Here is a 57,671-nt window from a genome sequence, read left to right on the forward strand (position 1 = left end):
ATTCTCCTACGGAGACTATCTGCGCTGCGGCGCAATTGCTCGTTTTGCACCGGTAATGAACGAAGTTGTGAAAGCAGCTGAAGCCGGCAAATTCGTACTTGGTATCTGCAATGGCTTCCAAATCCTTACGGAGGCGGGCTTGCTGCCAGGCGCACTGCGCCGCAACAACGGCATGAAATTCATCTGCCAGCAAACACAGCTGGAAGTAGTGAACAACGAAACAGCTTTCACTAGCCAATATAGCGCTGGTGAAGTAATCGATATTCCAATCGCGCATGGCGAAGGCAACTACTACTGCGACGACGAAACACTCGCGCAACTGAAAGCAAACAACCAAATTGTGTTCCGTTATGCGGGTGACACGAACCCGAACGGTTCCATCGACAATATCGCAGGGATCAGCAATGAGCGTGGCAACGTGGTCGGCATGATGCCGCATCCAGAGCGCGCAGTGGATCAACTGCTTGGCTCGGAAGACGGCAAACGGATGTTTACATCGATTTTGAATGCTTGGAGGGAAAAGAATGGCGCAGCAGTTAACGGCTAAGGAGCCAACAGCGGAACAAATCGCGGATCAACGCATTTATACGCAGTTCGGCGTGACGGATCATGAATATGAACTGGTTTGCGGTTTTCTTGGACGCAAGCCGAACTATACAGAAATCGGCGTTTTCAGCGTCATGTGGTCGGAGCACTGCTCCTACAAGAACTCGAAGAAAATTCTGAAGAAGTTCCCAATCACAGGGCCAAAAGTATTGATGGGTCCGGGCGAAGGCGCGGGTATCGTCGATATCGGCGACAACCAAGCGGTTGTTTTCAAAATCGAATCGCATAACCATCCATCCGCAGTTGAGCCGTATCAAGGCGCAGCAACAGGCGTAGGCGGCATTATCCGCGACATTTTCTCCATGGGTGCTCGTCCGGTTGCGTTGCTGAACAGCTTGCGTTTCGGTAACCTTGAGAATCCGCGCGTTAAATATTTGTTCGAACACGTAGTTGGCGGTATCGCAGGCTATGGAAACTGTATCGGTATTCCGACAGTTGCAGGCGAAGTTATGTTCGACGAGAGCTACGAAGGCAACCCGCTTGTTAACGCGATGTGCGTGGGTCTTATCGATCATGATAAAATCCAGCGTGGTGTCGCAAAAGGCGTAGGCAACCCGGTATTCTACGTTGGTCCTGCTACAGGTCGTGACGGTATTCACGGTGCGACATTCGCTTCGGTTGAATTGTCCGAAGAGTCCGAAGAGAAACGTACCGCTGTCCAAGTAGGCGATCCATTCATGGAGAAGCTGGTTATGGAAGCAACGCTAGAGCTTATTGATTCCGGCATCGTTGTCGGGATTCAAGATATGGGAGCAGCGGGTCTGACTTGCTCCAGCGCGGAGATGGCGTCCAAAGCGGGTAACGGCTTGGAGCTGTACCTCGATGAGGTGCCGCAGCGCGAAGAAGGCATGACACCTTACGAAATGATGCTGTCCGAGTCGCAAGAGCGTATGCTCTTCGTTGTTGAACCGCAGCATGAAGCGCAAGCGCAGGAAATTTTTGACCGTTGGGGCATTATCTGCGTGAAGGTTGGTAAAGTTACGGATGATGGCCGTCTGCGTCTGTTCCACCAAGGCGAAGAAGTGGCGAATATGCCGGTTACAGCGCTCGTTGACGAGTGCCCAATGTACGACAAGCCTTCCCAAGAGCCTGCTTACTACGCGGCTAATGCAGCAATCGATACGACTGCTTATGCAGAAGTAACAGACCTGACAGGTGCGCTTAAGCAAGTATTGGCTTCGCCGACAGTTGCGAGCAAAGAGTGGGTTTACAACCAATATGACTACATGGTGCGCACAAGCACTGCGGTTCAACCAGGCTCCGATGCTGCGGTTGTCACGATTCGCGGAACGCGCAAAGCGCTTGCGATGACAACGGATTGCAACGGCCGCTATGTATATCTTGATCCAGAAGTAGGCGGACGTATCGCAGTAGCAGAAGCAGCGCGCAACATCGTATGTTCCGGTGCTGAGCCGCTTGCGATCACGGATAACCTGAACTTCGGCAGCCCGGAGAAGCCGGAAGTGTTCTGGCAGCTCGAGAAAGCGGCAGACGGCATTTCCGATGCTTGTCGTATCCTTGATACGCCGGTTATCGGCGGTAACGTGAGCTTGTACAACGAGAACGCGAAAGGCGCGATTTACCCAACACCGGTTATCGGCATGGTTGGACTCGTGCAAGACGTTGACCATATTACGACACAAGGCTTCAAAGCAGAAGGCGATGTGATCTTCCTTGCCGGCGAAACGAAGCATGAGCTTGGCGGAAGTGAATTGCAATACGTGCTGCAAGGCAAGAGCGAAGGACGTCCTCCGCAAATTGACCTCGCTACAGAGAAGACGCTGCTTGACGGCGTGCTTGGCGCGATCCGTGAAGGTCTTGTCGCTTCGGCGCATGACTTGTCCGAGGGCGGCCTAGCGGTTGCGCTTGCGGAATCGGCAATCAGCGGCAAGCTTGGCGCTGAAGTGGACATTACGACTGACCTGCGTCCGGACGCTGCATTGTTCAGCGAGACGCAATCCCGTATTTTGCTATCGGCTAAACCGGAGCAAGCGATGGCGCTGCAGAAGTACCTGACGGATAAAGGCGTACCGAACGCTGCACTCGGCGTCGTACGCACAAGCGGACTTGTTGTTACTGTTAATGGCAAACCGGGCATCAATGCACCGGTGGATCAACTGGAGAAGGTTTGGAAGGATGCGATTCCATGTCTGATGAAATAAAACAGCTGCCGAAGCTGTGGACTGGCGATCACTATAACGAAGGCATTGGCCGGGATGATATTTTTGATAAATTGCGTGAAGAGTGCGGGGTATTCGGGGTGTATGGCATCCCGGATGCCTGCTCCCTTGGCTACTACGGGCTGCACGCGCTGCAGCACCGTGGTGAAGAGAGCTCCGGCATGGCCGCAGTGGAATCGACAACCGGCAAGTTTACGTATCACCGGGGCATGGGTCTCGTAAAGGAAGTGTTCGACCAGCCAACGCTGGAAGGCCTTCCGGGCAACTGTGTCATCGGCCATGTGCGCTATTCGACTGCAGGGGAAAGCAAGCTCGCGAATGCGCAGCCGCTTGTCTTCAAATATCGTGACGGCGACCTCGCTGTCGCAACGAACGGTAATATCGTGAACGCGCCTTCGATCCGCAAGGAGCTGGAGAGCCAGGGATCGATTTTTCAAACGACAAGCGATACGGAAGTTATTGCCCATCTGATTGCGCGCTCGAACAAAGACTTCGTCAGTGCGGCAAAAGATGCGCTGCAGCGGATTATTGGCGGTTTTGCTTTTCTCATTATGACGAATGACAAGCTGCTTGTTGCCTCTGACGGCCATGGTCTTCGTCCACTCGTTATGGGTAAGCTCGACGGCGGTTATGTATTCGCTTCGGAGACCTGCGCGCTAGAAACTTGCGGCGCTGAGTATGTACGTGACGTACAGCCGGGCGAGCTGCTTGTGCTGGATAAGAACGGTCTTCGTGAGGATCGTTTCGAGAAGCTGGAGCGCCGCGCGACTTGTGCGATGGAATATATTTATTTTGCACGACCGGATAGCGACATTAACGGAATCAACCTGCACTCGGCGCGTAAGCGTATGGGTCAGAAGCTGGCACTTGAAGCGTTCTTCGATGCCGATCTCGTAACAGGCGTACCGGATTCCAGTATTTCGGCAGCCATCGGGTATGCGGAGCAAACGGGCATTCCTTATGAGCTTGGTCTGATTAAGAACAAGTACACAGGCCGTACGTTCATTCAACCTTCGCAAGAGCTTCGTGAGAAAGGCGTCAAAATGAAGCTGTCTGCGGTTCGCAAAGTGGTTGAAGGCAAGCGTGTAGTCATGATCGATGACTCGATCGTGCGCGGTACTACGAGCCTTCGCATCGTTAACCTGCTTCGCGAAGCAGGGGCGACTGAGGTTCATGTGTGCATTACTTCGCCTCCGTTCAAGAACCCTTGCTACTACGGCATCGATACGCCTGACCGCAAGGAATTGATTGCGTCGCAGAAGACGGTTGAAGAAATTCGCCAGGCGATCAATGCGGATTCGTTATATTTCCTAAGCCATGAAGGCTTTATTGAGGCTGTTGGCGGCAATGACGGCGAATACAATCGCGGCATGTGCTTGGCTTGCTTCGATAATGATTATCCGACACCGGTTGATCCGACATCGGAGAAGAGCTGCAGCTGTTAGTATATAAGGTGAAGACAGCGGCCTCCGGCCGATATGGGTCTCCACTCGCTGTTGTAGATGGATTTCTTCGAATTTCTAACCTTTAAAGGTTGGAAATCCATCTACAAAGGCGACCGCTATCGCTGTTCCGACTCCATATCGGCCTTCGGCCACTTATTCACCTTAATGGTGTGAGAACCAAATGACAAACCTTGATGTCCTAAGGTTTGATGATAATGAAGGAGTGACTATCGTGTCAGAAGCTTATAAACAAGCCGGCGTTGATATCTCGGCGGGTAACGAAGCAGTCGAACGGATGAAGAAACACGTGAAGAAGACGTTCCGTCCGGAAGTGTTGACGGATCTTGGCGGCTTCGGCGGTCTGTTCGGTCTTAATAAAGACAAGTACGAGGAGCCGGTATTGGTTTCGGGTACGGATGGTGTGGGTACGAAGCTGAAGGTTGCTTTTGCGATGGACAAGCATGACACGATCGGTATTGATGCGGTTGCGATGTGCGTGAACGATATTATCGTTCAAGGCGCAGAGCCGCTGTTCTTCCTCGATTACCTGGCTTGCGGCAAAGTAGAGCCTGCGAAGATCGAAGCGATCGTGAAAGGGATTTCCGATGGCTGCGTGCAGTCCGGCTGCGCTCTGATCGGCGGCGAAACGGCTGAAATGCCTGGCATGTACCAAGGCGACGAATACGATATCGCTGGTTTCACAGTCGGAATCGTAGACAAGAAAAACATCATCGACGGCAAAACGATCGCTCCTGGCGATGTCGTGCTAGGTCTCGCTTCAAGCGGTATCCACAGCAATGGCTACTCGCTGGTTCGTCGTTTGCTTCTGGATACAGCTGGCTACAGCTTGGATGCGGAGCTGCCTGAGCTTGACGGCAAGAAACTCGGCGATGTCATCATCGAGCCGACTCGGATTTATGTTAAATCCGTTCTTGAGCTGATCAAACAAGTACAAGTTAAAGGGATGGCCCATATCACAGGTGGCGGATTTATCGAGAACATTCCGCGGGTTCTGCCTGAAGGCGTTAACGTAGAGATTGCATACGGTTCATGGCCGATTCAACCGATCTTCGGACTGATGCAAGAGAAAGGCTCGATCACGAACCGCGACATGTTCACAACTTTCAACATGGGTGTGGGGATGGTCGTTGTCGTTCCTGCTGAACAAGCCGAAGACGCGCTGCGCGTTGCACGCGAGCTTGGCGAGGATGCTTACATTATCGGTAAAGTAACGGAAGGCAGCCGTGTAGTTACCTTTACGGGAGCTGACGTTTAATGGCCGGCATGCGCGTCGCCGTGTTTGCTTCGGGCTTCGGCTCGAACTTCGGGGCGCTCGTGGATGCGGCAAAACAACAAAGGCTCGAGGGCGCAAGCCTCGAGCTTCTTGTTTGTGATAAGCCGGAGGCGCCTGTAGTTGAGCGCGCGAGAGAGGCCGGCGTGGATGTTTTTGCGTTCCGGCCGAAGGAGTACGCTTCGCGTGAAGCGTATGAAACGGAGATTCTGGCCGAGCTGACAAGGCGCGGAATCGAGCTGATCGTGCTGGCCGGCTATATGCGGATTCTGACGCCGGTGCTCGTTGAGCCGTTCTTCGGGCGGATGATCAACGTGCATCCGTCGCTGCTGCCCGCTTTTCCAGGCGTGAACGGGATCGGCCAAGCGCTGGCTTACGGCGTGAAGGTGACGGGGGTCACCGTTCACTTCGTAGACGGCGGCCTGGACAGCGGCGCGGTTATCGCGCAGCGCACGGTCGAGATCGCGGACGGCGACACGATGGAGACGCTCGCACCGCGAATCCACGCGGCGGAGCAGGCGCTGCTCCCGTGGGTCGTCTCGCGCATCGCCGCCGGGGCGGTCGCGATCGACGGTCGGAACGTGATTGTGAAGTAGCACCTAGAGCAACACATGGGCTAGAAGCCGACGAATCAAGCACAAGAGTAGCACTGAGAGCAACACATGGGCTAGTAACCGGTGAATCGAGCGTAAGAGTAGCACTGAGAGCAACACATGGGCTAGAAGCCGACGAATCAAGCACAAGAGTAGCACCCAGAGCAACATGTGGGCGGGATATCAAAGCGTTAGCTGGTTTTAACATATAGATGCAAGTGTACAAGATGCGTGCTCCTGAGGGGCAGCGCAAAAACTTTTAGGAGGTTCTATTTTGACCATTCGCAGAGCACTTATTAGCGTATCGGATAAGACGGGGATTGTGGAGTTTTCGCGGGCGCTGGCTGGCCTTGGCGTGCAAATTATTTCGACAGGCGGTACGGCGAGCCTGCTGGAGAAGGAAGGCGTTCCGGTTATCGGAATCTCCGATGTAACGGGCTTCCCGGAGATTCTGGATGGCCGCGTGAAGACGCTGCACCCAGCGGTGCACAGCGGTCTGCTTGCCGTTCGCGATGACGAAGAGCATCAGAAAGCGATGCAAGAGCTTGGTCTCGACTACATCGACTTGGTTGTCGTGAACCTGTATCCTTTTGCAGCGACGATTGCTAAGCCGGATGTATCCTACGAGGATGCGATCGAGAACATCGATATCGGCGGCCCGACGATGCTTCGTTCAGCAGCGAAGAACCACGCTTTCGTAACCGTAGTCGTAGACGCGGCGGACTACCAAACCGTGCTCGACGAAGTGAAAGCGCAAGGAGATACGACGCTTGAGACTCGTAAGAGCCTCGCTGCAAAAGTATTCCGCCACACCGGTGCTTACGATGCGCTCATCTCGGACTACCTCTCGAAGCTGCAAGGCAATCCGCTGCCTGAGAGCTACACCGTTACGTACGAGAAAGTGCAGGATCTGCGTTATGGCGAGAACCCGCATCAGAAAGCAGCATTCTACCGCAAGCCGCTGGCATCCGCAGGCAACATCACAACTGCTGAGCAGCTGCACGGCAAAGAGCTGTCCTACAACAATATCAACGACGCTAACGCGGCGCTCGCTATCGTAAAAGAATTCAACGAGCCAGCTGTCGTAGCGGTAAAACATATGAATCCTTGTGGCGTGGGTATCGGCAGCGACATTCACGAAGCCTACCAGAAAGCATACGCAGCAGATCCTACTTCGATCTTCGGCGGCATTGTAGCGGCTAACCGTGCAATCGGCGTAGAGACGGCTAAACTGCTGAGCGAGATTTTCCTGGAGATCGTCATTGCACCGGACTTCACGCCTGAAGCGCTTGAAGTGCTGACGAAGAAGAAGAACATTCGCTTGATGAAGCTTGGCGAAATCCAAGCGGCAAGCGAGCGCAAGCCGGAATGGCTCGTAACGAGCGTAGACGGCGGCATGCTCGTACAAGAGAGCGATGTCCACAGCCTGACGGAAGCAGACATCCAAATCGTCACGAACCGCAAGCCAACAGAAGAAGAGCTGAAGCAGCTGCTATTCGGTTGGAAGGTTGTAAAGCATGTGAAGTCGAACGCGATCCTTCTGGCATCGGACGATATGACAGTCGGCGTAGGCGCAGGTCAAATGAACCGTGTCGGCGCAGCTCGCATCGCGATCGAGCAAGCCGGCGACAAAGCTAAAGGCGCCGTTCTTGCATCCGACGCGTTCTTCCCAATGGGCGACACGCTGGAGCTGGCAGCGAAAGCCGGCATCACGGCCGTTATCCAACCGGGCGGCTCGATCAAGGACGAGGAATCGATCGCAGTAGCCAATGCGCATAACATTGCGATGGTGCTGACGGGCGTTCGTCATTTTAAACACTAGTACAGGCTTGGCATAAAAGGAGGGTTTCCTTTGCGGATTATGGTCATCGGCGGCGGCGGGCGTGAGCACGCCATCGTCTGGGCGCTGAATAAGAGCGAGAAAGTAAGCAAGATTTTCTGTGCGCCGGGTAATGCAGGTATTGCCGAGCTGGCAGAATGCGCGCCGATTCCGGTTAACCGGTTCGACGAGCTCATGCAGTTTGCATGCGATAACGCGGTGGATCTGGTCTTCGTAGGACCAGATGATCCGCTTGCGGACGGTATTGTCGACGCTTTTGAAGCGCGCAATATTCCAGTCTACGGACCTCGCAAGAATGCGGCTGAAATCGAAGGCAGCAAAATCTTCATGAAAAATTTGCTGAAGAAATACGAGATTCCGACAGCTAAATACGAGACGTTCACCGAATACGAGACAGCACTGGCTTACTTGCGCGAGCAAGAGCTGCCGATCGTCGTGAAAGCAGACGGCCTCGCTGCAGGTAAAGGCGTAACGGTTGCGGCGACGTTGGAAGAAGCTGAAGAAGCGCTCCATGGCATGATGGTAGGCAAAGTGTTCGGCGAATCCGGTGGACGCGTCGTCATCGAGGAGTTCCTGTCGGGACAAGAGATGTCGATCCTGGCTTTCGTGGATGGCGAAACGGTGCGCGCAATGGTACCGGCTCAAGATCACAAGCCTGTCTACGATAACGACAAAGGACCAAACACAGGCGGTATGGGCACGTATTCACCGCTGCCGCATATCGATCCGGCCATCGTGGAAGAGTCCATCGAGAACATCATCAAGCCGACGGCAAAAGCGATGGTTAGCGAAGGTCGTCCATTCCGCGGCGTCCTATTCGCAGGTCTCATGATCACCAAAGACGGCCCTAAGACGATTGAGTTCAACGCACGGATGGGCGATCCGGAGACACAGGTCGTGCTTCCTCGCCTGAAGACCGATCTGCTCGATATCGTGCTCGCTTCCATGAACGGACGTCTCGATCAGCTAGAAATCGAGTGGAGCGAAGAAGCTGCGGTATGCGTTATTGCCGCATCAGAAGGTTACCCGGCAGCCTACCCGAAAGGCCTTCCGATCTCTGGTCTGGAAGCTGCCAAAGCGCAGGGCGCGCTCGTATTCCACGCCGGTACGGCTCTTTCGGCCGAAGGCGAAATCGTAACGAACGGCGGACGCGTGCTCGGCATCGTCGGCCGTGGCAGCAATATTGCTGAAGCGCGCGCGAAGGCGTACGAAGCAGCGGCTGCGATACATTTTGACGGCATGCATTGCCGTACCGATATTGCGGCGAAAGCGCTGAAATAGTATGCGTGAACGTCAGCAACGACGAAAAAGAGTTGTCCACATGTGGACAACTCTTTTTTTCGTATCAACACACTTCCCCACACTATCCACACACCGGCGAAATGAGCACATGTAGCGGACCAGGAAGTCTACATAAGAGCAAATTCGGCGGAATGAGCGCATGTAGCGAACCAGGGAGTCTACATAGGAGTGAATTCAGCGGAATGAGCGCATGTAGCGGACCAGGGAGTCTGCATAGGAGCAAGTTCGGCGGAATGAGCGGATGTAGCGAATCAGGAAGTCTATATAGGAGCAAATTCGGAGGAATGAGCGCATGTAGCGGACCAGGGAGTCTACATAGTCGCAACCTGCCATTGTTTAGGCAGAGGGCCATAGTTTGGCAAGCGAGGTGTTACTTCTTTGTAACTACTAAGTCGCCTAAATCTACTAGCATAGGAAGTAGAAGAAGTGCGAGAGGATTGGTAGGATGCGACAGCTGCGAGAATTGCGACATCAGAGAAGACTAGCCACATTGATTGTGGTTACGCTAATGGTAGGCCTATTGTCGACCAGCTGCGGATTGAGCAAGCATGAATTGGCGGGAGATGCCGGGACGCACGCCGATATCGGCAAAGGCGGTTCGGGGTCTGCATCCCATGCAGATTGGAATCATTCAGGCGGCGGTGGTGGCGGCGGCGACAAGGATGACGAGCCCGTTGTATCGGCTCCCGGAGAAACGGTTGCGCTGCTTCATCCTAAGCCGCCCGTTGTTACGATTCAGCCACCTGTTATGCTGGATCAGCCGACCGAGCAGCAGACGGATTTTGTTACGACGAAAGGCGAGAAGTTGGTTGCCTTAACGTTCGACGACGGGCCGGACAGTCATTACACACCGGCTATACTCGATATTCTGAAAGCGAAGAAGATCCATGCCACTTTCTTTACGGTAGGGATCCAAGTGAAAAAATACGGCAAAGTGATGAGACGCATCCGCGATGAAGGCAGCGAGATCGGCAATCACAGCTATGCGCATAAAGATTTGTCCAAGCTTGACAGCGATCCTATTATGAATCAAATTAAATGGACAGACGCCTTAATAAATAACCAGATCGGCTATGTGCCCCATTTGGTCCGAGCGCCGTATGGCGCTACCTCGCCGCTGCTGAAGCAGATTGTGAAAGACAATGGACGCGAGCTGATCGGGTGGACGGTCGATACGCGCGATTGGGCGGGCAGCTCGGTTGCTGCAATGCGGGCTAACGTGAACAAGAACACGCATCCCGGCGGAATTATCCTTATGCATTCATTCGGAAGCAAACATATCCGCAACACGGTAGAACTTCTGCCGCTCATCATTAAAGATCTGCAAAACAAGGGCTACACCTTCGTTACCGTGAGTGAGCTGCTGGCTGCAAAAGCACATAGCAATCATGCGAAGACGAAGAACGGCTGACAGTGCGGAAGGAGCACGAGGGATGAACGTATCGCAATGGATCAAAAAAACCGCTGTTCTGGCCGGCGTCTTGCTCTGCTTCTTAATCGTATCCGGCTGTCAGTATACGGCGACGCCTGCTGATCTGCTGCTTAATCCGCGGTCAACGCCGGAGAACGCCGAGCTGGCTTCGGCCGTTCGCGATCATCTTCCGGCGAGAGCCAAGCTGTCGCTTGCCATGCAGGAGCGGTCGAATTCGGCTGTGGTCAAGATGGATGCGGATGGTGATGGGAAACAGGAGGCTTTTGTCATCTACTCGGATGAGAGCGGCACGGAGCATGTGATGGTACTGAAGCGAAGTGCGGACATCGGCTGGCAGCAGTGGTTTACGTTCGACGAGACATCCAGCTACGGCATCGATGTGCTGCGTACGGTTGACTTAGACCGGGACGGAGAGCCTGAGGTGCTTATCGGGTGGAACCAGTATGGGGAGCCACAGCATATTTTGACCCTTTATCATGTGCCTGCAACTAGTGGAATCGTAGCACCGAAGCCGATTGCAGAGCTGCCTTACGACACGCTCGGCGTCGGTGATGCGGAAGGCGACGGTCACGATGAGCTTGCTTTAATCCAATTGCAGCGCCAGAAGCTGACGGCTTCGATTGGAATATATCATTTTGCAGGGGACCGTGTGACGAAGATGGCTTCCGCTGCGCTGGATGGCACCGTGAATGAATATTTGCAGGTGAAGCTTGGCAAAATCGCGAAGGATAAATATGGTGTGCTCGCAGACGCGGCTATTGGCGCGAACTCATCCATGACTACGATGTATGCCTGGGAAGCAGGAAAGCTGGTTTCGATCTACCCGCCTAAACAATCCGGCGACGAGAATGTGCAAATCAATGCAACCATGCAGCTGAGTGATGATGGCAATGGGGATGGTATTCTGGATGTGATCGAACTGCGCGAGGCTCCCGGTCAATCTGAAGGTGTGGCCTACAGCGATTTATTATGGATTCAGCAATATAAGCAGTGGAACGGTGTCGACGGGTTTGACGTTGTTGGCGAACAATATGTGGATACAATTCGATCATACGCGTTGTCTCTGCCGATGGAATGGAGCCATTACACGTTCCGAAGACTAACGGATGGGAATAGCGACGATGTTGCGCTTGATCAGTTTGATGAGGAGACGAATCGGCGCGAGGGGATACTGGCGCTGCGTGTCATTCCCATTGCAGAGTGGAACAATAAAGAGCAGCAGCTGCAAGAGGAAGGGAGCCGCTTCGTGCAGCTTGGCAGTGGAAGCGGGCTGGTCTATGTAGCGATATGGGATGCCCCGTTTGTGAAGGAAGATACGGAGAAGCCGAGTGGCATCTTCCCGCCGGATGAGGCGACGATGCGCAAGCTTTTCAAGCTGCTGCCGGAAAGTTAAGTTGTTAATCTGGGCATGTAAGCTCAATGCGGATATTACACCGGAATGAAACGCGCTGCGACTCCAAGAGGAGGACGACAGCCGCCGTTTCAACTTGGATGAGAAAAGAGGGGAACTGCTGCTTTGAAAATATTAATTGTTGAGGATGAAGAAGCGATTCGCGGGTTTGTCCGCATTAATCTAAAACGAGGCGGCATGGAAGTGACGGAGGCCGAGGATGGGGAAACTGCTTTGGCGCTTGCGCTGGCGGCTTCCCCGCCTTTTGATGTTGCGCTGCTTGATCTGATGCTGCCAGGCATTAGTGGGTTCGAAGTATGCGAGCAGCTTAGGCAGCAATTTCCCCGTATGGGCATCATCATGCTGACGGCAAAGTCGCAGGAGGAAGATAAGATCCGCGGCCTTGAGCTTGGCGCGGACGATTATGTGCAGAAGCCGTTCAGCCCGGGCGAGCTTGTCGCCCGGCTGAACGCCCTTAAGCGGCGTATGCAGCCGCTTGGGGAGGAGCCGGCGCTCGGCGGTGACGGGGCTGCTGCAGGAGCTCCCGCTGCCGAGGCAGGAGCCTTGCCCGCGCCTGCGGCGCATGGGGGCTCCGTCGCCTCGGCGGGAGGCGCTGCGCAGCCGGTGCCCCAGCGGCCAGGCGAGCTGAGCTCGGGGGCGTTTCGCCTGTCTTCGGCGGAGCGCCGGCTGTGGAAGGATGGCGTCGAGATCGTGCTCACGCCGACGGAATGGACGCTTGTGAAGCTGCTGATGGAGCGTGAGGGAGAGGGGCTTAGTCGGGATGATATTTTGAATGCGGTATGGGGACGCCATTATGTCGGTGATCTGAAGATCGTCGACGTGAACATTCGCCGCATCCGCCAGAAGATCGAGATTCAGCCTTCCGATCCGCAGCATATCGAGACCTTGTGGGGGTATGGCTACCGCTGGAAACGGAGCGACGAGCAATGAGAAGCCTGCGCACACGCATCGTATGGAGCTATGGCATCCTGATCGTGCTCGTGGTCGTGATGCTCGGTTCGATGTTCGTGACCCTCGTCTGGAACTACTATTACAGCAGCGCGGTCGGCTCTGTTCTGCAGCGTGCAGAGACGGAGGCGGCCCTACATAATCGGATGATCGCGTACGAACCGATGAGAGAGAAAGCCAGATACATGCTGCAAAATATGTCCGAAGGCACTGCCTATCTCCAGCTGCTTACCGGCTCCGGCGTTATCGTCGTCGATAGCAACGGACTTGGCGGCGATGGCAAGCTTGCGGAGACGCCGGATGTCAGCCGTGCGATCTCCGGCGGAAAAGGGGTCTGGCGAGGCACAGACCCGCTGACGAACGAGCGGATCGCGGCAGTTACGCTGCCGGTCAAGCAGGGCCAGCGCGTGGTGGCGATGTTTCGCTATACCGCTTCGCTCAAAGAAGTGGACACTACCGTGCGCAACGTGCTGTGGATTACGCTGTTTGTCGGTACGGTGGTCGTGCTGCTCTTCTTCACGATGAGCGTGTTGATTGCGAATCGAATCGCCAAACCGATCCGCAACCTGACGCGAGTGGCCGAGAAGATGGCCGAAGGCGATTGGACGCGCCGCGCAGCACCGCATGACCGAGATGAGATCGGGCGATTGGGGGAAACGCTGAACACAATGGCCTCGGAGCTTACGCGGCGCGAGAAGCTGAAAGAGGACTTTATCTCTTCCATCTCCCATGAGCTGCGGACGCCGCTTACTTCGATTAAAGGCTGGAGCGAGACGCTGGCCTCCGGTGATCCGAGCGATGTCGAAGAGCTGAATCTGGGGCTTGCGATCATTGACCGGGAGACGGAACGGTTGGCGGGACTCGTAGAGGATCTGCTCGACTTCTCGAAGCTCTATGCCAAGAGCATCGTGCTGCATCCCGAGTCGCTCGACATACGGAAGACGATCGAAGAAACGATCCGCCAGTTCGAAGCGCGCGGACAGCGTGAATCGATTGCCATTGTAGGAACCGGCGGGGATAAACCGCTCGTTGCCGAAGTGGATGCTAACCGGCTCAAGCAAGTGTTCATTAATGTGCTCGACAATGCGCTTAAATTTACTCCACGAAATGGGACGATTACGGTATCGGCCGATCAAGACGATGGGATGGCACGAGTCCGGATTCAAGATACGGGGAGCGGCATTCCGCCTGAGGATTTGCCCCATGTCACCGAGAAGTTCTACAAAGGGACAAGCCAGCGCTCCGGAAGCGGACTGGGCCTAGCCATCTGCAAAGAGATCGTCGAGCTACACGGCGGCAGCTTCCGTGTGGAGAGCACCGTTGGCGAAGGCACAGCGGTGACGATTGCGCTGCCGCTTATTCGCGCACAGCAGGCGCCACAGCCGCAGCTGTAACTACGGGAGTAGCAGTATCAATAACAGCAACAGCTCCTGCGCCTCCCGCGATTCACTCGACACAGCACCAACCGCCGACAACCCTCGGACGCGGCAAACCTCAAATAACCCGATCGGCTGCGGCCGACCGGGTTATTTGAGGAGCTTGCATCTATTCTTTATAGAACAGCGACTTGTGATTCTTGGTTACATAGGCGATCGCGAAGATAGCCAATAAGATGACAAGGCTGGAGAACCAATGTGCGGTGATCCAGTCGATAAAAGCTGGCATACACAGCCCCCTCGGGTGAAGCGAGATAGAATTAGTGTGCCAAATGTTAGGTGGAGTATACGAGGAGGGGGAACAAACCGTATTCCGCACCAGAGGACCCATGCTGCGAAAATCTAACGAATCTGAGAGGGCTTATTTCGCTGGAATTCGGGGCTTCGAGATTCTAACGAATCGTAGAGGGCTTATTGTGGGGAAATTGGCTCTTACATAGCAACATATGGCCAAATAGGGCTTGTACGATTCGTTAGAATTTTTTTGGAGTCATTTTGGGGCAAATAAGACCTGTGTGATTCGTTAGAGCTATCACGCCGGACTATTCATTCTTAGCAACAGCGGAAGACAATTCCACCGCACTTGTGGTTTAATAAATAATATCCAAACTACTCAATTCTTCCAGAAGGTGGGCTCGCAGATGAAGCATGCTAGACGGTCATCCTTTCGCTTTACACTCGTGCTTGGCGTAGTCATGCTGCTTGTGGCAGGTATGGTGCTCACAGGCTGCAATGAGGGGAAGCTTAACGTCAACGATACGCCACCGGTCGCCGAAGAACCGACGGAACAAGCGGAAGCGCCTGCAGAGACGGCGCCGGTTGATCCGCCCGCTGTGGATCCGCCTCAATATATTGCACCGCTGACCGGCTTGCCGCTGGATAGCGAAGCCACGCAGCGTCCGATCGCCGTGATGGTCAACAACTTCGCTGCGGCGCGTCCGCAATCGGGATTGCCGAACGCCGACGTCGTCTGGGAAGTGCTTGCCGAGGGAGGCATTACGCGCCTTGTAGCCGTCTTCCAAAGCGACACTTCAACGAATCCGATCGGCCCGATTCGCAGCAATCGCCCGTACCTGATTCGGATCGGCGAAGCCTACCATTCTGTACTGGCCCACGCTGGCGCGAGCACAGATGGCTATGATATCCTGCAGCATCATAACAAAGATTACTTAGACGAAATCTCCAATGCCGGTGCTTACTTCTACCGTGAATCGTTCCGCAAACCGCCGCACAATCTGTACTCCAATCTGGAGAAGTTGCGTGCCGGAGCCGCGAAGAAGAAATATGCCGAAACCGTCGATATCCCGACGTTTACTTGGTCCGAGCAAGGGGCGACGGCAGCGGGAACGGCGGCAACGACGGTCGAGATTCATTTTCTGCTGAAGGATTATAAGCCTTCCTACCGCTACAACGAGGCGACGGGGCTCTATGAACGCTCGATTAACGGTAAGCCGCATACCGATCTCACTACGAACAATCAGCTCACGGCAACGAATCTGGTCGTCATCGGCGCGAAGCATAAGACTTACGACGACTATGGCAGACTTGAGATCGATCTGGAGAGCGGCGGTCCGGCGATGCTGATCCAGAAAGGCAAGGCAGTCGACTGCACATGGGAACGCAGCAGCGACGGCGTTATTCGCCTCATGAAGGACGGGCAGGAGCTGCCATTCGTACCTGGACATACCTTCTATCACATCGTTCCGATGACGCCGACGTTTGCGGGGCATGTGAAGCTCGGCATATAATGAGAAGATTAGACGTGCAACGAACGACCTGGAGGAAGAACATTGGAATCGACAACGAAGCAAAATGAACAGTCCTGGAACACCGGCGCATACGGGGCGTGGCTGAAGCGTTTCGGCACACCGGCAGAGGCGGCAGGCAAAATCAAATCGGCACCCGAGAAGCGCGTCGGTTCGGCACTTGAGCATATGGGAGATGTGAGCGGGAAGCGGATCGTCAACCTGCTTGGCTCGAACGGCAACAAAGCCGTTGCGCTTGCGCTGCTTGGCGCAGAAGCGACCGTCATCGATTTCTCCGCGGAGAACGAGCGCTATGCTACGGAGCTAGCCGCTGCGGCAGGAGTGCCGCTCACCTACATCGTTGCCGATGTGCTGAAACTGCCTAACGAGGTGCTTAACGGCAGCTACGACATCGTGTATATGGAGTTTGGCATTCTGCATTATTTTCAAGACCTGCTGCCGCTGTTTGAGGTTGTCCGCGGACTACTCCGCCAAGGAGGCATGCTGGTGTTGCAGGATTTCCATCCGGTCTCCACGAAGCTGATCTCCTCGCGCGGCACAACGGCGAACATTCGCAAGCACAAAGTGGACGGCGATTATTTCAGTACGGAGCTGGAGGAGAAGGAAGTCGCATTCTCCAAATTTATACCGGAGGAGCAGGGCGGAGCGGTGGAAGTGCCCAAAGTGCTGCTGCGCAACTGGACGCTCGGGGAGATCGTAACGGGAGTTGCTTCCGGAGGGCTGTGCATCAAGCTGCTCGAAGAGCTGCCGAACGCCTCGTCCGACGTGTTCGACAAAGGGATTCCGAAGACTTTTACAATCGCAGCCGTGAAGCTGTAAATAGCTGTAAATCAACAGAAGCCGGAGGTGATCCGGTTTCTTTTTTTTGCCCCAGAGACGGTTAAAATCGGATGTGCCGGAAAACAATAGAAGGGCAAGGCGGTCCCAGGCAAAAAATATTTCACGTTTTTTGAAAATAGTCATAAAACCTTTACAATCGCTTAACAATCGAGTTGTATTCTATGATAAGATATTGTCGGTTTCCTATGGAGTTTGATGAATTTTGCCGGCAATCAAATTAGCGAGGGCAGCGAAGGGGATAGTTATGTTTAAGAAAAAGAACGATGTGTTCTTTACGACACTGGAAGCGATGGCGGATACGATTTTGGAAGGCGTGCACTACTTTGAACAAAACGTCTCTAAAATCAAAGATGTCGGACAGTTTGCGAAAACAATGAAAGAGTATGAGAGCAAATGCGACCGTCATGTACATACGATTCTGACTGAACTGAACAAAACGTTCATTACGCCAATTGAGCGTGAAGATATTATGAAGCTTACGACTTCGCTTGATGACGTGCTTGACGGCATTGAAGCTTGTGCTTCCCGTTTCGAAATGTACAATATTACGGAGCCGGACGAGTATGTCACCTTGTTCGCAGAGAACATCCTTCGCTGCGCGCAGCAAATCAAGAAAGCGATTTACCTGCTATCCGAGAAGAAGCTGCTTGCCATGCGCGAGCCTGCTATCCATATCAATGAACTTGAGAACCAAGCCGATGACCTGCTTCGCATCAGCGTAAAGAGCTTGTTCACGAACGTGAAGGATCCGATTGAGCTGATCAAGCGCAAAGAGGTTTATGAGCGTCTGGAGCAAACGACCGACTATTGCGAAGATGTCGCCAACACACTCGAAACCATCATTATGCGCAACAGCTAAGGAGCGGGACGAGCAGGTATGGACATTTACATTTGGGTTGGCATCGTTATTTTTCTAGCACTCGGTTTTGACTTTATCAATGGCTTCCACGATACAGCGAACGCAATCGCGACGACCGTGTCCACTCGGGCATTGTCGCCGCGGAAGGCGATTATCCTTGCATCGGTGATGAACTTCGTCGGGGCGATTATGTTTACAGGCGTGGCGAAGACGATCGGGGGCAAAATCGCGAATCCCGCTACGCTGGACCACGGCGTGCAGGTTGTAGTCGCGACCCTCATCGGGGCCATTGCATGGAACCTGCTGACATGGTGGTTCGGTATTCCATCATCATCTTCACATGCTTTGATCGGGTCGTTGACCGGGGCTGTTGTCAGCTCTGCGGGACTAGATGCTATTAATGGCAGCGGATTTATCGATATCTTAAAGGCACTCATTCTTTCGCCGCTCATCGCATTCGCCGGGGGCTTTATCGTGATGTGGATCTTGAAGCAGATTTTTGCCAAATCCAGTCCGCATCTGATCAATAAAGGGTTCCGCTCCGGTCAAATCTTGACGGCGGCCTTCCAATCGTTCACGCACGGGACGAACGATGCGCAGAAGGCGATGGGGATCATCACGTTCGCGCTGGTTACAGCGGGCATTCAAGACAATACCGATCATATTCCACTGTGGGTCAAGGTTTCCGCAGCAACGGCTATGGCGCTTGGAACGTCAATCGGCGGCTGGAAGATCATCAAGACGATGGGTACGAAGATTTTCAAAATCGAGCCGATCAACGGCTTCGCGGCGGATATCACATCGGCAACCGTTATCTTGACGGCAACGATGACGCATCTGCCGGTAAGTACGACGCATGTCATTACCTCCTCCATTCTCGGCGTGGGCAGCGCGAAACGCTTCTCCGCTGTCAAATGGGACTTGGCGGGTAAGATTATCATCTCATGGATCATCACGATTCCGATTACGATGATTCTTGCGGCGGTGCTATATCAGATCATCGCATTGTTTATCTAACATGGTAAAAGGCTGAACGTCTCGCAAGCGGCACTTAGGTGCGCTTGCGGAGAGGTTCAGCCTTTTGTGCTTGTCGCGGCGGTTATCTACGCGGGCGTCTGCGGCGGCCGCCCGGCGTTACGCCGGATTTGCCTGTGGCAGTGCGACGGCGTTTGCGCTTGCGGCGCTTCGGCGGTGCGTCATCGTCATCATCGGTACTGGTCACGCTGGCGCCTTTCTTCCCGAAGGAGCCTGCGAGTACTTTGATCAGCGGCGCCATCTGAGTGATGCTGCCGACGACCTTCTGCACCTTGCCCATCGTGGTCACGATGCCGTCGATTCCGCCCATACGGTCGACTACGCCCTTGAGGTCATTGAGACTGGTGGCGAGGTTGAAGCCGGACTTGGCGTCGGTCTTCTCTTCGACTTTGGTTGGCTCGATGAGCGTAGGGAGATTGCCGTCAGACTCCGGAAGAGGTATAATTTGCTGGCCTGATGGCGGTTGAATGGTAATGGATGGGACTCCCGTTGAGAACTCGGACGATGAGAACGGAACCGGGGTTTTCCCTAGCCCGACGCTTTTGTTAGTGGGGGTGCTCAATCCTTGAAAGGGATCGGAAATGCCGGGAAAAGGACTTTGCTGCCGCCCATAATGGGGGCCTTGACCTTGCCCGCCGCTCTGGCGCTGCTGCTCGTAGCTGCCGGCGGGTGGATCATAGCGGTATTTCACGCAGATCACAACCTTTTTTGGCGTTTTATATAGTAGTCTATGGGATAGGCGAACATACGGACTGGACGAATGCCCGTATTTTCGTAATAAATTTCCGCTGATGCGGGGTAGCATTGATCGTTGGTCGTGGGCCAAGTTGGTCTTCTGTTCTGTGAAGCGCTACAACGGTGACGCTTGAATAATGGTAGAGAAACGAATACAATTAGCTTACTAGTTCAAGTGGGAGTGTGTGCGAACGATGCAATTGAAGAAACTGAATGACAAGACGTTCGACCAGCTGTTCGAAGCGATTCTAACGCTGGAGACGGTGGAAGAATGCTATGTGTTCTTCGATGATTTGTGTACGGTAAACGAGATCCAGTCGCTGTCTCAGCGGCTTGAAGTGGCACGCATGCTTGGCAAGGGTGCGACATATAATCAGATTGAAGCAGAGACCGGCGCAAGCACGGCGACGATTTCACGCGTGAAACGGTGCCTGAACTACGGCAACGATGGGTACAAAATGGCGCTGGAGCGCGCAGGACGCTAAGCGTGGTGCGGAAGCCTGGTGTGTTAGTGATTAGTCACGGTTCGCGTGAGGCGGACTGGGTAAAGCTTGTTGATGAGGCGGTTGGGGCGGTTCATAAAAGTCTAAAACCTTTTGGTGCCGCCGTGCGCGAGAGTAACCCCAAACCTATTGGCACAGTGCCGGTAGTCTCGGCTTTTCTGGAGATTGTAGAAGGACGTCTGATTCAAGACGGCATAGATCAGCTGGAAGCGGAAGGCGTGACGGAGCTCTACGTCCTTCCGCTTTTTGTGTCGTCCGGCAGTACGCATGTGGACGACATTGCGCAAGCATTCGGCGCTCAGCCGGTATCGGCGGCGCGCCGCGGCGAGCTGGCGCCGTTCCGGGTTGGCGCGGGCATGAGCGTCCGCTTCGGCTTGCCGATCGACGACGACGCGGATATTGCCGAGCTGCTGCTGGGCAATATTGCGGAGCTGTCGTCGGCGCCCGCGAGGGAGCGATTGCTGCTCGTCGCGCATGGTTCGCGCGAGGCGGTCTTTCACGGCCGCTGGCGAAGCGGCATGGGGCAGCTCGCGGCGCGCGTCCGCGAGCTTGGCGGGTTCGCCGGCGCAGACATTGCGATGCTGCTGCCGAATCAGGCGGCCTGCAAGCTGCGCGCGCTGCAGCGGCGGTATGAAGGTGACTCGTTCCTCGTGGTGCCTCTCTTTCTGAGCGAGGGTTATTTTACAAGAACGGTCATTCCGGGTCGGCTTGAAGGGCTGGACTACCGGTACAATGGCCGCGCGCTGCTGCCGAATCCGTATATTGTGCGCTGGATGGAGCGTCAGATCGAGAGCTGGCTGCGTGAAGGGGATGCCTGGTGACGGCAGTTTGGGAAGTTCGCCGTTTAGGTGTATAGTAGAGAGTAGAGAACTTGAGATGATACGGGCAGCAGGATGTGCCGGTTGCCGTGTTCACGGATGCGCGGAAGGCGCTGCCGTACACGGTCCGGAGTGAATGTGCCGGAGGTGGACTAGGTGACGATTAAGAGGGCGAGATTGATCTATAACCCGACGTCGGGACGGGAAGAAATTAAGAAGCGGCTGCCAGACATTCTGCAGCGGCTTGAACGCGGCGGCATCGAGACGAGCTGCCACGCCACCGTGAGTGAAGGCGATGCGACAATCGCGGCATCCGAAGCTGCGGACCGCGGCTTCGACATGATCATCGCGGCCGGCGGCGACGGGACGCTGTATGAAGTGATCAACGGCTTGGCGGAGAAGGACGTACGGCCGCCGCTAGGGATTTTGCCGCTGGGGACCACGAATGATTTTGCCCGGGCGCTTGGCATTCCGAAGCATTGGGAGTACGCGTGCGATCTCATCATTCAGCAGTACACGAAATCGATTGATCTGGGACGGGCGAATCAGCGGTATTTTATCAATATCGCAGGCGGGGGCTCCTTGACGGAGCTGACCTATGAGGTGCCGAGCAAGCTGAAGACCATGATCGGGCAGCTGGCCTATTATATGAAGGGTCTTGAGAAAATGACCCGCCTGCGGCCAACGGAGCTGCGGCTCCAGGCCAAGGAGATCGGCGAGATTCATGAGGAGATCATGATGTTCCTCATCTGTAACAGCAATTCGGTCGGCGGCTTCGAGAAGCTGGCACCGGAGGCGAGCCTCAGCGACGGCCTGTTCGACGTCGTTGTGCTGAAGAAATGCAACCTCGGCGAATTCATCCGCTTGGCGTCCCTGGCGCTGCGCGGCGAGCATTTGCATGATCCGCATGTGGTGCATTTTCAGACGCGTGAGCTGATCGTCACGACACCGGATTACGTGCAGCTAAACCTGGACGGCGAGTATGGCGGCACGCTGCCATGTACGTTCACGGTGCTGCCGTCGCATTTGAACATTATTGTGGATGAAGCGGGCAATTCTACTTATAAATAAATGGCATGAAGCAGATAAAAGGTATAGGCGAGACAACTGACTGATAAGATCGAAGCAAGGATATGAAGGAAAACGGAGCGGGTTATGTACAATGAGCAACAATAAGGTTAAAGTACCGACAGTAAGCAAAAATGATGAAGTCGTCGTCGACATTGTCGGCTTGACGCATGAGGGCGAAGGGGTAGGCCGTGCAGACGGCTTTACCCTTTTTATACAGGGAGCCCTTCCGGGCGAACGCGTCCGTGCGAAGGTACTGAAGGTGAAGAAGACTTATGGCTACGCGAAGCTGCAGGAGTTATTGGTTAAGAGCGCGGACCGCGTGGATGCGCCTTGCCCGATCTATAAGCAGTGCGGCGGATGCCAGCTGCAGCATCTGAGTTACGAGGGGCAGCTGGCGTGGAAGCGGCAGCATGTGGTGGATAATCTCGAAAGGATTGGGAAGCTGCGGGTTGCCGGGGCGGACGCCGCGAGTGGAGGCCTAGCCGGCGGTGAGTCGGATGCAGTGATTGTCCATCCCACTATTGGGATGGACGAGCCATGGCGTTATCGGAACAAAGCGTCCGTACCGATGGGCATGGCCGCTGTTGCAATGGGCGGAGACGGCGACGGGCTCTTCTCGGAGGAGCGCTTAATCGGCGGCTTCTATGCGCGTGGCAGTCACCGCATCATTGATATGGACGAGTGCATGATTCAGCATTCGCACAATGATGATATTGTGGCGCGCGTGAAGGCGATTGGCCGCGAACTTGGGATTTCGGCCTATAACGAAGAAACAGGCCGTGGACTGCTGCGTCATGTGATGACGCGCGTAGGTTTCGTTTCTGGCGAGGCGATGATTGTGTTGATCACGAACGGGGGGCACATCCCACAAGTGGACAGCTGGATCAAAATGATCCGTGAAGCCGTACCTAACGTGAAGAGTATCGTGCAGAACGTGAACAAGCGTGATACGAACGTGATCTTCGGCGATGAGACGCGCGTGCTCTGGGGCAGCGAGGTTATTTATGACGAGCTCGATGGCATTCGCTTCGCTATCTCGGCTCGGTCGTTCTACCAGGTGAATCCTGTGCAAACGGTGGAGTTGTACCGCAAAGCAGTTGAATGTGCTGCGTTGACGGGTAATGAGCGGGTTATCGATGCCTATTGTGGCATCGGAACGATTTCGCTTTTCTTAGCACGCCAAGCCGGCCATGTTTACGGCGTTGAGATTGTGCCAGAGGCGATTGCGGATGCGGAGAGAAATGCGAAGCTGAATGGGATCGAGAACGCCTCGTTCGAGGCTGGGCCAGCCGAGGTTGTAATCCCTCGCTGGCGTAAGGAAGGTATTGTGGCCGACGTGATTGTAGTCGACCCGCCGCGCAAAGGTTGCGACGAAGCGTTGCTCGAGACGATCCTGGCGATGCGTCCAGAGCGTGTGGTGTATGTGTCGTGTAATCCATCGACACTGGCACGCGACCTGCGAGTGTTGGAGGATGGCGGATATAAGACGGTTGAAGTGCAGCCGGTGGATATGTTCCCGCATACGGTGCATGTGGAGTGTACAGTGTTGCTAAAGAGAGGGGTTGTAACCAATAAATAAACCCATGCTATTCGCAATAAACCCTTGTCAAAAATCGAATAAAGTTCTGCTAAGACGGGGGAAGGTATGAGTAGGAGTTAGAATCAAAAGCAAACAACCGAGTGAAAATCAGGGTTCATCCTGGAATCACTCGGTTTTTCTTTATTGTAGGTTAGAGCTATGAGACGATGCAGGGAGGAGGGCTGTAAAATGGCAGGGTTTTAGATGAAGGAACTCATCATTTGTATAGCGAATTAGTAATGGTACTAAAGTCACGATATCGATCGGGAGGCATTATGAGCACACTTACACTTCAACAATTGGAATCGCACTTATGGGAATCGGCTAATATCATGCGTGGCAGCATCGATTCCTCTGACTATAAAAACTACATCTTCGGTATGCTGTTCCTAAAGCGTTTGAATGACGTATTTGTCGAAACCGCTAAACGGATTGAGATGGAAGAAGGAGACGACTACGGCTGGTACGACCGCGACGAGCATCAGTTCTTCGTACCCGAACGTGCGCGCTGGGAACATATCCAGACATTAACGCAAGACATTGGAGACGCGATCAACAAAGCTTTTGAAGCGCTTGAGGAAGAGAATGTATCGTTGCAAGGGGTACTGGCAACCATAGACTTCAACGATAAAGAGAAGCTGCCAGACAAGCTCCTGCAGCGTCTGATTCAACACTTTTCAGCAATTGAGCTCTCCAATAGTAACTTGTCTGAGCCTGACATGCTCGGCCGTGCCTATGAATACCTTATCAAGCAGTTTGCCGACGATGCAGGGAAGAAGGGCGGAGAATTCTACACGCCAAGCAAAGTCGTTGAACTGATCGTCAAGCTGATCAAGCCCGAAGAAGGCATGCGTGTCTGCGATCCCACAGTCGGATCTGGCGGTATGCTTATTCAATCTGTCGACTACATCAAGTCCAAAGGCGGTAATCCGCGTAACCTGACCCTTCATGGTCAAGAGCGCAACCTCAATACCTGGGCAATTTGTAAAATGAACCTTCTTCTGCATGGATTAAGCGACCATTGGATTGCAAAAGGTGATACGATCCGTGAACCTAAGTTGCTTGAAGATGGCGAGCTTATTCTATATGACCGTGTAATCGCCAATCCCCCGTTTAGCTTAAGCAACTGGGGACGTGAAGAAGCAGAAGCGGATTCACTTGGTCGTTTCCGTTTCGGACTACCACCTAAGGATAAAGGCGATCTTGCGTTCGTCCAGCACATGGTGTCAACGCTTAACCATGAAGGCAAGGCTGGCGTTGTAATGCCACATGGCATCCTGTTCCGCGGCGGTGCAGAAGCAGCCATTCGTAAAGGATTACTTGAAGAGGATCTTATTGAAGCGATCATCGGCCTGCCATCGAACCTTTTCTATGGTACAGGTATTCCAGCAAGCATAACCATTTTTAATCGTAATAAAGCTGCTCAGAAGAAGGGACAAGTGCTGTTCATTCATGGCGCGGGGGATTATCAGGAAGGAAAGAATCAGAATGTCCTTCGTGATCAAGATATCGAAAAGATCGTATCGGCCTACGACAAATGGGAGGATCAAGAAAAGTATTGCCGAGTTGTTGATATCCAAGAGATCCGTGAGAACGACTATAACCTTAACATTGCACTGTATATTGATTCGGCTGAGGAAGTAGAGCAGATTGATGTGGATGAGGCATTGGTAGAACTCCGTCAATTGGAAGAGGAACGCGTGGGGATTGAGTTCACAATGTATAGCTTTTTGAAGGAGCTAGGCTATGATGCATGAAGCAAACGTGACTCAATTAGGCGAGGTACTTGAATCGATTGTGGGAGGAGGAACACCTTCCCGTAAAAATGAAGGATTTTATGAAGGTAATATTCCATGGGTAACAGTAAAAGATTTAGTCCACCATCATCTAGACAAAGCACAAGAGTATATAACAGAAGAAGCAGTAATGAAGAGTGCTACCAATCTAATCCCTAAAGGAACTGTAATTATCGCAACAAGAATGGCTCTTGGGAAGGCATTTATTAATTTAGTTGATGTCGCCATTAACCAGGATCTTAAAGCGTTAATTCCGAATAAGGATTTGATTGATTCTGAGTTCTTACTACATACTATTATTGGTAATGCTAGTGCGATTCAAAGTATGGGATCAGGAACAACAGTAATGGGAATTCGGTTAGAGCAATTAAAATCATTATCTATATTTGTTCCAAAATTATATGAACAACATAAAATTGCCAATATGCTTAACTCAGTTGATAGTGCCATCTCCAAAACCGATGCCATCATTGAACAAACGGAGAAGGTTAAGAAAGGGCTCATGCAGCAGCTTCTTACCAAGGGGATTGGACATACGAAGTTTAAGCAGACGGAGATTGGGGAGATTCCTGAGACTTGGGAAGTTAATGCTTTTGGGCAAATATTCAGTTTGATTAAGAGCGGCATCTCTCGTAGATTAGTGCCCGACGATGTGGGATATCCTGTTATTCGATCTTCAAATATTGGGAATGCACAGCTTATTTTAGATGACTTAAAGTATTGGTATTTTGAAGATGATCAGGGAGTTGATCTGAAGAACCTAATACTAGAGGATGGGGATATACTAGTAAACTTCATCAATAGTCTGGCTCAGATTGGAAAGTGCTGCTTATTTACTAAACAAGATAGAGATTTTATCTATACCACCAATATATTTAGAATGAGGGTAAAACCTGATGTTTTGTTAAATAGATACTTTCACTATTATTCGCAGACTACTCGCTATGAAACCGATCTTCAGTCAATTGTTAAGCCTGCGGTTAATCAAGCAAGTTTTACTAAATCGGACTTTGAAAACCTACAAATTGGACTTCCTCCTGTATCTGAACAAAATAAAATTGTTGAGATTCTAACATCTCTTGATGATAAACTGACCTCAGAAAATTTAAAGCTTAATCAACTTCTCACTTTAAAAAAAGGTCTAATGCAAGTCCTCCTAACGGGCAAAGTCCGAGTCAAAGTCGACGATCCAGAGGTGGTATCCACATGACCTCAACAAGCGAATGGAACGAGAAGCATCTTGTTGAAAATAGACTAATCGAACAACTCAAAGAAATGGGCTATGAGCATATTCATGGCCCTTCTTTGGATACGGAACGTGAGTCGACTCGTGCGGTTATCCTTCAAGATCGTCTTACCCGAGCGCTTAAGCGTCTTAACCCGTGGATCAACGATACAAACCTGAACAAAATCATTCGCAGCATTATCTACATAGAAGCAACGAGCCTGATAGAAGCCAACGAAGCGTTCCATAACATCCTAGTGAACTATACATCAATTCAGCAGGATATGGGCAAGGGCAAGAAGAACCAGACGGTCAAAATTATCGACTTTGAATACCCATCGAGTAACGAATTCCTCATCATCGATCAATTCAGCATCGGCGATGCCAGCGGTACCATTCGTCCCGACCTGCTCGTATATGTAAACGGAATTCCACTCGTTGTCATCGAATGTAAGAGCCCGATGGTAGCTGTAGATGAACAAATAGGCAAAGCTGTTAAGCAACTGAGAAGGTACCAGAATCAATGTGAGCACTTGTTCCATTACAACCAGTTCATGATTGCAACGAGCAACGATCGTGCCAAAGCAGGTACAATTGGCGCACAGCTTAAGCATTTTGGAGAGTGGAAAGATCCTTATCCGTTAACGTCACCTGATGTAGGCGATCATCCAACGCCGCAAGATATCCTTGTTGCGGGCATGCTATCGAAAGCTAATTTGCTTGATCTCATCCAGAACTTCATCGTCTTCGAGCCTGAGAATGGACGTATGATTAAGAAGCTATCTCGTTACCAGCAGTTCCGTGCGGTCAATAAAGCGATTAACCGCCTTATGACAGCCAAATCCCCTCGTGAACGTGGAGGGGTTGTGTGGCATACGCAAGGCAGCGGGAAATCCCTTACGATGCTGTACCTAGCTGTTAAGCTACGCCGCATCGAAGTTTTGAAAAACCCTAGTATCGTAATCGTAACAGACCGTTCAGACTTGGATGATCAGATCACAAAGACATTCCGCCGCTGTGGTTTTGCTAATCCGCAACAGGCATCAAGTGTCTCTCAACTTAAAGAACTACTGAGGCAAGGTCCAGGCTCAACTGTCATGACACTAGTTCAAAAGTTTCAAACGAGTAACGAGGAAAATCAGTTTCCAGAGCTCTCCGCTGCCGAGAATATCATCGTTATGGTCGACGAAAGCCATCGGTCGCAGTACAAGGGCCTCGCCATGAACATGCGCACAGGGCTTCCGAATGCCTGTTATTTAGGCTTTACTGGAACGCCGATTGATAAGGAAGATAAAAGTACAACGCGTACGTTTGGCCCGTATATCGACAAATACACAATTGAACAAGCTGTAGATGACGGTGCGACAGTCCCGATCTTTTACGAAGCGAGATTGACGCAGCTTCATGTGGAAGGCGAAACGCTTGATCAACTGTTTGACCGCAAATTCCGTGAGTATGATGCAGAGACACGAGAGCGAATCATGAAGAAGTATGCTACGGAAGAAGCGATTATTGCATCTCCTAAGCGTATTGAACAGATTGTGCTCGATATTATCAAACATTATGAAGCCCATATCATGCCAAACGGTTTCAAGGCGCAAATTGTCGCAGTCACACGCGAAGCCGCTGTTTTGTATAAGGAGAAGCTGGATGAGTTAAGTGATCTGGATTCAGCTGTTGTGTTCTCGTCAGGTTCAGACGATAAGGAGCACCTTAAGAAGTATCACATCAGCAAAGATGACGAGAAAGCCATCATCGCTCGTTTCAAAAAGCCATTGTCCGAGGATAAGCTGGCGTTCATTATTGTGTGCGACAAGCTGCTTACGGGCTTTGACGCGCCTATCGAGCAGGTCATGTATCTGGATAAGCCATTGAAGGAGCATAATCTACTTCAAGCAATTGCTAGAACGAACCGTACCTATGATAAGAAGGATTACGGACTAATTGTCGATTATTTTGGTGTGTCTCGCTTCTTAGAAAAGGCGCTGGCAATTTTCTCGAAGCAAGACATTCAAGGTGCGCTTATGCCTGTAGATAGCGAAATTCCTCGTCTCCAAACTCGTCACAGAGCTGCGATGAAGTTCTTTGATTACATTCGCAATGAAGATGTAGAGTCTTGCATCCAGGTGCTTGAACCAGAGGATGTACGACAACAATTTGAGTTGGTTTTTAAGCGATTTGCTTCCAGTATGGATATGATCATGCCAGATCCCAAAGCGCAGCCGTATGTAAATGATCTTCAATTCCTTGGTAAAGTCCGTCAACTGGCAAAGTCCCGTTATCGTGACGAAAGTATGGATATTTCGGACTGCGGGGAAAAGGTTAAGCAGCTGATTGCGGAGCATATGCGAGCTTCATCTGTTGGGATTCTGCACGAAGCCATTGATATCTTGTCCAGCAAGTTCGAGAAGAAGGTCAATGAGCTATACGGCGGTGAAGCTAAAGCCTCTGAGATGGAGCACGCGATCCGCCATGAGATTAGGGTCAAGATCCAAGAGAATCCCGTGTATTACACGTCATTGAAAGAGAAGTTGGAGAAGCTGATCGAGGCTCGTAAACAGCACCAGATGGATATTGTGGAACTTGTAGAGCAGCTTCGTGGAATGATTAACGATATGCGGGACACAGCCACCAAGAGCCAAATTAATGGTTTAGCACGGGAGCAGTATCCATTTTATCAGATATTAGAAAAACAGCTTCCTGCCGAGGACGACAAGGAAGCTTTAAAGGAACTAACGCATATCATTACCGAAATCATAATTGAACAATCTGTTGTAGAATGGACGAACAAAGACGATGTGAAACGGGAGATGCGACAAAAGATTAAGAGGCAGCTTCGTGTAACAAAATGCCCGAAAGACCAGATTGAGGAGCTTGCGCAGAAGTTAATGGCTCTAGCTGAAATTCATTACAAGAAGTAATCGCTTGAAAGTTCTAAAGCATCAATAAATGACAGTAAACATCTCGTATTAGAGTTCTTTCCTTCATGAATTATGGGTAAGATTGAAGTAGATGAGGTGAAGGCGATTGCCTGTACGTGACGAGCAGAGGCCAGAAATAAAACGACTATACTTAGAAGGTTGGAGCACCACACAAATCAGTAGGCATCTAGGTGGCATGAGTGCAGAAGGTGTTCGATATGCATTGCAAAAAATGGGAGTCGAGCGCAGAACCGTTCGTGAGGCGTTCGAAGCACTTGGCAACCAAGAAGACTCGCACTTTTTAAGTACTGCCAAGCGGGATGAAATTCCAATCCTCTACGCGTCAGGGCAAAGTACGGTGCAAATTGCGAGACTTTTTGGTGTAACAGAAGCCGCGATTCGTCAGCAGCTACTCACCAAGGGTATTGCTCCTCGATCGATTAGCGAAGCACGAACACTGAGTACCCAACACCCTGAAACGCAAAAGCGACAAAGTGAGTCACTGAAGCGCAATTGGCAAGATCCCGCATATCGTGAGAAAATGATAGTCGCATTGGATAAAAACAAAATTGCATTCACCTCTACTGAGGAGCAAATGGCCAGACTACGCGGTGTGCTTGCGGGGATGCTGCTAGGTGATGGTAGTTTACACATTCAAAAAGGAGGCCGGCACGCCAGTTATTCGATGACCCATACAATCAAACAACGGGCATATTTAGAGTTCAAAGCCACGATACTTCGCGAGATTACGCCGCTAAACTATTATGAAACTGCGCCGAAGCCTAAAATACCAAATGGTCAGGTTCAATGCAAAACAAAGACAAACCCATTTTATACGGAGCTTCGATCCATCGTTTATCCGAATGGTCAAAAAACGGTGACACTAGAATGGCTTAATTGGCTTACTCTAGAAGGGCTAGCGCTGTGGTACATGGATGACGGTTCACTCAGCAAACGGCGGTCATACAATAAAAGGGGTCAATATCGGATAGCAAGTCGCTGCATTCAGTTTGCGACCTGCGGTTTTTCCCTTGAGGAGCAGGAGATACTTCGTATTTTTGTAAAAGAGCGTTTTGATCTTGACTTTAAAACCGTCAAGTCGCATCAAACTGCTGAAAATACGTATTACAGCTTGCGCGCTGCCGCAACTGTGGCGAATAAACTGTTTGACTTGATTCGGCCATTTGTCGTCCCTTGCATGGCGTATAAGATAGATATGGAGTACGATGTTAAGTGAGATTAGTCCTTGCAAGTTTAGACCCACTCGATTATAAAGTTAAAGTTGGTCCATTTATTCTAAGCCATTCCTTACGTTCATCGTAATCAGGCAAGATTGAGCGTACATACTGCCAGAATTCTGCGGAATGGTTCGGATACTTCAAATGGACCATCTCATGGACAAGCACGTAATCAATGATCTTCATTGGAGCCATCATAATACGCCAGTTGATATAGATGCTTTTATCAGCAGCACAAGAGCCCCAACGCATTTTCTGATCTTTAAGTTGCAGCTTACCTGGGGATACCCCCATCTTAGGACTGTAGATGCGTAGTCGCTCGTTGAGCTTTGCTTGTCCGTACTGTAAGTACCAGTTCATAAAGAGCGGTTTGAGTTGTGCTGGTAGCTCATCATTTTTTAACTCAGAAGAGACGGTTACATGGAAACGATTCTGCTTGAATACGAGGGATGGCACGATTTCCATATTAGTCTTTTCAACCTTGAGTCGATAGAATCTGCCGATATAGAGGAACTTCTCACCGCTAACGAATTCCTTACGTTTCGGCGGAACCGTGATCTCTTCGAACTCATACCATTTGCTTAAGATCCAAGGTGACTTCTTTTGTAGGACTTCTTGGAGCTTTTTGTCATCAATTGAAGGTGGCGTGACTACATTAACTCCGTCAATCCAATCGACTGAGATAATGATGTCCTTGACATCAGGTTTGTGTTCGAGTGTGTATTCAATAATTGTATTACCATATTTGTATTCTGGCATCTAGAAAGACTCCTTAGGCTCGGAAGGCATTGTACCCTAATCTTCACATGCGGATAGCTTAATGTCAAAGCAGTAAGTCGATATCGATCTAGGGTTGGCATTAACCATGCATACTGATTTTTAGAATCTATGCATCCAACTACCAAATTTGTGAGAGCGATGACATTGTTAGAATTACTTGCTTTCCCAGATAAGTTTGAGCTATTTCAAGAGGTGAGGAAACAAATTGCAGTTCATTGTGTAAGTGATAATGCGAAGTATCTTGCCTTAAGAGATCGATTTATTGAGCTGACTGGGAAAAAGGATGAAGAAACTAAACAATATATTGGATATTGAACAAGAAATGTTCATTTAGGTCATAACCTAGAGGATATTTTGGAGAACGATGATGAGAAGTTAAACAAATTAATACTTGAACTTCAAGGTTACATAGGCAACGTAATAACTGATAACATAATATGACACGGGAAGAATTCTTAGACTTTCGAAAACAGAGAAGGATAGAGCGTAGGCTTCAACGAGAAGATTAATTGAGTGCTAGACTATTCTTGATAATATTCCTAACGCTACAAGGCAAAGTATTCAAGCATGATTGGTGAATGGTAAAACAGCAAAGGAGATATACCATGCATTTTCTTATTTTGTTCGGTTTGAAAGTTCCGTCAGCTTAGCCGTATAAAATTTCTTCTTACTGTCTACTTGTCACGTGTGGAATCGATAGCATTGTTGATAAAGTAGAAATCATTATCTCTTAATTTACTGGCAGTTAATTCTGAGTTATTAGAATTAATATGCCATTTTTTATATTAGCAACTAGATTTGATGACTATTGCAGGGAAATGGAGGGAATAGTCGAATGTTTAGACGAAAGTACAATTATTCCCTAGAAAATAATAAACTTGTGTGCTATTTCTAAGTTGTTGTAGAAAGAGCCATTTTTAAATAAGTAATCGCTATGAGGGGGCAGAATGAATTGGCGAAGAATGGATTATTTTATAATGAGCATTTTAACGAAGTGGAGAATCGATTATATTATCTTCTTGATATAATAAGAGGTAATTATTACCTTTTTAATGATCGGAATGGTCAATATACGCTATTAAGACTACTCTATTTGAAATTAATGACAAAATACAATAATGAGTTTAATTATACATGGGATCGAGTTAAAGATTTAAATTATGAAATGTTTCATAGAGATGATGAAGAACTATCTCGCGAGTTGAATCGATTAATTAATATAGAAGAGAGACCAGCAACATTTAATTATTATCCAATCATTAGAGAGGTTATAAATTTTCTTGACAATATTGATATTCCTGAAGAATATTTTAACAAGAAATTATTAGGTGACCTTTTCTTTAGATTCTGTGAAAGATTCTTTTTACTAAATAAGAATCCATATTCTAATCTGCTAAGTACAAATCGTATATATGCTGAGGTTATTGAAGAAATAATTAAGATGAAACAAGGTGAATCGATTCTAGATCCATTTATTGGTTCTGGTGGTTTAGTTTACAATGTTGTATCAGCGAATAAATATACCGATGTCAAAGTTTATGGACTAGATATTGATAGAGTTCAATTGTCAATTTGTAGTATGCTTTTTGAGTTGGGTGGAATATCCCACACAGAGCTTCTAAATGATGATTATTTTAAATCAATACATTCAAATACCAAAGAGAAATATGACAAAATAATTACACATTTACCCTTAAGGCAATCATTTTCAAGTATTAATAGCTCGTATCATACAAAGAAAGATTACATGATGGATATTGTATTTAATTTAATAAATTCTTTGGCTATAAATGGTGAGGCATACATAATTGCCCCGAGTAGCTTTCAATTTGCAAATGGAGAATGGAGTCCAATTCGAAAGGCATTAATTAATGATGATTTATTAGACGTTATAATTGAATTTTCTGAATTAGGTAAGGAAAGAAGTCTATCAAGCTTGGTTGTTTTAGTTATTAAGAAACGAAAAGAAGAAAGAAGAAAAAGAAAAATTCAATTGATAAGTCTACAGACAAAGAATGTTAATACATTGTTTCAAACAATGAAGGAACAAGAGGAAAACGAGTTTAGTCGAATTGTATCTCTGGATGAAGTTTTAAGAAGAGGTGCTATTTTAACCTTCAATCAATATGATCCAATTTTTGAAGAAATGAATAGAATGCTTCGTTTTGAAACGGGGATATATTTAGCAGATGTTGCAAATTTGATTAAACCTGTTAACAATAGCAACTTCCATTTTGATGAATTCGGATCAATACCAGTTATAAAACCGAGTAATTTAAATAAGGATATTAATGATATTTATTTAGAGTCAAATTTTGATGCTTTTATTAGAATAGAGCAATGCTCCGAAACTCAGATTATAGATAAGAAATCAATAATTATTTCACTTCAAGGAAGAGATTTAAAACCGACAATCTTTGATCCAAATCATTCTGAACTGAAGAAAATCGTTTTATCTAATTGTGTTGCTTTAGTAATTAAGGAGGATACTAATCCGGATATAGATCTTGACTATATATACTATCAACTATATAATCCCAAACTTCTAAGGCAAGTCGCAGGTTATAAAAGAGGATCTGTCATCAAAAGAATTACATATGGTGATCTTCTGAGCATCATTATTTCAAAACCAGAATTTGAAAAGTATGAGCAGTTAGTTGATTTCCAACACGAACCAATTAGGGAACTTGAGAAATATAAGAAGTTATACGACGAAGCAATAGTTATACGAGAAAAGGAAAAAGTGATAGCTGAGAATAACATAGTAAATATGTTGTTGCACAATATTAGTAAGCATATTTCAATCATTGGACATGATATAGAAATACTATATAAATTTTTAGGAGAAAATAATTTATTGGAGAAAGTATATAATATTGATTTTATTAATGAACATAATGATTCCTTTCAAGTTCGAAATGGGTTGGAAAAAGCAATTGAATTGGTTCCAGTTGATAAAATAGTTAATAGAACAAAAGAGAGAATAAATTTGTTAGAGAAAATATTTGAAGATACTCAAAAGTCAATCAATCTTAACTTAAATGGTTTTGATTTTGAAATAGTTAGTGTAAAACAACTGTTGCTAGACTTGACCCGAGATAGATTATTAAATAAAGATCTCGAATACAAATTTATAGTGGAAGGAGATGACGCTAAGTTAAGAGTCAACATACCAAGTTTCAAAGAGTTATTTCATTTATTAATAAACAACGCAGAAGAGCATTCATTTGAAAATCAAATACAAAATAGTAGTTTTATTATTGAGTTTAAGATTATAAAAAGGAAAAATTCAATAATAATTGAATACAAAAATAACGGGCTGGCCTTTAATATAACTCAGGTGGATTTTATTTTGGCTGGTAAAAAGAACCTTCAAAGTTCGGGGAGCGGGCTTGGGGGGGCATACATCAATAGAGTTGTACTTAAACATAATGGTAGTTTTGTTATAGAACCACAAGATAAAGGGGTTAAATTTATATTTACATTTAACATGGAGGCAAGGAAAAATGACGACAACAATTAATACTCTGCTCGTAGATGATGATACTGAGTACGCTTTATCTCTAAGAAATTTCGCGACCCAAAATGGAATCCATATTTACCATGCCAAAACATTGGATGAAATGAAAGAAGCGCTACCAAAGATCATTAGTGGCATAAGCGTTGTCATTTTGGATATTAAAGGAATGATTACTGCGAAGGATCAATACGATGATGAGAATTTTTTATCATTAGCTATTACTTATCTCGATCAAGAGTATTCTACAAAGCCTAGGATTATTCTGACTGGAGATACCGAAGGTTATAAGTATATTCAAAAATTCAGGAAAAATGAAGTGGTATTTAGAAAGGGGAATGAATCTGAAAAAGATATGTTCTCACTAATTAAAGAATTACATACAAATTTACCGGAGTATGAAATTTATAAAAGATACAGCGACATTTTTCAAGTTTTTGATTTAGGGCTATTAGCGAGTAACCGAAAACAAGAATTACTTGATCTAATAAAAAAAGTAGATTCAATTGATCCTGTAGAGATTAAAAACTCTTTAGGTAGAATAAGAGATTTACAAGAGGAGATTTTTTTTCAAATAAATAAACATAAAACTGCCTATTTGCCAGATAATCGAGCCTTAAATGATAGAGGAGAAATCTCAGTAAGAAAGGCACATAGTTTTTTAGTTGCAAATTCTGTAGGTAGAGGATACGAATACCCACTATTTCTTAGTGAGATGACAATTGCTAGCTATAAGGTGGCATGTGAGTATGGAGTTCATACTTCTAGATTAGATAGTGGATTTAAACCTACTAAATATACTGTACAAAATTCATTCTATTCACTATTAGATTTAATAAACTGGTATTTGGTATTATTGAGGTAATCTTGCTTGTAAACAGGTATAAGACGCTGGCAAAATACAGCATCCCTTGCTGTATCCGAATGTAGATGATGTCGGTTACCCAAACCTCATTAGGTTGCGTACACACGTTAAATGCTGGTTAATCCAGTTTGGTGCGATGGGGAAGTCGTAATTGGAATTCGTGGTCTGCACTTTGATTTTCTTCATCGCCTGGGAGCGGAGGTTATTCTCACTCATGATACGGCCAACGGTCCTTTCTCCTGCGACCAGCCGTCTTGCTTCAACAAAATTATGATTTTCGGGCTACCGTAAATACCACTATTTTCTGTGTAATGATATGCAATTCGTTCCGCTAACTTCGCATGGAACAGCGCTCGTTCACTAGGCGCGGAGTGCCTCCACTTGTAGTTGCATGCAAGTGTCCAGGAGGACATTAAGTCTACCATATCGAACTCTTATCTTGACGTATTCTGTCAAATACCGAGTTGGAGCGAACGATATGACACTTCCAGTAGAGCTGGCTTCTATATTTCGAGTAAAGCAAAAATCTTATAAAATGGTTTTAATCTTGGCCATTCTCGACGAATACCAACAAACTAAACTTCAATTTCTACCGCTCAATGCTGTTGCTGAGCGGTTTTTGTCTTATTTCCGTAACGCTTCGAATAGTGGAAATACGGTAGATCTCCCGCCTCCGAACAGGGCTACAAGTTGGAATGCATTCACATTATCCCAGACTAAGTCCCTCCTCCAGACCCCGATTGATGCGCTAAAGTCAATTATAGAAGCGAACTCCGAGACAATAACATTCAAGTCTTCTGTCTGGGCTCAAATTAACGAACAAGTTCTATCTGAGCTCAGGGAGTATGCACAGTCTGAATTGACCAATTACAACGATGAGCTGGCAACTAAGTCAGAGTTTTCATTAAAAACTTGCTTTGATCAAATTCTAGATAATTATCTAGATTATAAAACCCAAGGATTCGGCAGTCATCCTGTAGGCGCGTTGATGAGGAAGACAATTCCTGAATATTTACTTTCGCAGGAGTTCATTGGCCCAGATTACAAAGTACAAGGTTCCATTGGTCAAGGGAATTGGGTTGGGATTCCTTGGATTGCGATATTAGACAAGCGTCTGAATATCTCAATTCAGAGTGGAGAATATATTGTTTATTTATTCGCTGAAGATATGAGCGCTGTGTATCTGACACTCGCACATGGGGTAACGGAGCCCCAGAGGCTCTATAAGAAAAAAGGGGCTAATCAATATTTCAAGCAAAAGTCCGAGGAGATAAGAAGCTATCTGCCGCTTGAAAATATGCAAAAAGATGAGATTGTACCTGGTACGGGAGACGATTACCAAACGGCAATCATCGCGTCTATCCGATACGACCGTAATCATGTTCCAGAAGATGCGCAGCTGCTATCCGACCTAGAAAATGTCGTCAATAATTACAAGCTATATGCAGATAAAATCCTCCAAGAGAAACCACCGATAGAACAGCCAGTATTCACCTTTACGATGGCACATCTCTATTTATGTCAAGGCATAGTTCACTATTTAGGTCAAAACAACACGCGATATGTTCCGCTAGATGAACTAGTTGCTAATCAAGCAACCGTGCTGAAATCGGGAGATGATGTTAAGAATCCGAAGGAAAGGGTCCAGCATATCGGACGTGCCTTTCAAGAGCTCGGATTGTTAGCGATCGAAGACGGCCAGTACTCTCTTACCGCTCAAGGGTTAGAGTATTATCAAGCCTTTGATCAAACATTTTGGTCACTGAGTCCAGCCCAAGTAGAGCTTGTTAGAGCAATCTTGACGAGTTCGGAGAACGAGGGGCAACCAAGTCGACTTATCCAATGTATTAATCTTGGAATCACAACTGCTGAGGAACTCGGTACGTTCAAGTTAGAACAGTTCAAATCCTTATTCATCTCGACCATGAATATGGAAACCGAGTGGGGCGAAGTGACACAGCTTAATCGTTCTCGATTCATGTTGAATTGGTTAGAGGAACTGGGATATGTGGATAAGTCAAAAGATGAATATCGTTTCATAGCTGAGGTGGAGGTGGAACCAATAGATACGTTAACGATAGTGGAGCGTGTTAATTACATAAGCTCCTATATTGAGAGTAAAGGCTTCCACTTCCCTGAGGATCTTATTGAGAACTTCTACTTATCGCTCAAGACCAAACCATTCGTGATTCTAGCAGGTGTTTCCGGTACCGGGAAGACCAAGCTCGTGAAGCTATTTGCAGAGGCGTTAGGTGCGACTAGCGATAACAAGCAATTCAACCTTATCCCGGTTCGTCCGGATTGGAGCGATCCTTCCGATCTGCTTGGCTATAAGGATTTAACAGGTGCTTTCCGACCAGGCTTACTAGCTGAAGTATTGGTTGAAGCGTCTAAAGAGAGCAATCGGAATAAGCCCTACTTTGTGTGCTTGGATGAGATGAATTTGGCGCGCGTTGAGCATTATTTTAGCGACTTGCTCAGCGTCATTGAAACGCAAGAGTGGCGGAACGATCGAATCATCACGGTTCCACTTATTCAGAAGGACGGCTTGATTAGTGAGGATCAACCTATCTACGGCGGACTTGCGCTACCAGATAATGTGTATATCATCGGAACGGTAAACATGGATGAGACGACACATCCTTTTAGCAAAAAGGTGCTAGACCGCGCTAACACAATTGAGTTCAACTATATTAATCTGGAGCAGTTCCCTACTGGTTTAAGCAATCAAATTACACCTGAGCGAGTGTCCAATTCGTTCTTACGAAGCGAATATTTACAACTAATTGATGCCTACGATCTCAATGAAGATCTAGTGAAGAATGTCACTACAAAGTTAGTTAAGATCAATGAGATCCTAGAACAAGTGCATTCTCATGTTGGTTTCCGCATTAGGGATGCCGTCTGTTTCTATATGATCTACAATAAGCAGTTTGAATTAATGAGCGAGGACAAAGCATACGATCTGCAGCTGCTGCAAAAGCTGTTGCCACGTGTACAAGGAAGTAGCTCCTCAGTAAAACGAGTGTTGCTCCAGCTCTTGCAAGAAGCACTCGGAAAGTCATTACCAATCCAAGATTTAATGGATGATGCATCGGAGCTATATTCCGGTAAGAAGGCAAAAGAACAAGAAGCTGAGGCGAAGTATCCCTTTAGTGCTCGTAAACTGACATTCATGCTGCGGAGGTTAGAGGAAGATGGATTCACCTCCTATTGGCTCTCCTAATTCAAGTGTTGAGCTACTTCGTATCGAGACGAGTCTATTTATTCTGTATCTGCACGGAAAGCCATATCACCCCACGGTGGACTCGCTTCAGCTTCATAGAACGGATAACAATCAACTTATTCCGGCTCATTTGCACATAACCTCACCATCTTCATCTTTGGAGATAGAGAAGATATTTATGTTTAATCCTGAGAAGCGGGAGCTAATGGAATGGCAGGCTGGTGAAACAACATATCCTCTCTTCTTCGAAACGCAGCCTTATGAGCTTGTCATTGAGAAGAAAGGTGATGCGCCACTTAGCTTCTACCATGAGAATCTGAATATCCGACAAGCAGTCAAATCGCTCGGTAGAGGGCAGATCCTCTCCGGCGTATTAAATTTTCAGAACGAAGTGGGATTAACCGATCTGGAGATCCGACTACATGGACAAGTCATATTGGGGCTGCAACTGGAGATTTTTCCGGTGAAAATGGATTACAAGCGAGACTACCAGATGATTTTGAACGATGTGAATCAACAGATCTACAATCTTTCGTTTGATTTCTTGCGTAAGACCTATCATTTAACCGGCCTAAAGGAAACGAGAAATCAGAGTTTAACGGAGTTTTTCTCCATTCTGAGGCATGTGTTCGGACAACTGGTTCAAGCCGTTGAGAGAATCCAGAGTGCACCACATACCAAGCATCAAACGGAGAATCGAATCGTGGAGTCTGGGCGAGTGAGGAAGCCAGGTAAAAAGAACATTGCTTTTCTCGCCAAGCATCCTCATTTGTTAAAACAGGATGATAAGCTGGGGATCGTGTCTATCAACGGACAACGTTATTATCCCACCCATGCCATGGAGACTAAGCGGTATGTGGATTACGACACGAATGAGAATCGATTCGTTCGATGGGTTTTGCTGCGGATTGCTCAGAAGTTAAAGGACTTAAAGCAACGCTTGTCTGAACAAGGCAAGCTCAAAGATTCACTCTTGTCACGGCAGCTTACTGACATGCAATCGCACCTACAGAGACTACTAGGTTTAGATTTCTTACAGGTAAAAGACATGCGGCAACTCTCTATCTCGCTGGTTCTCCAAATGGCACCGGGGTATCGAGAGGTCTATCGGAACTATCTCATGTTAATGAAAGGCCTATCGATCCAGAGCGACTTGTTCCACCTGTCGATGAAGGACCTGGCGCAGCTTTATGAATACTGGTGTTTCCTGAAAATCCATGACCTGCTGAGCCGGAAGTATGAGCTGCTCAAGCAAGATATTATTAAGGTCAATCGGGCTGGCGTATTCGTTACGCTTGATAAAACGCAGAAGGCGAAGATGGTTTACCGTAATCCGAAGAACGACGAAGTATTCACGCTATACTATAATACCTTGCCTAAGGGAGAGCAAACGCCGACTATTTCTCAACGACCCGATAATGTACTGACACTGAAGAAGAACGATTCTAAGACCGTGTACAAGTATATTTTCGATGCTAAATATCGGTTAGATCCTGCGTATGAGGGCACTCCCTATAAGAGAGATTACAAGACGCCAGGACCGGTGGAGTCCGATATTAATACGATGCATCGCTATCGAGATGCGATCGTTTATGAAGATGAGCAAGACAATGAACTCGAGCGCAGCATGTTTGGAGCTTATGTGCTCTTTCCATATCAGGATGAAGAGCAGTTTAAAGATCATCGATTCTATAAGAGTATTCAGCTCGTCAATGTGGGGGCGTTCCCGTTCTTGCCTAATGCGACGAAGCTTATGGAAGCTTTTCTAGATGAGATTATTATGGATAGTCCGGAAAAGGCATATGAACGCGCAGCCCGTCCAAGTGGGACGAAGACATACTATAAGAACAAGATGACCGGACGAAACGTGCTGGTCGGCTCCTTGCGCAACGTTGAGCAGCTTGATGAGGCATTAAAATATGGATTCTATCATGTGCCGCTTGAGAATTTGACGGACCATACGGTGCTTTCGAAGTTGGAGTATGTGGCTTTGTATCAATCCGTTAAGAGGTTTGAGCCTCTAGGAAAGGGATCAGGCATACATTGGTTCGGTAGAATTAAGGAATGGCAGGTAATTAGAAGACGAGAAATAACGGAAATACCTGCGAGAGCTGGTACTGAAGACAAGCTGTATGTGAAGTTTACTGTCGAGAGTTGGGCAAAGAGAAAGCAGCCTATAATTCCTGGAGGGCATGGAATTTATTCATTTCTTTTGACATCAAAATATATCTTTGATCGAGCAGAAGAAATTGCTGAGCTGAGGCTTGAATCCGAGGAAGACATCAGCAGTTGGCGTGAGCAGCGACGACATGGACATGTGAAGGTCGAGCTCGATCATGAGCAGGTTGATCTGGCTAGCAAGGTCGAGGCAATTTCAGAGGCTGAGTAGGTTTCAACTGTCGGCTAAGTAAATGTGGGAATACTATTTTACTAGAATGGAATGGAACTCTATGTCAAATAATCGGAGCTGGATTCCAGTTCAATTAAATAAGGATGGTCTTGCTTTTAAGAATTTTGCTAGTATTCAAGAATGTTTTAGATACCTATCCACATGGAGTGAATTTAAAGATAGTAGAAAGAATCAAATTTATCACATTATTAATGCTGGGTTAGATGATGAAACGCCTTACAAGGAATACACATTCCATACGACCGATGAGCATGTACAAGCTAGAGCAAATCGCAAAACGAGAAGAAAATTCTTAATCAGAGGTGGGTCAGGCCATGGCTGAAATTAAGATGAACATTGACCTGCCAACAAATTCATGCACACTTCATAAGCACAATTGTACTTATGTAATAGATGCACCAACAGAATTTAAAGGTATTGAAGAATGCAAACGAGATGGACTATGGAGAACATTTAGTTCGTTGGCAGAGGCGGAAAAAGAGCATTCAACGGAATATCCTAATATGAAATTTAAGCTGTGTGGTCACTGTAATGTGAGTATTTAAAAAGAGCCTGCCACTGAAGTAGTGGTAGGTTCTTTTTATAAAACTTTCAATGTAATAAAATTGGATAATTTTATATAATATTCAAGATGCACTCCTACAACGAAAGGATCATTCATATTGGATATAGAAAAGCACCTCATCCTATTAAAAGGTGAAGATAAAACAGAAGCAATCAGTTCTTGCGCCTTCAAAGATGGAAAATGGAAAATACGATTCGAGAACGGGAAGAACTACGAGTATCATGAATCGAATGTATTATGGCTGAAAGACCCCACGGTAAATAGGCAGAATGTTGTTGTATTTCACAATGGAAAGCCTTTATCTGGAGTAGAAAGCATTCATATTTTCAGTCCATATATTCGGATATGTTATGGTTCGGGATATAAGAAAGTTTATTCTGAAAAAGAAATTAGGATGGAGCAGAATAGTCTTTCAACCCCGAGTGTGCAAGGCCTCTTTAGCTATCTTCATCAATTGGCCGGTATGGTTAGTGTGAAAGACGAAGAGGATAGCAGCTTCCTAAGTAAACAATACAAGAAATTGAACCACATTAGTCCGGATAGTATTCTCTCTAAGTATTTAGCATTAGCGACCCCAAAGGACGTTAGCGAGGATCAGCCATTACCGGTTTTTCCGTTTGGTTTTAACCTGAGTCAACAAACTGCGACCGAGAGAGCCCTAAGTCAACAAATCAGTGTGATTGAAGGGCCTCCAGGTACGGGGAAAACCCAAACTATTCTTAATATCATTGCCAATATCATTATGAATGGAAAGACAGTTGCTGTAGTTTCAAACAATAATGCCGCAACCGCTAACGTAATGGAAAAGCTACAGAAGTATGGTACTGATTATTTAGCCGCTTATTTAGGAAATAAGGTGAATAAGGAAAGGTTTTTCTCAGAGCAGAGTAAGGAATATCCCGATATGTCTTTATGGAGAATGGACCCTAATGTTTTTTCTTCATTGCAAGAACAGACTAAGGCAAATGGTGCTAAGTTGAAAGAGATGCTGAAATTTAGGAATAATCTCGCAGCACTGAGGCAAGAGTTATCTGCCTTAAGTCTGGAGAGCAAGTATTTTCATGAATACTACTACCAAGAGGTTGTTGCTCCCTATCGATCTCTATCTCGTAATAGCTCGAGTAAAGTGCTTGCACTGTGGTTGGATTATCAGAAGATGGCGCTAACTCACAACGGAACACCTTTAAAATATAAGCTAAAGTATTTGTTTAGCCATGGAATTACTAGCTTTTCCTTCTTTAAGAACTCGAATGAAGACATCATTATGTTCTTGCAGAGAATGTACTATGTACTCAAGCTAAAGGAATTAGAGAGTGAAATTTCAACACTTACTCGCAAACTGGAGCAGTATCGGTTTGAAGAGTCGATGAAGGAATATAGCGCGGATTGTATGAAACTGTTTAAAGCTTATCTTGCAGAAAAAGCGGGTGATCGTCAGCAGCGTCAAATCTTTACTCAGGATGCACTGTGGAAGGGTACTGAATTTGACTCTTTTTCAAAGGAATATCCGTTAATCCTAAGTACGACTCACTCGTTGAGAAGCTGTATCGCGGAAAATGTTCTGTTTGATTACGTGATCATGGATGAGGCTTCTCAGGTTGATATTGTAACAGGTTCATTAGCGATGGCCTGTGCCAGAAACGCAGTCATTGTCGGTGATTTGCAGCAGCTTCCTAATGTAGTACCGACTGAAGTCGCTCAAGAAACGGATCGTTTATTCTATAGCGAAGGTTTTCATCGGGCATTTCGATATTCGGAGCATAGCATGTTGTCATCAATAACGACGTTGTTTGAGGGAATCCCTAAGACCTTGCTCAGAGAACATTACCGTTGTCATCCCAAAATCATAGGATTCTGTAATCAGAAGTTCTATAATAACCAGTTAATTCTGATGTCGGAAGACGATGGGCAAGAACAGGATGCACTGGTACTCTATAAGTTGGCTGAAGGGAATCATGCGCGAGGAAATTATAATCAACGAGAAATCGATGTCATTATGAAAGAAGTATTTCCTGAGCAGAATATAGCGGGCACGCAACAATCGGTAGGCATCATATCGCCTTACCGTCTGCAGGTTGAGAAACTGCAAAAAGTAACAGGAGATTTGATGGTCGAGGTCGATACGGTTCATAAGTTTCAAGGTCGTGAGAAAGATATCGTGATCCTTTCCACGGTCGTCAATGAAGTAAATGATTTCGTAAACAATCCGAATTTGATTAATGTCGCAGTTTCTCGAGCCGTACATAAGCTAATCGTTATTGTGTCTAACAATGAGAAGAATCAGAATAGCAACCTAGGTGAGCTAGAGAGATACATCAACTATAACAACTTTGCAATAATACCAAGTGAAATTTATTCCGTATTCGACCTGTTGTATAGCCGCTACTCCGAGAAGTTATTGGCCATCATGAAGAGCGTGAAGCAAGTGTCGGCGTACAAGTCGGAAAACCTGATGCATTACGTAATAGAGAAGGTTTTAAGTGAGCCTGAGTTCCGTAACTTAGGCTTTGTTATGCACCAACCCCTTAAGATGCTGATTCGAAATCTGGATAGACTAAGTGAAGCAGAGAAGCGATATGCAATGAACATTTTAACACATACGGACTTCTTAATTTTCAATAAGCTCGACAAGAAGCCGGTGTTAGTTATAGAAGTGGATGGATACAAATATCATTCTGGCGACGTGCAAAAAGAGAGAGATAAGATGAAGGATGACATTCTTGGAAAGTATGGAATACCTATAGCAAGATTCAGAACCGATGAAAGCGAAGAAGAAAGCAGATTGCGAAGGAAGCTTCATGAACTAGTAGGCTAATTATGATAACAAGACGCAATGGCGGGTATTACCTATTATGGGCAGTTAAGGAGATTGCATTTGCCGACTTGTTTCTCTAGGTCGGCTTTTCACTGATTAAGGGACTTGAGAATATTAAACTCAAACAATAATAGAATGTTTAAACTTATTATTAAAGGAATTAAATAAAGCATTATACAAAAGGAGAAATAAAAATGTATGTTCGTATGATTCTTTTTATTGTTTCTTGTTTACTTGTTATGACAGGATGCATGAAAGAGCAAGAAAAAGAAAATAAAATTCAAAGCATTACATTGATTAATACAGTACATAAGGGAGAAAACCAACCTCCAAAAATGATCTTCGTTGACGAGGTAATACGTTTAAAGTCTAAATTTCAGAAAGAGCAAGATATTACATTTGAACTAACAAAGAGAGAATATGAAGGCAATGAAATGCTGCAATACACCATAGAAAACAAGTCTGACAACTCTATTCCAGTTGGGTTTGATGAGGGTTATATGATAGAAGTGTTAGAAAATCAGAAATGGGTTTCAGTTAGTTTTGGTAGAAATTACGATGGTTTCTTTATGGCAGGGTATTCTTTAAAAGATGGACAAAAATTCACTAAAGACCTGAGTAAAGTCAAATGGCTCGATACTGGAAAATACCGAGTAGTAAAGAGTGTTTTTATAAATAAAGATGAGAGAGTCGACTTAATAAGCGATAGCTTTAATGTTATAAAAAAATAAAAGTTGATGAACTGGGGAAAATATTTTTTGTTAAACTATTGACAACTTATGGCAAAATTAGATATTCTTTTTCTGCTAACATTTACCAACATCTAAGAGAAATGGGGAAAGTATTTTGTTTAAACGTAGAGTATTAGCATTAACAGTTAGTTTTGCATTAATCGTAGGCTCAGTTAACTTGCCAGCTTCAAAAGTAGATGCGTCTGAAAATTTATTTGCTAAGATTGAAACGTATGAGAATCTCGTAGACAAAGGCATGTACGATGTTATTCGTAGTGTTTATCCTAACTACGGAGATTATGAGAGTACAGGTTTCCATTGGTTGAACTCTACTAATCAAGATGATATTCACTATGAGTTTGTATTTGAAGTTGATGATGCCAAGACTTCTGAGTTGAAGAAGCTATTAAAGGATTACTTCAAGGCTAATAACAGCAATGTTCTTATAAAGAAGGCTAGACACAATAAGAAAGATAAAGAGCAGCGTCAGAAGGATGTTATATCTAAATTTAAAAATAAGAATGTTTTTACTGATATAAATCAATATGAACAAATCGTAGTTAAAGGTGACTTGACGGACTCTGAGAAGAGTGAACTTGTAAATGAGTTCGGTGCTGAAGAGTTGGTATTTGAGGCTTCAGACACAGCTGCTGTCAATTTAAATGGTGACCCCAATCGTCTTGTTGCTTCCACAAACCTTGGTTCTGGTATTGGCGTTAGTGATATACAAGGAGTTGGGTGTACAATTGGAGCTTTGGCTGAAAAGGATGGAATCTACTACGCACTAACAGCAGGACATTGTATCACTTTTTTGAATGATCTGAGATATCAGTATTCTGTTACATCAGCTAATCAGATTGGTGTAACACATGCAACAGGTACGTCTAGTAGTAAGGATGTCGGCTTAATAAAATTAACAAAAGGTACTAGTTCCATCTCAAGATATGCTACTGCTAAAATCTTCAAACTAACTGGATTAACATCTTCATTTACAGGTGTACTTATATCGGGTGCTCCTGCAATAGGACAGCTTGTAACTAAGAGTGGTATTACAACTGATACGACAAAAGGTTTGGTGACCGGTGTATTGGGGTCGTATACGATTAACGGTATTTCATATACCAATATGTTAACTGTTCAAAGGGAGAGCGGTTCTACGGTTGATATGTCGAGTAATGGTGATAGTGGAGCTGCCATATACAGAGACTCCGATCACTCTTTATTAGGTACACTCACCCTTTCACCTACAGCAGGTACTGCTGAAGATGGTATATGGTACGCAGGTACAAGAATCTCAGAGTTCTATTCACTATACGATGGTGGAGCATCTCATCCATTCAATATTTTGATTGGTAGCACTTCGACTAAATTGTGGTAGAAATTATATGAACCTATTTTTGAAGTAATCCAAATAGGCAGGTAAAATAGTATCAATTCAATTGCTCGGCGTGAATCTGGAATTTGTTCCAGGTTCATGCCTTATAATTTGACTTGATAGGTATTGGGAGAATCTCTTTCCACAGAAAAGCCTCTAACCAAGCATACGCGCGAAAGAATTGCTGTGCGTGTCATTTGAAACTGTTGACAATGAAAGGATCAAGATTATCACTGTTAAGGAGGGATTACGGTGACTATGGTAGCTGAAAAAATCCGTTGCAGATGTGGGACTTTAATGGACACAATCGAAAAAGATGTCTCATGGATCGGATCTGACGGTAGTCGTTATGTCATTCGTAAAGTTCCTATGTACTCATGTTCTAATCACGGATGCAGTGAGGAATATACGTCTTCTAATGTACAAATCAATGTTTCAATTTTAGCAGATGAAATGCGTAATGGTAATTTGTCCAAATCAACGGATTATGAAGAGCGGTTTTAATATTATGGTTTCAGCCACTCACTTAGAGTGGCTTTTTTGTTGTGTTTGAGATTTGAGATAGATACGAAATAAATAAATCTACCGTCTATCACCATGTGATTGGACGGTTTTTCTTGTTATCCAACTCATACAACAACTCCTGAAAAAACTAACACATTTATGAAACTATTATTATAGTCTGCCAAGCGCATTGGCTTTAGTATTAATCGTGTAGCAACGTTTGAGTGACCTAAAATAGATGGAGGTCTAACCCATGCCAAAGAAGTTATTGTTATTTGTAACCGCTACCATTCTGGTGCTGTCTTCGGCTGCTTGCAGCCAAGACAATAGTGATTCAACGGAAACGCCGAGTAATTCGACCGGGTCGTCGGAGGAAGTTGACACAGCCGTGCTCGATCCGTACACCCCCTACAAAGAAACCGTATCCTTTACGAAGGGTGTCATCAAAGGCTCGGAGAATTTTCCGGAAGGAGATAGTTTCTCGAACAATGATTATACGCGTTACGTGAAAGAACAGATGAATATCGAAACCAAGATCGCTTGGGAAGTAGATCGAAATAACTATGATCAGAAGATCGCCCTCTCCATCGCCTCGCAAGAAATACCAGATATGATGGTCGTCGACAGAAAGACGTTTAAACAGTTAATCGACAATGATCTGATCTGGGATATGACGGACATCTATGAGAAAACCATCTCCCCATTCCTGAGAAAACAATACGATTCTTATGGGGAACGTTTGTTTAAGGAAGTAACCGTGGACGGCAAGTTAATGGGGATTCCGGCGACGAATATTGGCTACTGCCAGAACGTGCTATGGATCCGCAAGGACTGGCTGGAGAAATTAAATCTAGAGGTTCCGAAGACGCTGGATGAAGTGCTTAATGTCGCCAAGCAGTTTATCGAGAAGGATCCCGGCGGGAACGGGGCGGGTAAGACCGTCGGTTTAACGACCGTGGATACCGTGTTTAGCGGGTACAATTCGCGATTCGGTCTGGATACGATTTTCTCCGTATTTGGCGCCTACCCTGGATCTTGGGTGAACCAAGATGGCAAACCGGTCTACGGTTCGGTTATGAGCGAGATGAAGCCTGCACTTACATTGATGCGGGATCTATACAAACAAGGCATTCTGGACAAGGAATTTGCAATTCGCAAGGGCGAGGATCGTGAAGCCTTGCTTGCTTCCGGACAATTGGGTATGTACTTCGGCGTGTGGTGGCCGGCGGGCGGACAGACGGCTGCCGTAACGAATAATCCGGATGCCGATTGGATTGCGGTATCGGCGCCGATCAACGAAGATGGCAAGCTCACAACCGTCGAGAATGATCCGCTGGCAGGCATTGTCGTCGTGAGCAAGAAGTTCAAGCATCCCGAAGCGATCGTGAAGGCATTGAACGCAGGATACGATAGCTTGCGCGGCAACGGTGAAGCAGGTGCAGCATCCTATGAACACTGGAACAAGAACTCTCCGGGCATGGGCTGGGGAACAATGCCGATTCCGATCGCAATTGACTATAATAACGCGATTGAAGTGCTGCTGGACGATCTAAACCGTGCACTGGAAGCAGACGACCCGAGCCTGATTACGCTTAAAGGATTCACGGGCACTTTCGATCGGATCAAAGCCAACAGAGCGAATCCCAAAGCGGATATCAATATGTACCTAGAAGAGCAGGCCAGAATCGTAGGGACGGCGGCAGCCGTCGATGAGAATCTTGAACTGGTACCGGCTGCTTTCTTCGGCCAGACGGATACGATGACGACCAAATGGTCGAACCTTCGTAAGCTGGAAACCGAGATGATGATTCAAACGATTATGGGAGAGCGTTCAATCGAAGACTTCGATAAATTCGTAACTCAATGGTATGCCATCGGCGGGCAGGAAATTACGAACGAAATAGCCGCCCAGATGAATCCATAACCTCTGGTCTGATCCCGTCAGCTATACTGCCACCAACAAGCGGCAGTATAGCTGCGTTTATTAAATCAAGAAAGGACACAACCATGCGGAAAAAATGGAATTTCGAAGTGTTGAGCTACAATATCATGTTGAGCCCGGGTATCATCCTGTTACTTATATTCAATGTTATTCCTCTCTTCGGACTTGCCATCGCATTTCAAGACTATATTCCAGCCAAAGGAATCTTGGGTTCCAAGTGGGTAGGGTTGGATCATTTCAAGTATATGTTCCAGATTCCGGACGGAATCCGCGTGACGAGCAATACGGTTATCATTGCGATTGCCAAGATTATTGTCGGCATCGTCGTACCTGTTGTCTTCGCGCTGCTGCTGCATGAAATCCGCAGCCGCACGTACAAAAGAGCGGTTCAAACGATTGTCTACATGCCGCATTTTCTATCCTGGGTTATCGTGGGCAGCATCTTCGTCTCCATGTTCTCTATGGATGGGGTCATTAATGCGGGGCTTCGAATGTTCGGCATCGAGCCGGTGATGTTCATGGCGAGCAACGACTGGTTCAGGCCGATTCTTATTCTTACGGATACTTGGAAGGAATTCGGCTATGGCGCGATCATTTATTTGGCAGCGCTTACCGCCATCGATACGAACCTTTACGAGGCTGCCGCGATAGACGGCGCTAACCGCTTCAGGCAGTTGATCCATATCACGTTAACGGGACTTGTCCCGACCATTATATTGGTTTCCGCGCTCAGTCTCGGGAACATCCTGAACGCCGGTTTCGACCAGGTCTATAACATGTATAATCCGCTCGTCTATCCAACAGCGGACATTATCGACACGTATGTTTATCGAATGGGACTAGTCGATATGCAATTCAGCCTAGGTACGGCTGTCGGGTTTATGAAGTCCGTCGTCAGCATCGTACTCATCGCCATTTCTTATTTTCTGGCAAACCGCTTTGCCGGGTACAAGATATTTTAACCGAGAAGGAGGGCTTCTATATGGTAAGATCGAAATCAGTATCCGAGAAAGTCGGTACGGCAATCGTATACTTCATTCTCACGGTGATGACCTTTGCATGTCTCTTCCCCATCCTTCATACGATAGCGGTTTCATTCTCGGATAAAGCGGCTGCCGTAGCGGGAATGGTGACCGTCTGGCCGGTTAGGTTTACGACGGCTTCGTATGATGCGATTATGCAAGACAAGCAGTTTTTCCGTTCATTCGCTAATTCGATCTTCCGCGTTGTGCTCGGAGGAGGAATTAACTTAATTCTTACCGTGATTATGGCGTATCCCTTGTCCAAGGGGATTCGGTATTTCCCGCAGAGGAATATCTATATGTGGTTCTTAATCTTGGTGATGCTCTTCAATGGCGGCATCATCCCGAATTATCTTCTCATTAACGAGATGAACATGCTGGACACGATATGGGCGCTCGTTCTGCCAGGCGCGGTGCCAGTCTTTAGCGTCATTATTCTAATGAACTTCTTCAAAGCATTGCCGGAAGAATTGGAGGAAGCGGGGCGAATGGACGGTGCCAATCCATGGGTCATCATGGTTGAAATCTTCGTGCCGCTGGCTGCTCCGTCGATCGCGACGGTAACGCTATTCTCCATCGTAGGCCATTGGAATGCTTTCTTTGACGGCATTATTTATATGAATACGGCGTCCAAACTGCCACTGCAGTCTTATATGCAAACATTGATCGTCGAGATCAGGGAGACAAGCATGATGTCGATGGAAGAGCTGCAGCGAATTAGCGAGGTTTCCAGCAAAACGTTCAATGCGGCCAAAGTGTTCGTATCCATGATTCCGATCTTACTTATTTACCCCTTCCTGCAAAAATATTTCGTTACTGGTCTTGTGATGGGCTCCGTGAAAGGGTAGTACCGGGAAGTCAGAATGTTGGCAAGGTGGATGATGGACGATGTACCGAGTCTTAATCGTGGACGATGAACAAACGGAACGAGATGGATTAGAGTATCTGATTAAGCAGCATTCTTCTTCTTTCCAGATCGATAAAGCACGCAACGGACAGGAAGCAATCGAGCAATTGACCAAGAAACCGGCCGATCTACTGATCACGGATATCAAGATGCCCTTAATGAACGGGCTTGAGCTCTCGGATAAGGCAAAAAAATTATACCCGAATCTGCTCATTCTGATTTCCAGCGCGTACGGCGATTTCGAATATATGCACGATGCGATTAAAGTGCGGGTGGACGATTATATTTTGAAGCCGGTTGTCGTCAACCATTTTATCAGGATCATGGAGAATATGCTCTCAACGCTTGATGACCGAAAGCGTAAGGAAGATAAGCGCCGCGAATTATTGCATGACTACAAGGACGCGGGCTACTTTAAGAAAGAGATGCTCATCAAGCAGCTCTTGGATGAAGAACAAGGTGTACGTCAGCGGGAGCCCGAGGACAGCATTAGCGAGAAGAAGGCGATAGCCGATGCGATTACCTTTATCGAAGGCCATTATCACCAAGAGATTGGCTTGGAATGGGTCGCGAAGCAAGTGTACCTCTCCCCCGGCTATCTAAGCGGTCTGTTCAAGAAAGAAACCGGCAAGAGCATTATTCAGTACATAACGCTATGCCGATTGGAGAACGCCAAGAAACTGCTGACCGAAACGAACATGAAAATTAACGATGTCTGTCAAGAAGTAGGCTACAATAACGCGTCTTATTTCAGCCTGATATTCAGGAAGTATTTCGGTATTACGCCTAACCATATGAGGGAGTGCAGAGGGAAGGCATGAGACCCATGATCCGGTTTTTCCTGAACATCCGTTTTAAATCCAAGCTGCTTTTATCCTATTTAATCGTCGTACTCATTCCGATTATGACCTGGGTCATGTACTCTTTTCACCAAACCAACGGATTCATAGCCGAACAGACGAAAACGAACTTTCAAAATATTGTTCTCACCACCTATAGCAATTTAGGTCAAAAAATGTCCAAAATCGAAAATTCTTTCGAGCTGATCACGCAGGATACGACCATGATCCAGATCATCAACGGCCAATACGCCAGCAATTACGATAAATACTACGATATCGTCCACAAATTCGATCCTATGATTAACGCTCTGCAAATGATGAATCCCGAAATCAAGAAAATCAATATTTTCACGAACGGCGACATTAAGAATGCCAGAGGCATCTTCATGGATCTAGCTAGTTTAAGGGATAAATTCACCTACCTATCTGTCGTGGACACGATAGAACCGGTCTGGATATTCGAAGATGGCAAGCTGCATGTAGTGAAACAGGTCCTGTCGCTTGAGAATGTCAGGGAATCCGCGATTGTCTCTCTTGAGATTGATCCCGCTTTAATTTTCAAGAACAACGTGGCTCTTCAATTCCAGAATTACGGCATGCTCATAGCCGACGGCAACGGAACTATCGTTTATCAAGAGGATCATCTCGTGCGTACGGCCACAGGCGGAAGTTTGAAGGAAGTGCTGGCCGACCTCCAAAGCAATAGCAACATCATCCTATTTAAACAGAACACCTATCCGAAAGGATGGGATTTTTATATGTATATGGATACCCAGTCTCATGCCATCTCTATTAATAGTGCTTTCAAATCGACGATCTTCATCGTGCTGGTGTCCGTTGTACTGATCTTCATTGTCAGCATGCTGTTCTCGAGAACATTCGTCAGACGCATCACGAAGCTTAACCGACTGCTGTCGGGCGTGGTGGCGGACGGATTCGAGACCAATATCAAGTCGGATTTCAAAGACGAGATCGGCGAAATAACGAACAGCATCGGAGCTGTGGTCAAGCAAACGAGGCAGTTGATCGATGAAGTGCACAGCAGCCATACACAGCAGCGGGATTCTGAGTTAAAGGCGCTGCAGTCCCAAATCAATCCTCACTTTCTCTATAACACGTTATCCACGATCAATTGGCAGGCTATCCAAAGCGGCAACAGTGACATTTCGAAACTCGCGATTTCGCTTTCTTCCTTCTATCGTTCAACTTTAAACAAAGGGAATATGGTGACCACAGTTCAATACGAGTTGGAGAACATTCGGGCTTATCTGGATATACAGCTTAGCATCAGCCGCCATTCGTTCAACGTCATCTATGAGATCGAAGACCACATTCTCGAATACAATATGCCGAATATTATTTTGCAGCCGGTTGTGGAAAATGCGGTAGAGCATGGGCTGGTCTCTACGATGAACAGCGGGGATGGCCTCATTATCATTAGAGCGTACGAATCGGGCAATGATATCTTGTTCGAAGTGATCGATAACGGCGGAGGCATCAGCGAGGAGACCATCAGAGACGTGTTAATCCACGGCAAGAAAGGGTTTGGACTCAAAAACGTCGATAACCGGTTAAAGTTGTATTTTGATCAGGAATACGGATTGTCCTTCCATAGCATGGAGCCGCATGGCACGAAAGCTACGATAAGGATTCCGAAGTATGTGGAGATCTAAGAACCCCACACAAACCTTTACAAAAACTCCTCCCCCATTTAATGAACAATCAATAGTTGCTCTTTACCATAAAGGAAGGAGCTAAATTAGGTTTTTCCAGGAGGAGAGAGCGAATGCGATTGATTCTGATGGGGGACTTGCATTATCACGATATCGAGGAATTGATTCCGGGGCTGGCTGCGGCTAGGACTGCTTTCTACCACACGTTGCTGGGGCGATTTATGAATACGGTCGGGGATTGGCATATATCGCTGGGAGATCTGACGAATGTGGGATCGCCTTCGGAGCTGCAAGGGGTTTATGAGCTGCTGCAGCACGAGAAGCAGGGGCGGAGATTCATTCATGTGCTGGGCAACCACGATCTCTACTTACTGCCACGCGAGCAGGTGTTGGAGATGACGGGCCAGAAGCGTTATCACGCGATCGATACGGATGAGGCGATGTTAGTGTTTCTGGATACGGCGAGAGAGCTGGACATTACCGACTGGAGCGGTTGGGTGGACGAGGAACAGCTGCGCTGGTTGGAGGCTTGTGTGGAGCGATCCGGCTCAAAGCCGCTGCTTGTCTTCGGTCATCACCCTGTTTATCGGACGACATCAAGGTCCGAGATGCACAATGAATCCATTCATCCCAGCATCGACATGTGGCGCATTCTGAGCCGAAAAAAACAAGGAATTGGCGTGTATTTCAACGGTCACACGCACGTGAATTCAATCGTTTCGCAGAGCAATTGGACGTTCGTACAGCTGGCTGCCTGCCTGGACCATCCTGAATTCCGAATTGTGGAGGTGGAGGGAGAGCATATCCGAATCTCCACGGTCGATGTGGCAGACGAAGGCATGATGGATCATGCGGACCTGATGCACAAGTATATGCCGTTTTTTGACCCGAATCCGGACGGACGCGGACAAAATGCTGACCGCCATCATGTGATTTCCTTGTGGACATCGGCAGCGGTGCAGCCCTTATAATACATCTCTACAAACTGAAAGACCCAAGCGAACCTCTCGCTTGGGTCTTTCCTCGTATAATCCTCGAGACGCTGGGAAACCGTTATTAAGCATTTTTTTCCTATTGGCCGATATCAACTAGTAGTCTTGTAGATGATATTGTAAGGGGGTATAAATAATTAAGACAGCTCAAAAACATTCGACGACTCATTCCGCGGGTCAAACTAGGGCATCATCTAAAACCTTGACTCCTTCACATTTACATCCAGTCTTGCAGCTGCAGCGCATGATTGGTAATCGGGCAACCGTCAGTTTATTAAAGGCTAATCAAAAGCCCATACAACGTAATGAATACCCTTCGAACGACGAGTTAGAGAGTGCAAGCAATAAGGTGGAAGGCGACGATAACCGCACGCCAGGACTTGCTTTAGCTAAATCCGATGCACAATCGGAACCGGAGTCTATGCCTGTTGCCAAATATAACGAGGAATTAAAAAGATGGTTTATTGACGGCGAATTGGCGACCGGAACATTTCTATTTGTGACGAAGCGCGATAAAAGCGATCTGGGAACTCTCTACCTTGCAAAGGATTCGGAGGTAAAAGGCAAACATGATAATGTGAAGCCCGTTGGACATATGGGTCTGGCAAGGAGGGCCGGGGCAGTCGAGGAGAACAAAGAAGTTGTAGGCTATGCAGGTAATATCGTGTTTACGGAAGGCTACGTTGCGCGTTGGACCAATGATTCCGGGCACTTCACGCCGCCTGGATTGAAACAGGAGTCTACACAGAAAGATAAGTCCTACTGGGGATTGCCTTATAAAGCTTTCAAAGATTTCAAGACGCTGGGGGACCCGCCCGATACTTCTCTTGTGAAACCATTTGCCGAAATGATGCAGAAGCGCGAAGAAATTAATCAAGTAATCGAAGAGGCTAAGGAAGAAGCTAATCACAATGAGAAATTTATTGCTGGAAAAGCTGTGAAAAAACTTAAAGGAGGTTCGTTAATTCCTGAGAGCCTCACACAGGGGAGTGCAAAGAGGCTTATTGAATTCTTTGTTGAAAAAAGGGCATTGTCTGACGAGGAATTTGCTGTGGAAGGCATGAGAAAAGTGATTAACAAACAAATCATTGTCCTTAAAGATTCATGACGCTAGAAATGAATACATCCGCATACATGTGAGGTCATGCTAATGAACTATCAAGTTACTTCGAATTGGGATGAGCGCTTATGGCGCAAGGTAGAGCCGGTGTACCGGGAAGCCTTTCCCGAACATAGAGGGAAGAGCGAGGGCGTCATCCGCCGCATGTTTCAGCGCAAGCTGAGCGAGCTGCATACATGGATGGAAGAAGGCGAAGTCGTCGCTATGGCGCTGACAGCGACTGACCCTGAGGCGCATGTGCTCGTAATCGACTATCTCGCCGTGCGGGCAAGTCGAAGAGGCGGCGGTCTTGGCCGCCATTGCGTGGAAGAGATCAGCGAGTGGGCGAAGTCGTCGGAAGCCTGCCGCGCGATCATTATCGAGGTTGAAGCGGAGCAAACGGAGGAGAATGCGGAGCGCATCCGATTCTGGCAGCGGACAGGCTTTCAGCTCACCAGTTATGTGCATCCTTACATCTGGGTGCCTGAGACGTATCACGCGATGTATTTGCCGCTCGCGCCTGCGTTTAAGCCGGAGGATGATGGTCAATCGCTGTTCTCATTCATCACCAAGTATCACGAGAAAGCGTACCGCGGCGGCGATATTAAATAGCATTGGATAACGACGAAACGGCGGCCTGAGGGCTGCCGTTTCGTCGTTATCCAAGAACGGAACATGAAGATCTTTACAAAAAGTCCTCCTTCACTTAATGGACAATCAACACTCGCCCTGTACCCTAAGGAAGAGCATTGACAAATCCATCTATCCAGGAGGAGAGAACGAATGAAACTACTGCTAATGGGTGACTTGCATTATCACGACATTGATACTACGATTCCGGGGCTGCCGGAGGCTAGGACGGCTTTCTACGGGACGCTGCTGGAGCAATTCCTGAATACGGATGCCGATGTGCATATATCGCTTGGGGACCTGACGAATTTCGGCTCGCGCGAGGAGCTGCTGGACGTGTATGATCTGCTGTGGCATGAGAAGCGGAATTTCATTCATGTGCTGGGCAACCATGATCTCTACTCGCAGACACGCGAGCAGGTGCTGGAGATTACGGGGCAGGAGCGTTATCACGCCATCGATACGGACGTGGCGACGCTGGTGTTTCTGGACACGGCTAGAGAAATGAACACTGCCGATTGGAGCGGTTGGATGGATGATGAGCAGCTGCAATGGTTGGCGTACTGCGTGGAGAAATCCGGCACGAAGCCGCTGCTTGTCTTCGGTCATCACCCTGTGTATCAGACGACGACAAGGTCGGAGCTGGACAAAGGCTCGATTCATCCCAGCATCGACATGTGGAGCATTCTGAATCGGAAACAAGGAACAGGTGTTTATTTCAACGGGCACACGCATGTGGATTCAATCGTAGCGCAGAACAATTGGACGTTCGTGCAGTTGTCCGCAGCTTTGGATCAACCTGGCTTCCGCATGGTCGAGCTCGAGGATGAGCAGATCCGCATCTCGGCCATAGATCTCACAGTCGAAGACGAAGGCTTGATGGAGCATGCTGAAACCCTTCATAAG

Annotated in this window: 43 protein-coding genes (2 of these 43 only partly in view); 41 read left to right on the top strand and 2 right to left on the bottom strand. The window is 47.4% G+C overall.

Annotation, left to right across the window (positions count from 1 at the left end; all coding sequences use genetic code 11):
* From purQ to BLW29_RS10240, 15 genes are all read left to right on the top strand, one after another.
* Positions 1–547: the 3' portion of a phosphoribosylformylglycinamidine synthase subunit PurQ gene (gene purQ, locus BLW29_RS10170; protein ID WP_090978908.1), read on the top strand. It extends 149 nt beyond the left edge of the window; 547 of the gene's 696 nt are visible here — the last part of the coding sequence; its start codon lies beyond the left edge, outside the window; its stop codon occupies positions 545–547.
* Positions 525–2,768: a phosphoribosylformylglycinamidine synthase subunit PurL gene (gene purL, locus BLW29_RS10175; protein ID WP_090978911.1), complete on the top strand. Its 2,244-nt coding sequence runs from the start codon at positions 525–527 to the stop codon at positions 2,766–2,768. The genes purQ and purL overlap by 23 nt, the downstream gene beginning before the upstream one ends.
* Entirely contained in the window at positions 2,753–4,231 is a 1,479-nt protein-coding gene (gene purF / locus BLW29_RS10180; RefSeq protein ID WP_090979130.1) for an amidophosphoribosyltransferase, read from the top strand. The genes purL and purF overlap by 16 nt, the downstream gene beginning before the upstream one ends.
* Before the next feature lie 232 nt (positions 4,232–4,463).
* The gene (gene purM, locus BLW29_RS10185) at positions 4,464–5,507 is read left to right on the top strand and encodes a phosphoribosylformylglycinamidine cyclo-ligase (protein ID WP_090978914.1); all 1,044 of its coding nucleotides are present in this window, start codon (positions 4,464–4,466) and stop codon (positions 5,505–5,507) included.
* Positions 5,507–6,118 carry a phosphoribosylglycinamide formyltransferase gene (purN, locus tag BLW29_RS10190; RefSeq protein WP_090978917.1) on the top strand — a complete coding sequence of 204 codons (612 nt, stop codon included), beginning with the start codon at positions 5,507–5,509 and terminating at the stop codon, positions 6,116–6,118. The genes purM and purN overlap by 1 nt, the downstream gene beginning before the upstream one ends.
* A 271-nt stretch (positions 6,119–6,389) precedes the next feature.
* Entirely contained in the window at positions 6,390–7,937 is a 1,548-nt protein-coding gene (gene purH, locus BLW29_RS10195; protein ID WP_090978920.1) for a bifunctional phosphoribosylaminoimidazolecarboxamide formyltransferase/IMP cyclohydrolase, read from the top strand.
* Between the two features lie 30 nt (positions 7,938–7,967).
* Positions 7,968–9,236 carry a phosphoribosylamine--glycine ligase gene (purD, locus tag BLW29_RS10200; RefSeq protein ID WP_090978923.1) on the top strand — a complete coding sequence of 423 codons (1,269 nt, stop codon included), beginning with the start codon at positions 7,968–7,970 and terminating at the stop codon, positions 9,234–9,236.
* Positions 9,237–9,702: 466 nt separating this feature from the next.
* The gene (locus tag BLW29_RS10205) at positions 9,703–10,668 is read left to right on the top strand and encodes a polysaccharide deacetylase family protein (RefSeq protein WP_090978929.1); all 966 of its coding nucleotides are present in this window, start codon (positions 9,703–9,705) and stop codon (positions 10,666–10,668) included.
* 22 nt (positions 10,669–10,690) lie between these two features.
* The gene (locus BLW29_RS10210; RefSeq protein ID WP_090978932.1) at positions 10,691–12,082 is read left to right on the top strand and encodes a hypothetical protein; all 1,392 of its coding nucleotides are present in this window, start codon (positions 10,691–10,693) and stop codon (positions 12,080–12,082) included.
* Positions 12,083–12,205: 123 nt separating this feature from the next.
* Positions 12,206–13,030: a response regulator transcription factor gene (locus BLW29_RS10215; RefSeq protein WP_090978935.1), complete on the top strand. Its 825-nt coding sequence runs from the start codon at positions 12,206–12,208 to the stop codon at positions 13,028–13,030.
* Positions 13,027–14,442, top strand: coding sequence for a sensor histidine kinase (locus BLW29_RS10220; RefSeq protein WP_090978938.1), 1,416 nt, complete (start codon positions 13,027–13,029; stop codon positions 14,440–14,442). Before BLW29_RS10215 ends, BLW29_RS10220 begins: the two co-directional genes overlap by 4 nt.
* 683 nt (positions 14,443–15,125) lie before the next feature.
* Positions 15,126–16,232 (top strand): DUF3048 domain-containing protein, encoded by a 1,107-nt coding sequence (locus BLW29_RS10225; protein ID WP_256208497.1) that lies wholly within the window; start codon positions 15,126–15,128, stop codon positions 16,230–16,232.
* A gap of 42 nt (positions 16,233–16,274) precedes the next feature.
* Positions 16,275–17,069 carry a class I SAM-dependent methyltransferase gene (locus tag BLW29_RS10230; RefSeq protein ID WP_090978941.1) on the top strand — a complete coding sequence of 265 codons (795 nt, stop codon included), beginning with the start codon at positions 16,275–16,277 and terminating at the stop codon, positions 17,067–17,069.
* Between the two features lie 265 nt (positions 17,070–17,334).
* On the top strand, positions 17,335–17,949 hold the full coding sequence (locus BLW29_RS10235; RefSeq protein ID WP_090978944.1) for a DUF47 domain-containing protein: 615 nt from the start codon (positions 17,335–17,337) through the stop codon (positions 17,947–17,949).
* Positions 17,950–17,967: 18 nt separating this feature from the next.
* Positions 17,968–18,966, top strand: coding sequence for an inorganic phosphate transporter (locus BLW29_RS10240; protein ID WP_090978946.1), 999 nt, complete (start codon positions 17,968–17,970; stop codon positions 18,964–18,966).
* Positions 18,967–19,048: 82 nt separating this feature from the next.
* On the opposite strand, the gene BLW29_RS10245 is transcribed toward BLW29_RS10240, so the two are convergent.
* Positions 19,049–19,546 (bottom strand): hypothetical protein, encoded by a 498-nt coding sequence (locus tag BLW29_RS10245; RefSeq protein ID WP_143044376.1) that lies wholly within the window; start codon positions 19,544–19,546, stop codon positions 19,049–19,051.
* A gap of 367 nt (positions 19,547–19,913) precedes the next feature.
* Between BLW29_RS10245 and BLW29_RS10250 the strand changes: the two genes are divergently transcribed.
* The 8 genes from BLW29_RS10250 (at position 19,914) to BLW29_RS10285 (ending at position 30,869) form a co-directional block, all read left to right on the top strand.
* Complete coding sequence (locus BLW29_RS10250) at positions 19,914–20,204, top strand: YerC/YecD family TrpR-related protein (protein ID WP_090978952.1); 291 nt, start codon at positions 19,914–19,916, stop codon at positions 20,202–20,204.
* Positions 20,205–20,230: 26 nt separating this feature from the next.
* Positions 20,231–21,043: a sirohydrochlorin chelatase gene (locus BLW29_RS10255; protein ID WP_256208514.1), complete on the top strand. Its 813-nt coding sequence runs from the start codon at positions 20,231–20,233 to the stop codon at positions 21,041–21,043.
* 153 nt (positions 21,044–21,196) lie between these two features.
* Positions 21,197–22,111 carry a diacylglycerol kinase gene (locus BLW29_RS10260; RefSeq protein WP_090978955.1) on the top strand — a complete coding sequence of 305 codons (915 nt, stop codon included), beginning with the start codon at positions 21,197–21,199 and terminating at the stop codon, positions 22,109–22,111.
* 91 nt (positions 22,112–22,202) lie between these two features.
* Entirely contained in the window at positions 22,203–23,690 is a 1,488-nt protein-coding gene (rlmD, locus tag BLW29_RS10265; RefSeq protein ID WP_090978958.1) for a 23S rRNA (uracil(1939)-C(5))-methyltransferase RlmD, read from the top strand.
* A 275-nt stretch (positions 23,691–23,965) separates the two neighbouring features.
* Positions 23,966–25,447, top strand: a complete 1,482-nt coding sequence (locus tag BLW29_RS10270; RefSeq protein WP_090978962.1) for a type I restriction-modification system subunit M — start codon at positions 23,966–23,968, stop codon at positions 25,445–25,447.
* The gene (locus BLW29_RS10275; protein ID WP_090978965.1) at positions 25,437–26,696 is read left to right on the top strand and encodes a restriction endonuclease subunit S; all 1,260 of its coding nucleotides are present in this window, start codon (positions 25,437–25,439) and stop codon (positions 26,694–26,696) included. The genes BLW29_RS10270 and BLW29_RS10275 overlap by 11 nt, the downstream gene beginning before the upstream one ends.
* Positions 26,693–29,632: a type I restriction endonuclease subunit R gene (locus tag BLW29_RS10280; protein ID WP_090978968.1), complete on the top strand. Its 2,940-nt coding sequence runs from the start codon at positions 26,693–26,695 to the stop codon at positions 29,630–29,632. The genes BLW29_RS10275 and BLW29_RS10280 overlap by 4 nt, the downstream gene beginning before the upstream one ends.
* 196 nt (positions 29,633–29,828) lie before the next feature.
* The gene (locus BLW29_RS10285) at positions 29,829–30,869 is read left to right on the top strand and encodes a hypothetical protein (protein WP_143044377.1); all 1,041 of its coding nucleotides are present in this window, start codon (positions 29,829–29,831) and stop codon (positions 30,867–30,869) included.
* Between the two features lie 31 nt (positions 30,870–30,900).
* On the opposite strand, the gene BLW29_RS10290 is transcribed toward BLW29_RS10285, so the two are convergent.
* Entirely contained in the window at positions 30,901–31,629 is a 729-nt protein-coding gene (locus BLW29_RS10290; protein ID WP_090978974.1) for a M48 family metallopeptidase, read from the bottom strand.
* Between the two features lie 973 nt (positions 31,630–32,602).
* On the opposite strand from BLW29_RS10290, the gene BLW29_RS10295 reads away from it, so the two are divergent.
* From BLW29_RS10295 to BLW29_RS10370, 18 genes are all read left to right on the top strand, one after another.
* Positions 32,603–35,173: an N-6 DNA methylase gene (locus BLW29_RS10295; protein ID WP_177186568.1), complete on the top strand. Its 2,571-nt coding sequence runs from the start codon at positions 32,603–32,605 to the stop codon at positions 35,171–35,173.
* The gene (locus BLW29_RS10300; protein WP_090978980.1) at positions 35,157–36,032 is read left to right on the top strand and encodes a hypothetical protein; all 876 of its coding nucleotides are present in this window, start codon (positions 35,157–35,159) and stop codon (positions 36,030–36,032) included. The genes BLW29_RS10295 and BLW29_RS10300 overlap by 17 nt, the downstream gene beginning before the upstream one ends.
* A gap of 478 nt (positions 36,033–36,510) precedes the next feature.
* Positions 36,511–39,258 carry an MrcB family domain-containing protein gene (locus BLW29_RS10305; protein ID WP_177186569.1) on the top strand — a complete coding sequence of 916 codons (2,748 nt, stop codon included), beginning with the start codon at positions 36,511–36,513 and terminating at the stop codon, positions 39,256–39,258.
* A 178-nt stretch (positions 39,259–39,436) separates the two neighbouring features.
* A complete protein-coding gene (locus tag BLW29_RS10310) occupies positions 39,437–41,647 on the top strand; it encodes a DUF2357 domain-containing protein (protein ID WP_371264696.1) in 2,211 nt (736 codons plus the stop codon).
* A 335-nt stretch (positions 41,648–41,982) separates the two neighbouring features.
* Entirely contained in the window at positions 41,983–42,213 is a 231-nt protein-coding gene (locus tag BLW29_RS31130) for a hypothetical protein (protein ID WP_143044378.1), read from the top strand.
* A 117-nt stretch (positions 42,214–42,330) separates the two neighbouring features.
* Positions 42,331–45,048, top strand: coding sequence for an AAA domain-containing protein (locus tag BLW29_RS10315; RefSeq protein ID WP_090978990.1), 2,718 nt, complete (start codon positions 42,331–42,333; stop codon positions 45,046–45,048).
* A 194-nt stretch (positions 45,049–45,242) separates the two neighbouring features.
* Positions 45,243–45,779 carry an immunoglobulin-like domain-containing protein gene (locus BLW29_RS10320; RefSeq protein WP_090978993.1) on the top strand — a complete coding sequence of 179 codons (537 nt, stop codon included), beginning with the start codon at positions 45,243–45,245 and terminating at the stop codon, positions 45,777–45,779.
* 115 nt (positions 45,780–45,894) lie between these two features.
* The gene (locus BLW29_RS10325; RefSeq protein ID WP_090978996.1) at positions 45,895–47,157 is read left to right on the top strand and encodes a chymotrypsin family serine protease; all 1,263 of its coding nucleotides are present in this window, start codon (positions 45,895–45,897) and stop codon (positions 47,155–47,157) included.
* Between the two features lie 249 nt (positions 47,158–47,406).
* A complete protein-coding gene (locus BLW29_RS31135; protein ID WP_143044379.1) occupies positions 47,407–47,658 on the top strand; it encodes a hypothetical protein in 252 nt (83 codons plus the stop codon).
* 253 nt (positions 47,659–47,911) lie between these two features.
* Positions 47,912–49,582: an extracellular solute-binding protein gene (locus tag BLW29_RS10330; RefSeq protein WP_090978998.1), complete on the top strand. Its 1,671-nt coding sequence runs from the start codon at positions 47,912–47,914 to the stop codon at positions 49,580–49,582.
* Between the two features lie 83 nt (positions 49,583–49,665).
* Positions 49,666–50,562, top strand: a complete 897-nt coding sequence (locus BLW29_RS10335) for an ABC transporter permease (protein WP_090979000.1) — start codon at positions 49,666–49,668, stop codon at positions 50,560–50,562.
* Between the two features lie 20 nt (positions 50,563–50,582).
* The gene (locus BLW29_RS10340) at positions 50,583–51,470 is read left to right on the top strand and encodes a carbohydrate ABC transporter permease (protein ID WP_090979003.1); all 888 of its coding nucleotides are present in this window, start codon (positions 50,583–50,585) and stop codon (positions 51,468–51,470) included.
* 40 nt (positions 51,471–51,510) lie between these two features.
* The gene (locus BLW29_RS10345; RefSeq protein ID WP_090979006.1) at positions 51,511–52,350 is read left to right on the top strand and encodes a response regulator transcription factor; all 840 of its coding nucleotides are present in this window, start codon (positions 51,511–51,513) and stop codon (positions 52,348–52,350) included.
* Entirely contained in the window at positions 52,347–54,044 is a 1,698-nt protein-coding gene (locus BLW29_RS10350; protein WP_090979009.1) for a sensor histidine kinase, read from the top strand. Before BLW29_RS10345 ends, BLW29_RS10350 begins: the two co-directional genes overlap by 4 nt.
* A 113-nt stretch (positions 54,045–54,157) precedes the next feature.
* On the top strand, positions 54,158–55,015 hold the full coding sequence (locus BLW29_RS10355) for a metallophosphoesterase family protein (protein WP_090979012.1): 858 nt from the start codon (positions 54,158–54,160) through the stop codon (positions 55,013–55,015).
* Between the two features lie 265 nt (positions 55,016–55,280).
* On the top strand, positions 55,281–56,144 hold the full coding sequence (locus BLW29_RS10360) for a hypothetical protein (protein WP_090979015.1): 864 nt from the start codon (positions 55,281–55,283) through the stop codon (positions 56,142–56,144).
* Positions 56,145–56,186: 42 nt separating this feature from the next.
* On the top strand, positions 56,187–56,747 hold the full coding sequence (locus tag BLW29_RS10365; RefSeq protein ID WP_177186570.1) for a GNAT family N-acetyltransferase: 561 nt from the start codon (positions 56,187–56,189) through the stop codon (positions 56,745–56,747).
* 171 nt (positions 56,748–56,918) lie between these two features.
* Positions 56,919–57,671, top strand: partial view of a metallophosphoesterase family protein gene (locus BLW29_RS10370; RefSeq protein WP_090979021.1) — the 5' portion only. Its footprint extends 108 nt past the window's final position; the window shows 753 of its 861 coding nt (coding positions 1–753); it begins with the start codon at positions 56,919–56,921; its stop codon lies off the right edge, out of view.

The organism is Paenibacillus sp. CF384 (genome assembly GCF_900106745.1).
GTDB lineage: Bacteria > Bacillota > Bacilli > Paenibacillales > Paenibacillaceae > Paenibacillus_Z.

What these genes read in the sequence shown, in the direction of transcription:
- BLW29_RS10290 (WP_090978974.1), bottom strand. Translation starts at nt 31,629, where the DNA reads ATGCCAGAATACAAATATGGTAATACAATTATTGAATACACACTCGAA.
- BLW29_RS10225 (WP_256208497.1), top strand. Translation starts at nt 15,126, where the DNA reads ATGAAGCATGCTAGACGGTCATCCTTTCGCTTTACACTCGTGCTTGGC.
- BLW29_RS10210 (WP_090978932.1), top strand. Translation starts at nt 10,691, where the DNA reads ATGAACGTATCGCAATGGATCAAAAAAACCGCTGTTCTGGCCGGCGTC.
- BLW29_RS10340 (WP_090979003.1), top strand. Translation starts at nt 50,583, where the DNA reads ATGGTAAGATCGAAATCAGTATCCGAGAAAGTCGGTACGGCAATCGTA.
- BLW29_RS10220 (WP_090978938.1), top strand. Translation starts at nt 13,027, where the DNA reads ATGAGAAGCCTGCGCACACGCATCGTATGGAGCTATGGCATCCTGATC.
- BLW29_RS10345 (WP_090979006.1), top strand. Translation starts at nt 51,511, where the DNA reads ATGTACCGAGTCTTAATCGTGGACGATGAACAAACGGAACGAGATGGA.
- BLW29_RS10335 (WP_090979000.1), top strand. Translation starts at nt 49,666, where the DNA reads ATGCGGAAAAAATGGAATTTCGAAGTGTTGAGCTACAATATCATGTTG.
- BLW29_RS10330 (WP_090978998.1), top strand. Translation starts at nt 47,912, where the DNA reads ATGCCAAAGAAGTTATTGTTATTTGTAACCGCTACCATTCTGGTGCTG.
- BLW29_RS10350 (WP_090979009.1), top strand. Translation starts at nt 52,347, where the DNA reads ATGAGACCCATGATCCGGTTTTTCCTGAACATCCGTTTTAAATCCAAG.
- BLW29_RS10305 (WP_177186569.1), top strand. Translation starts at nt 36,511, where the DNA reads ATGACACTTCCAGTAGAGCTGGCTTCTATATTTCGAGTAAAGCAAAAA.
- rlmD (WP_090978958.1), top strand. Translation starts at nt 22,203, where the DNA reads ATGAGCAACAATAAGGTTAAAGTACCGACAGTAAGCAAAAATGATGAA.
- BLW29_RS10275 (WP_090978965.1), top strand. Translation starts at nt 25,437, where the DNA reads ATGATGCATGAAGCAAACGTGACTCAATTAGGCGAGGTACTTGAATCG.
- BLW29_RS10355 (WP_090979012.1), top strand. Translation starts at nt 54,158, where the DNA reads ATGCGATTGATTCTGATGGGGGACTTGCATTATCACGATATCGAGGAA.
- BLW29_RS31130 (WP_143044378.1), top strand. Translation starts at nt 41,983, where the DNA reads ATGGCTGAAATTAAGATGAACATTGACCTGCCAACAAATTCATGCACA.
- BLW29_RS10270 (WP_090978962.1), top strand. Translation starts at nt 23,966, where the DNA reads ATGAGCACACTTACACTTCAACAATTGGAATCGCACTTATGGGAATCG.
- BLW29_RS10300 (WP_090978980.1), top strand. Translation starts at nt 35,157, where the DNA reads ATGACGACAACAATTAATACTCTGCTCGTAGATGATGATACTGAGTAC.
- purF (WP_090979130.1), top strand. Translation starts at nt 2,753, where the DNA reads ATGTCTGATGAAATAAAACAGCTGCCGAAGCTGTGGACTGGCGATCAC.
- BLW29_RS10205 (WP_090978929.1), top strand. Translation starts at nt 9,703, where the DNA reads ATGCGACAGCTGCGAGAATTGCGACATCAGAGAAGACTAGCCACATTG.
- BLW29_RS10280 (WP_090978968.1), top strand. Translation starts at nt 26,693, where the DNA reads ATGACCTCAACAAGCGAATGGAACGAGAAGCATCTTGTTGAAAATAGA.
- BLW29_RS10365 (WP_177186570.1), top strand. Translation starts at nt 56,187, where the DNA reads ATGAACTATCAAGTTACTTCGAATTGGGATGAGCGCTTATGGCGCAAG.
- purL (WP_090978911.1), top strand. Translation starts at nt 525, where the DNA reads ATGGCGCAGCAGTTAACGGCTAAGGAGCCAACAGCGGAACAAATCGCG.
- BLW29_RS10360 (WP_090979015.1), top strand. Translation starts at nt 55,281, where the DNA reads ATGATTGGTAATCGGGCAACCGTCAGTTTATTAAAGGCTAATCAAAAG.
- BLW29_RS10320 (WP_090978993.1), top strand. Translation starts at nt 45,243, where the DNA reads ATGTATGTTCGTATGATTCTTTTTATTGTTTCTTGTTTACTTGTTATG.
- BLW29_RS10240 (WP_090978946.1), top strand. Translation starts at nt 17,968, where the DNA reads ATGGACATTTACATTTGGGTTGGCATCGTTATTTTTCTAGCACTCGGT.
- BLW29_RS10310 (WP_371264696.1), top strand. Translation starts at nt 39,437, where the DNA reads ATGTTTAATCCTGAGAAGCGGGAGCTAATGGAATGGCAGGCTGGTGAA.
- purN (WP_090978917.1), top strand. Translation starts at nt 5,507, where the DNA reads ATGGCCGGCATGCGCGTCGCCGTGTTTGCTTCGGGCTTCGGCTCGAAC.
- BLW29_RS10285 (WP_143044377.1), top strand. Translation starts at nt 29,829, where the DNA reads ATGAGTGCAGAAGGTGTTCGATATGCATTGCAAAAAATGGGAGTCGAG.
- BLW29_RS10235 (WP_090978944.1), top strand. Translation starts at nt 17,335, where the DNA reads ATGTTTAAGAAAAAGAACGATGTGTTCTTTACGACACTGGAAGCGATG.
- BLW29_RS10250 (WP_090978952.1), top strand. Translation starts at nt 19,914, where the DNA reads ATGCAATTGAAGAAACTGAATGACAAGACGTTCGACCAGCTGTTCGAA.